We start from the raw sequence: 54,703 nt of genomic DNA on the forward strand, positions 1-54,703 counted from the left end.
TCGCGTAGCTGATGACGCGGCTGGCGGCGATTTCCGCGGCGAGTTGCGCCTGATCGGCCTTGAGCAGACCGAACATGAATTCCGGCCCCCACATCTTGATCGCCGAGAGCTGGGCGTTGACGATCTTGCCGCGCGCCAGGTTGTAGTGCTGGTCGGCCATCAGCAGCGGCGCGCCGTCGCGGTAGGCGATCTCGCCGGCGACGTTGAACTCGCCCAGCCGCGTCGTGAAGCTCGCGCCGGTGAGCCTGATGTCGTTCATGTAGCGGATGTGGAAGGAGGAGGGCAGCAGGTTGGTCCAGGCGAGGATGTCGGCAAGGGGATCGTTGGCGGCGGCAAAGCCCTTGCCCAGACGCCAGTAGCTGCTGCCGAAGCCGAACTCCGGCAGCGGCGTGACTTCGTTGTAGCGCAGGTGGTAGAGGCCGATGCCGGTTTCGTTGGTGAGCTGATACTTCAGACCGATGCCCCACTGGCCTTTCGAGGTGCGGCCGACGTCCTCGGTGCGCGGCGCGCCGTAGTCGCCGATGGTCGCCGCGATGCCGCCGAGGCCGAAATCGGCGAGCATGGGATGGACGGCGCTCAATGCGCTCAGGTAGCTGGAGCCCGGCCCGACCTGGTCGTTCGGGCTGAAATAGGTGCCGACCGGCGCCACCTCGGTTTCGCGGAAGCGCCATTTCTTGTAGCCGAGCAGGGTGAGATCCTCGCCGAGTTCCAGCTTGGCGTAGACCTGCTCGGTGGGCAGGAATAGCTCCTGGATCGGCACGCCCGGCGTCAGGCCCTTGACCATGTCCATCGGGTTCATCGAGCCGCCGATGCCCATGAACAGCAGGCCCTCGCCCCAGTTCACCACCTGGCGGCCGACTCTCAGCGTCAGCGCGTTTTCCTGTTCCTCGCCGTAGCGCCAGCGGCCTTGCACGTAGGCGTCGAGCAGGCGGGCGCGCTTGCCGAGCAGATCCTTCGCGAAGTCCGAGTACTGGTTGCTCGGGCCGGCGCCGTTGAACGAGCCTTGCGCGCTGCTGTTGTTGTCGTGCCAGAAGACCGCGTCGTAGAAGGCGTTGGCGCGCACGAAGGCGCGGTAGTTTTCTCGCGTCAGGTTGACTTCGAGCAGGCCGCTGACGCGGTTGCTGATGGTGCCGTGCTTGGCGATGCTGTTGTCGCCGTCGTCCGAGTTGAGCCAGGCCGTCTTCTTCATCAGCGTGGACAGGTCGGTGACGCGCAGATCGTTGTAGCCGGGATCGACGCCATTGATCCGCTTCAGGTTCTGGTAGCTCAGGTGCAGGGACATTTCCAGCACCGTGCCGTCGTCGAACTTGATCGACTCGAAGCCCAGCGCCTGCGGCGCGTTGAGCGCCAGCATGGCGACGGCCAGCCGGCGGCTTGTCTGAAGCAGCTCCTTGTTGTTCATGCTTCCTCCCCCTTCGTGCTTCGTTGTCTGGTGCAACGCTGTTTTCGGGTGATGCGCTGATGCAACTGCGGTTTTTTCAGGTCGTGCGGCCGGCGATGTGGTGCGCCGCGATGTAGCCGAATGTCATGGTACAGCCTATGGTGCAGCCCGGCCCGGGATAGGTCGCGCCCATCACCGAGGCCGCGCTGTTGCCGACGCAGTAGAGCCCGTCGATCAGGCTGCCGTCGGCGCGTTTCACCCGGGCGTATTCGTCGACCATCAGCCCGCCCTTGGTGCCGAGGTCGCCGGCGACGACCTCGACGCCATAGAACGGCGGTTTTTCGATGGGCGCCATGGTCGGATTCGGCTTGACCGTCGGATCGCCGTAATAGCGGTCGTAGGCGCTTTCGCCGCGATGGAAATCGGCATCCTTGCCGTCGCGCGCGAACGCGTTGTAACGCTCGACGGTGGCCTGCAACCCGGCGGCCGGTAGGCCGAGGCGGGTGGCGAGTTCGGCCAGGCTGTCGGCGCGGTGGATGTAGCCGTGCTTCAGATAGTGGCCGGGCACCGGCTGGCGCGGCGGCAGGTCGGCGAACAGGTAGTTGTCGCGGAAGCGCTGGTCGAAGATGAAGTGGCAGGGCACGTGCGCGTTGTCGTCCGTGTGGTGGCGATACATCTCCTGGACGACCTGGACGTAGCTGGCGGCTTCGTTGGTGAAGCGCTCGCCGCGCTGATTCACCATGATGATGCCGGGATGGCTGCGCTCGCCGACGTGAAAGGCCGGTGCGCGGCCGGGCGGCAGGCTGGTCGGTCCCCACCAGGCTTCGTCCATCAGGTCGATCGCCGCGCCGGCGCGGATGCCGGCCTGGATGGCGTCGCCGGTGTTGCCTTCGCTGCCGACCGTCCATGCAGTGCTGATCGGCTGGCGCTGGTACTGGCGGCGCATCTCGGCGTTGTGCTCGAAGCCGCCGGCGGCGAGGATCACCGCGCGGCGCGCGCGCAGCGTGACGGTCTGGCCGTCGCGTTCGGCGATCACGCCGACGACGCGGCCGTCGTCGACGATCAGTTCCTTGAGCGGCGTGTTCAGCCACAGCGGGATGTTGCGCTGCTTCATGCCCAGACGCATGCCGCCGATCAGCGACTGGCCCATCATCAGCAGCTTCTTGCCGGCCAGGCGGTTCATGGCGACGCGGGCGCCGACGCGCATGGCCGTCGCCTTGCCTTCCCAGGTGCGCATCACCATGCCGATCTTCTGGAATTCGCGCGCCCGGAAGGCGAGGCCGCCGGGCATTTCGATGTAGGGCGGGCGCAGGCTGGCGAGATCCTCGCCGAGTTGCCGGCCGTCGAACAGCTCGGCTTCGATGGCGCGGCCCTGGGCCTTGCCGCCGGGCAGCTCGGGATAGTAGTCGGCATAGCCGGGCATGTACGAGAACTGCGCCGGCGTGTGCTTGCGCACCCAGTCGATCATCGGCGCGGCGTTGCGCACGTAGGCTTCCTGGCTGGCGCGCGGCGAGCGGTCGCCGACGGTGGCCTGGAGATAGGCGCGGGCTTCCTCCGGCGTATCGGCCACGCCGGCCTGCTTCATCAGCCTGTTGCAGGGCACCCAGATGCCGCCGCCGGAGCGGGCGGTGGAGCCGCCGTAGCAGGCGGTCTTCTCGATCATCAGCGTCTTCAGCCCGAGATCGCTGGCTACCAGGGCGGCGACCATCCCGCCGCCGCCCGAGCCGACGACCAGCACATCGGTGATGCAATCCACGTCATTCGCCATATCGGCTGCCATCCCCATCCGAGAAAATATTCAGACACGTCAATTATTATCTAATAAAGCATAGAATTGACGCGATTGCAAATTATTTTTTCGGGCCGCGCCGCTGCGGCTACCGACGCGGGGTGCTGTGCGCAAAGCCCGCAATGGCGCGTCTGTTCAGCGGCTCGAGGGCTGCTGAACGGCTATTCGGCGGTCTTGGAACGCCTGGGGATCAGTCGGCGGTATAGATGTCGCCGTCGAGCATGTCGAAGAATACGTTCATCGCTTCGGTCAGCGAGGTGACCTGGATGCCGTATTCGAACAAGGCGACGCCGATGGTGCCGCCGAAGAAGGCGGAAACGAGGTTGATGGTGCTGGCGTTGGTCGCCAGCTCGCCGCTGCGCTTGGCCTCGTCGAACATCGCCGCCATCGTGCCGAAGGCAGCGTCGTTCTGCTGCAGCAGGGTGGTGTTGAGTTCGGGATGGCGGCGCATTTCGATGGGCACGGCGGAGAGGAAGCCGATGATGCTGTCGTCCTCGGCATGGGCCGTCGCCGAGAGCGCCATGAGGCGCTGGAAGCGTTCGCGCAGCGTGCTGGTTTCCTCCATGGCCTTGATGAAGTCCGGCAGGAAACGCTGCTGGGTGGCGATCAGCGTCGCCAGGTAGAGATCGGCCTTGGATTCGTAGTAGGAGTAGATCGCGGTGTGCGAGATGTCGGCATCCCGGGCGATGCCGAGGAAGGTCGTCTGGGCATAGCCTTTTTCGGCGAAATGGCGACGCGCCACGACGAGGATCTTCGCCAGCATCGCATCGCGGTTTTTCCCCTTCGGCCGCCCGGCGCCGCGCCGGCCAGGCCGCGCGGCATCGGCCGGCATCGCTCCTGCTCCCGCTTTTGCTCCTGTGGCATTGGCGCTGCGGGCGGATGCTGCGGATGTGTGTTGCGGACGGCGGGAGGCGGGCATGGCAGGGTTCGCTTCGGCGATGCAAAGGCGGAAAGGAGGATGCACCCGATTATATCGGCAGGCGCAACGCCGCCAAAAAATAATTTGCAATCGCGTCAATTTGATACATAATTGACGTGCATGAATATTATTCGTGTGGTGGGCAGCGCAGCTTCGATCCTGATCCCGATTCTGATTCTGGTTTCGATCGCGGCGTGATCTGCAAACCCGGGCCACCCTAATTTGCGAGGACAGCACATGGGTCTGAATGGAAGCGCGGCCATCGTCGGCTGCGCGGAATACAAACCGGAAAAGTACAACACCGCGCCGCGGGCATTTCATCTTGCCCAGATCGCCGATCTGGCCTGGCAGGCATTGCAGGATGCCGGCATGGAAGCGAAGCAGATCGACGGCATCGTGCTGCCCGGCACGCGCTTCAACGAAGCCAAGGAGTTCATCCCGGCGATGACTGGCGAGTATCTCGGCCTCAAGCTGAACTACGGCGAGGTCGTCGATCTGGGCGGCGCCAACGGCATCGGCATGGCCTGGCGCGCGGCGGCGGCGATCGAGCTGGGCATCTGCGAAGCGGTGCTGTGCGTGATTCCGATGCGCATCCCGATCTTCGGCGCCGAGGCCGATCCGGCGATGATCGTCAAGGGCATGCGCTACGGCGGCCACAGCACCACCTTCGGCGCGCCGGAAGCCGAGTTCGACATTCCCTACGGCCACATTGCGCAGAACACCGGCTACGCGATGATCGCCCAGCGCTATGCGGCGAAGTATGGTTACGATCCGCGCGCGATGGCGAAGATCGTCGTCGATCAGCGCACCAATGCCTGCGCCAATCCGGATGCGATTTTCCACGGCCAGCCGCTTTCCATCGAGGACGTGCTGAACAGCCGCATGGTCGCCGATCCGCTGCACGTGCTGGAGATCGTCATGCCGATCGCCGGCGGCGCGGCGTTCATCGTCACGCGCAAGGACATGAAGCGCAGGAACGGCAACCGCCCGGCGGTCATCAAGGGTTTCGGCGAGCACATCCAGAGCAAGTCGCCCAGCTATGCCGAAGACATGCTCCGGACGCCGATCGGGCCGGCGTCGCGGCGTGCGTTCGAGATGGCCGGCGTGCGGCCGTCGGACGTCGATCTGGCGCAGATCTACGACTGCTACACCATCACCGTGCTGCTGACGCTGGAGGATGCCGGCTTCTGTCCGAAGGGCGAGGGCATGCGCTTCGTGCGTGAGCACGACCTGACCTACAAGGGCGATTTTCCGATGAATACGCACGGCGGCCAGCTCGGCTTCGGCCAGGCCGGCATGGCCGGCGGCATGTCGCAGATCGTCGAAGCGGTTCGGCAGATCCAGGGCCGCTGCGGCGAGCGGCAGCTCAAGAAGCGCGATCTTGTCTATGTATCCGGCACGGGCGGCGTCATGAGCGAGCAGACCGCGCTGATCCTTCAAGGGGAATAAAACATGAATCTCAAGCCGGTACCCATCGCCACCGAAACTTCCGCGCCGTTCTGGAACGGCCTGCGCGAACGCAAGGTGAACATGCAGCAGTGCGACGATTGCGGCCACTGGGTGTTCTATCCGCGCGCCCATTGCCCGGCCTGCTTCTCGCCGCGTCTCTCGTGGAAAGAAATTTCCGGCAAGGGCACGCTGCTGACCTACACGCTGACGCGTGTGCCGACGATGCCCGAGTTCACCGACGAAATGCCGCAGAAGCTGGCCGTCGTCCAGTTCGACGAAGGGCCGCACGTCAACACGACACTGATCGGTCTCGAAGCCGAAGACATCAAGGTCGGCATGCGCCTCAAGCCCGTGTTCACGGATATTCCGGAGACCGAGCACACGCTGCTGCGCTTCACCGGCGAGAACGTCACCATTGTCGACAGCGGCAAGCCGGCGGCCAAGTCCGCCGCGCCGGCGCCGAAGGTCGAGAAGCGCCAGATTCACTGGCGCGATCTGCCGGCCATGCAGTCGCTGGTCAGCGAGGAATTCGGGCCGTGGAGCGACGAGCTGGAAATCACCCAGCAACTGATCGACGAGTTCGCCAAACTTTCCGGCGACGACTACTGGATCCACACCGATCCCGAGCGCTGCCGGAAGGAAAGCCCGTTCGGCATACCCATTGCCCAGGGCCAACTGGTGCAGGTGATGGTCAGCAAGCTGCGCGTGCCGAACGACTATGAGGTGGTCGGCTTCACCAACATGGTCAATTACGGTTCCGACAAGCTGCGTTTCCCCGCCACGGTGCCGGTCGGCAGCCGCATCCATGCGCGTTCGCGCGTGAAGGCGGTGACCGAGGTGAAGAGCGGCATCCAGATGACCACGGAAATCTGCACCCATGTCGTCGGCATGGAGCGGCCGTCGGTCATCAACGAGCTGGTCATCCTCTTCATGTAACCGTGTCTCCCATTTCCTTAAGCTTTTCCCTCGCCCTTTCCCTGGTCATCTCCCCCGGTGCCGGGGAGAGGGTGCCTTTATTGCGTCGATCGATGATGGACGGTAGTTCAATTGCATAGGCAGGACTCAAAGTGAGTGACAAATCACACCTCGAAACCTTCCGTCAGGAAGCGAGAAGTTGGCTGGAAGCCAACTGTCCGGCGGAGATGCGCACGCCGACGCCGGAAGGCGGGATCGTCTGGGTGGGCAGCCAGATCCGCTTTGATTCGGAGCCGCAGCGGCTATGGTACGAACGGATGCGCGACAAGCGCTGGTTCGCGCCGACCTGGCCGGTGGAATACGGTGGCGGCGGCCTGAGCAAGGACGAAGCGCGCGTATTGGAGCGCGAACTCTCGCGCCTCAAATGCCGGCTGCCGATGGTGAACCTGGGCATCTGGATGATCGGCCCGATCATCCTCGAATTCGGCACCGAAGAACAAAAGCGCCAGCACCTGCCCAAAATGTGTTCCGGCGAAGCCAGCTGGTGTCAGGGCTTCTCCGAGCCGAATGCGGGTTCGGACCTGGCCAGTCTCAAGATGAAAGCCGAACGCGAGGGCGACGACTTCATCCTCAACGGCTCCAAAATCTGGACCTCGTACGCGCAGAAATCCGACTGGATGTACTGCCTCATCCGCACCGACAACACGCCGGGCAAGGACAAGCAGGAAGGCATCACCCTGGTGCTGCTCGACATGCACACGCCGGGCATCAGCATCAAGCCGATCGAACTGCTCAGCGGCAAATCCAACTTCTGTCAGGTCTTCTTCGATAACGTCCGCGTCCCGGTCAGGAACGTCATCGGCGAAATCAACGGCGGCTGGCCGATCACCAAGAAGCTGCTCCAGTATGAGCGCGGCGCCATGGCCAAACTCAGCGAATCCGGCGTCAAGGGCCGCGACTTCACCTCGCTGGCGCAGGAATACCTGCCGCAGATCAGTGACCCGCAGCAAAAGGCGGCGCTGCGCGAACGCATTGCCGGCATTCTCGTCGATGAAAAAGCCTTCCTGTTCACCATGCAGCGGGTCGGCGAAGAAGCCAAGGCCGGCGGCGACGTGGGCACCATCACCTCGATCTTCAAATACGCCTCGGCCGAAGAAGGGCGCCACAAATACGAAGCCCTGCTGGCGCTGATGGGCCATCGCGCGCTGGGCTGGGACACGGGTGAAGCCGGACAGGAATTCAGCGAGGACGAACTCATGGTCGCCAAGCAATGGCTGCTCTCATGGACCTTCTGCATCGCCGGCGGCACCTCGGAAATCCAGCTCAACGTCATCGCCAAGCGCATCCTTGGCCTGCCCTCCTGATGCCTCCCGTTACGTCATCCCCGCGCAGGCGGGGATCCAGCAGTGTGCAACATCATGGATTCCCGCCTGCGCGGGAATGACGAATCAAGGGTGATCGACCTTACCTAGCCTAGCCTCAAGCAAGTAGCGAGAGAAAACACCATGGGACTCCTCTTCAACGAAGAACAACGCCTGCTGCAAGAAACCGCGCAGGACTACTTCCAGAACCACTTCAGCACCAAGACCCTGCGCGAAATGCGCGAGGGCCGGGACGCGCTGGGCTACGTGCCGAAACTCTGGCAACAAATGGCCGAGATGGGCTGGACCGGCATCCTCGCCAGCGAAGACCAGGGCGGCCTGGGCTTCGGCTTCCAGGGTGTCGGCGCGGTGCTCGAACCGGCCGGCAAGACGCTGGCCGGCTCGCCCTTCCTCGCCACCGTCGTCCTCGGCGGCAGCGCCCTGCAACTGGGTGGCAATGAAGCCCAGCGCAACCACTGGCTGCCCAAACTGATCGCTGGCGAAGTGCGCTTCGCCCTGGCCATCGACGAAGGCCCGCGCCACGACCCCAAGGTCTGCCAGACCACTGCGACGAAGAACGAAAAAGGCTACATCCTCAACGGCAGCAAGCAATTCGTCATGGACGGCGGCTGCGCCGACCAACTCATCGTCTCGGCCGACACCGGCAAGGGCCAGACCCTGTTCCTGGTCGATGCGCAAGCCCAGGGCATCAGCCGCCATCCCCTGACGATGATCGACACGCGCAACGCCGCGCGCATCGTGCTGGACAATGTTCAGGTCGATGCAGACGCGGTGCTCGGCAGCCAGGACGAAGGCCTGGAGTTGCTCGACCAGATCCTCGACCGTGGTCGGATTGCGCTGTGCGCCGAAATGCTGGGCATCGCCCAATGGCTGTTCGACACCACCATCGACTACCTCAAGCAGCGGGTGCAGTTCGACGTGCTGATCGGCTCCTTTCAGGCGCTGCAGCACCGCGCGGCGAAGATGTTCGTGCAGATGCAACTGGCGCGCAGCAGCGTGCTGGCGGCCCTGTCCATCGTCGATGAGAATCCGGCCTTCCTGCCGTTCTACGCCAGCGCGGCCAAGGCCAAGATGGGCGAAGTGCTGGAGCTGGTGAGCAGCGAGGCGGTGCAGATGCACGGCGGCATCGGCGTGACCGACGAGCTGGACGTGGGCTTGTACCTGAAGCGCGGCCGCGTCTGCGTCGCCGCCCTCGGCGATGTCACCTTCCATCGGGATCGCGTGGCGGGGATCCTCGGTATCTGAAGCCGTAACCAGCATGCGCTGACTCGCGCGGTCGGCGTCGATTCGCATATCCGAAAGGCTTTTCGTTTCAATCAACCAGGAGGAGATAGAAAATGAAGGAGCAGAATTACGACGTCATCGTGATCGGCACCGGCCCGGGCGGCGCATCGTGCGCTACTTTGTTGCAGAAGCGCGGCATCCGCACGCTGCTGCTGGAGAAGAACGAGGTGCTCGGCGGCAAGATGTACAGCGTGGACAGCGATGGCTATGCCTACGACCTGTTTCCGCACGGCCAGGTGCCGATCCGCGGCAATGCCTTCGAGGACATCTTCGCCGAGCTGGGCGTGTCCGACGAATACGTGCCGGCGCTGGACATCGACGATCAGCGCGAGATGATCACCATGGCCTATCGGCGCAAGGAGTGGCCGGAATACCGCGTGCTCAGCCAGAAGCAGGGCCTGACCGATCCGACGCCGTTCTTCGAGCTGTGGGGTGCGACCCCCGAGGAGTGCGAGCAGATCATGGCCGTCATGGTCGAGATCATGACCCTGCCGCCGGAGGAGCGCGCCAAGCTCGACGACGTGACCATGGACGAGTGGCTGGCCGCGCGCCAGGTGAGGTCGGGGCCGCTCTACAGCTATCTCGGCTTCCAGGCCAACGCTTCGCTGGCCGAGCCGATCGACCTGGTGGCGGCATCGGAGATGATCCTGATCCTCCAGCAGATGATGATCCAGGGCGGCGGTGGTCAGTACAAGGGCGGCTTCGCGCTGCTCACCAACGTCATGCTGCGCGAGTTCGAGAAGAACGGTGGCACGCTGGTCAAGGGTTGCCGCGTCGAGAAGATCCTCGTCGACAACGGCGCGGTGCAGGGTGTGACGACCGCCAAGGGAGCTTTCCGCGCGCCGGTGGTGGTGAGCAGCGCCGGCATCCATCCGACGGTGCTGAAGCTCGTCGGCCCCGAGCATTTCGACAAGTCCTATGTCAATTACGTGAAGCGCCTGGTGCCCGGCTGGGCGTTCACCAGCATCCGCTATTTTCTCGACAAGCCGGTGATGAAGACCGGCATCTATGCCGTTTGGTCGGACGAGAGCTGGTTGAATCTGGAGCGCTTCAAGCAGGTCAAGGCCGGCAAGTTGCCCGATGAGATCACGCTGTTCATGGTCAACCATTCCTTCTTCGACGAGAACGCCGCGCCGCCGGGCAAGCAGGTGCTGGTGTCGGGCACGGTCTGCTCGTCGAATCCCGAGGCCGGCGAGATCGAGGCCGTCTGGGAGAAGATGGATCAGCAGATGAAGAAACTCTTCCCGGAAATCTGGGACGCCATCGAACGCCGCGAATACACCGGGCCGCGCGAGATTTCGCAATTGACGCGCGACAGCGTGGTGACGGCCGGCGGCGGCGAATGCGTGGGCCTGGCGCAGATCGTCGGCCAGTGCGGCGCGATGAAGCCGAAATCCGAAACGCCGGTGCGTGGTCTTTATCTCTCAGGTGCCGATGCCGGCGCCGAGGGCATGGGCACGCATCAGTCGGGCCTGTCTGGCATCCGCGTCACCCATATGGTTGAGCAGTATCTGGACAAGCTGACCAAGGCGCTGTGATCTCAAGCGAAACCCAAGTCCCTTGTATCGCAGGGTACAAGGGGCTTTTTCAATGGCCGTGACCGATTAGTCGATGCTCAGGCCTGGTCTGCCAGCAACACATTGGGTTGTTTTTTAAGGGCTACTACATTTGTGGTAAATTGATTGTATGGAAAACATATTCCGGCCGGAGGTCCAAATGAGCACGTCGACATCCATACGCATCGATCAGACACTGTACGACCAGGCCCGTAGCGAGGCGGTGAGCGAGCATCGCACCATTGCCGGGCAGATTGAATACTGGGCCAAGGTCGGGCGCGCCGCGCTGGACAATCCCGACCTGCCGGTGAGCTTCATTGCCGAATCCCTGGCCTCGCTGGCCGAATCGTGCGCAGAAGCCACCGACTTCGTGCCCCGCTCGCGCCGCGCATGAGCTACGGGCTCAAGCAGACCCGGCGCTTTGCCCGTGCCTACAAGAAACTGCACGACAACGTTGCTGCCGATGTGGATGCAGCCACCGAGGTGGTGGCTGCCGATCCCACGGTGGGCGAGCGCAAAAAAGGCGATCTGGCCGATCTTCTGGTTTACAAATTCCGCAGCCAGAACCAGCAGTACCTGCTGGGCTACACCGTCGATGACGATGTCCGGCTGGTGTATCTGGAGGCCGTCGGCCCTCACGAAAATTTCTACCGCGACCTCAAGCGGTCGTAGCTGACGAATCGTCGCCGGATGAGTGTGCCCAGCATCCTGCCCCACGGCAGCACATCACCGTCTGAGACGGAATCCCGTACATTCGATGCAGGTTGCAGTCAGCGCTGCCCGCGCTGTGGCGCAGCTTTTGTCTGTGGCGTGAACGATGGCACTGTGCGCTGCTGGTGTGCCGATTTGCCGGTGCTGCAGGGCGTGATCGAGGCTGCGGCTGCGGCGGAGCGTTCGGCGGATTCGGGGTGTGCGTCGTGCTATTGCCCAACCTGTCTGCGCGAACTGCTGGCGGCTCAGTCCGCTTCGGACTGAAGCTGCGGCAGCATCAGGATGGCGTCGCGATTGCTCCAGGAGAAAACGCGCGCGGCGGCTTCGCGGCAGGGCAGCCAGCAGTAGTTCAGGTGCTCGCGTGCCGCAATGGTGACGGGCGTATCCGCCGCCACGCAGAGGCTGAAGACATGTTCCAGATTGTGCGTCACGCCCTCGGGATAGCGGTGGCGCCATTCGGCGAAGATTTCAAAGCAGTTCGACAGCCGCCAGTCGCGCAATGCCTCCGGCGCCGTGGCGATGCCGGTTTCCTCGCGCACTTCGCGGCAGGCGGCAGCCAGCAGGGTTTCGCCTTCCTCCAGGCTGCCGGTGACGGATTGCCAGAAGCCCGGATGGCTGGCGCGTTCCAGCAGCAGGATTTCCAGTGCCGGCGTGTGGATCAGGACGAGAACCGAAACGGGTTTCTTGGTGCCGGGCATGGCGGATGAGCCGTGAGGGTATTAAAGCGTGGGCAGCCAGGCGATGCCGTCGGCGTGCATGTCGACCAGGCACCAGAGCGGGCTGCCGCGCTCGCGCCATTCGTCGGTGGCGGCGGAGAATATCTGCAGGGCCGTGATGAAATCCTCGTGAGCGCGGCTGTTCACCCGATCCGCGTTTTCCAGGATCACCAGCCAGCCTTCGGCCGGGCGCCAGCCCAGGTCGCCCAGGCTGTCGGCCAGCGCGTCCCAGTTGTAGCCGAACCACTCGGGAAAGGCCATGTCCCGGCCGATGGCCTTGAGCAGGCTGTCCTTGTCGCGCGCGGGCGTGAGATCGACGCGAAAAACCACATGGGCATTGGCTTCGGCGGCGGCGATCAGCTCCTCGCGATCACCCGGCGGCAGATGATAGACACCGGCCCGCGCGACGTTGCCGAACAGCGTCTGGAAGTGCTGCTGCCGCTCTGATGGCGTGTGGCTCATGGGCGTATCCTGCGGAAGCTGCGGTAGTGGTCGGCCGTGTAATAGCGTTCACCGGCTTCTCCCGCGACGATGCGGCGGGCGCCGCGGTGCCGCAGGCCGGGGGTGGGAACGGTGTATTCGCGGTAATAGCCGCGTTTGTGCTGCGGCAGGCGGCGCTCGAAATTGCCGAAGACGATGCCGTCGCGCTCGTAGGGGAAAGGGCCGCCGTCGGCGATCCGTTGCAGTGTCTGGTGGGCTTCGGCGGGGAGTTGCTGCTGCGTGATCCAGGGAAGCCCCGCATCCGCTTGTTGCCCTGCCTGCGTACATCCCGGCGCCAGGCAGAGCAGCCAGCAGGCAAGCAGCAGACGGCAGATGGAGCGCATGGCGGCAGGGATCAGCCCTTATTCACCTTTCACCTCGATCTGCGTATCGACCTTCTGGCGCAGGCGGATGTGCAGTTCGCGCAACTGCTTTTCATCGACGTCCGACGGCGCATCGGTGAGCAGGCACTGGGCGCGCTGGGTCTTCGGGAAGGCGATGACGTCGCGGATGGATTCGGCGCCGGCCATCATGGTGACGATGCGATCCAGCCCGAAGGCCAGGCCGCCGTGCGGCGGCGCGCCGTACTTGAGGGCGTCGAGCAGGAAGCCGAACTTGGTCTGGGCTTCCTCGGCGCCGATGCCCAGGGCGCGGAAAACCTTGCTCTGCACGGCTTCGCGGTGGATACGAACCGAGCCGCCGCCGATTTCCCAGCCGTTGAGCGCGAGGTCGTAGGCCTTGGCCAGGCAGGCGCCCGGATCGCTTTCGAGCAGGTCCTCGTGGCCGTCCTTGGGCGAGGTGAAGGGGTGGTGGCAGGCCGTCCAGCGCTTGCTTTCCTCGTCGTATTCGAACATCGGGAAGTCGACTACCCACAGCGGCCGCCAGGCTTCGCCCGTGAGGTAGTTCTTCTCGTGGCCGATCTTGGAACGCAGCGCGCCGAGGGCGTCGTTCACCACCTTGGCCTTGTCGGCGCCGAAGAAGATCAGGTCGCCACTCTGTGCGCCGGTGCGTTCGAGGATGGCCTTCAGCGCCGTTTCGTGCAGATTCTTGACGATGGGCGACTGCAGGCCGGTTTCGTTGGGCTGGCTGGCGTCATTGACCTTGATGTAGGCCAGGCCCTTGGCGCCGTAGATCTTGACGAATTCGGTGCAGGCGTCGATCTCGCCGCGGGTGAGCTGGGCGCCACCGGGAATGCGCAGACCGGCCACACGGCCGCCGGCATCGTTGGCCGGGCCGCTGAAGACCTTGAAGCCGACGTCCTTCACCACGTCGGTGAGCTCGGTGAGTTCCAGCGTGACGCGCAGGTCGGGCTTGTCGGAGCCGTAGCGGCGCATGGCTTCGGTATGGCTGAGGCGCGGGAAGGGTTGCGGCAGTTCAACCGCGAGTGCCTCACGGAACACGGTACAGATCATCTCTTCCATCATCGCGGTGATCTGCGTTTCGTCCATGAAGGAGGTTTCGATATCGATCTGGGTGAATTCGGGCTGGCGGTCGGCGCGCAGATCCTCGTCGCGGAAGCATTTGACGATCTGGTAATAGCGGTCGTAGCCGGCCACCATCAGCAACTGCTTGAAGAGCTGCGGCGACTGCGGCAGGGCGAAGAACTGGCCGGGATGCACGCGCGAGGGTACCAGGTAGTCGCGCGCGCCCTCGGGCGTGGATTTGGTCAGCATCGGCGTCTCGATGTCGATGAAGCCGTGGTCGTCGAGGAAGCGGCGGCAGGCCATCGCGGTCTTGTAGCGCAGCATCAGGTTCTTCTGCATCTGCGGGCGGCGCAGGTCGATGACGCGATGGGTCAGGCGCACGTTTTCGGAGAGGTTGTCCTCGTCGAGCTGGAAGGGCGGCGTGGCGGCGGCGTTGAGGATCTCGATCTCATGGCAAAGGATTTCGATCTCACCCGAGGAGAGGTTCGCATTCTCGGTGCCGGCCGGGCGGCGGCGCACCTTGCCGGTGATCTTCAGCACGTATTCGTTGCGCACTTCCTCGGCCAGCTTGAACATCTCGGGGCGATCCGGGTCGCACACCACCTGGGCCAGACCTTCGCGGTCGCGCAGGTCGATGAAGATGACGCCGCCATGGTCGCGCCGGCGATGGTTCCAGCCGCAGAGGGTGACGATCTGGTCGATGTGGCCGGCATTCACCTGGCCGCAATAGTGGGTACGCATGATAAGTGTCCGTGGAGGCAATATGAATCAGTGATACCGGCAGTTACAGGAAATGGGTTAACCGTTCAGGGCATGTCCCGAAGGTTCGTCGTAGGCCGGTGGCGTGGGCGGGAAATGCTGACCGGGTGGCGGAGAGGGAGCAACCACGCCCATCGAGACGATGTATTTGAGCGCTTCATCGACGCTCATTTCGAGTTCGATGGTGTCGCTCTTCTTGACGAAGAAAAAGAAGCCATTCACCGGGCTGGGCGCGGTCGGGATGAACACGCCGACATGTTCCTCATCTTGCGCGGCGCCGATTTCCGCCGTCGGCGCGCTGGTGAGGAAGGCCACCGACCAGGCATGCGGATGCGGATAGCGCACCAGCAGCACCTTGCGGAAGGCTTCGCCATTGCCAGAAAACAGCGTCTCGCTGATCTGCTTGGCGCTGTAGTAAAGGGATTTCACCACCGGGATGCGCGCCAGTACGCCCTCCCAGAAGCGTACCAGGCGCTGGCCGATGATGTTGGCGGTGACCAGGCCGGTGATGAAAACGATCAGCAGGGTCAGCACCATGCCGATGCCCGGTATGTACATGCCCAGCAGGGTTTCCGGCTGGATGGCATGCGGCAGCAGCAGCAGCGACTGGTCCATCAGGCGGACGATCATCGACAGCACCCAGAAGGTGATGGCCAGCGGGATCCAGATCAGCAGCCCGGTGATGAAGTATTTTTTCAGCAAGTGCGCGCCCCTTGTGGGCCAGGGAGTGGGAAAGAGGCTTTCTGCTCTTTGCGTTACTACTGTCGTACCGTGAGCAGACTCTCAATGACAGCCGCAGCCGCCGCCGCAGGCGGGCGCGGCGGCCGGCGCTGCGTCTGCCGGGGCTGGCGCGGGAGCGGAGTCGGCGTTGCCCTTGAAATCGGTGGCATACCAGCCCGTTCCCTTCAACTGGAAGCCGGGGGCGGTGACTTGTTTGACGAAGGTTGCAGCGTTGCAGGCCGTGCAGGTAGTCAGCACGGGATCGCTCATTTTCTGCAGCACGTCTTCCGCGTGGCCGCAGGCGCTGCAACGGTAGGCGTAGATAGGCATGGGAAACTCCGGAAAAGAAGGGGATTATAACCGATAGCTTATGCGCATTTACTGGGCGAGCCGCCCGTTCGGCCCAGATGGAGGCGCTTGCCGGGAATGCAAGGGTTTCCCGAATCCGGGGAGAAATTCAGGCGCCGGGCAGAATCAGCTGATTCAGCGACTTGCCCCAGAACAGGGCAATGACGCCTGCCGTTGCGAGGTAGGGGCCGAAGGGTATGGGCGCATTGCGGCCGTGGCGGGCGAAGACGATCAGGCTGATGCCGACGACGGCGCCGACCACCGACGACAGCAGTACCACCAGCGGCAGCAGTTGCCAGCCGAACCAGGCGCCGATGGCGGCGAGCAGCTTGAAGTCGCCATAGCCCATGCCTTCCTTGCCGGTGGCCAGCTTGAAGCCCCAATACACGCACCACAGCGCCAGATAGCCGGCCATGGCGCCGATCACCGCGCTGCCTGTATCGGTGAAATATCCGCCAAGGTTGAACAGCAGGCCCAGCCAAAGCAGCGGCAAGGTGATGTCGTCGGGCAGCAGTTGGGTATCGAAGTCGATGAAAGTCAGCGCGATCATCGCCCAGAGGAACAGCAGCGCGCCCGCCAGCATGGGCGTGTAACCGAAGCGCCAGGCGGCATAGGCCGAGAGCAGCCCGCAGAGTGCCTCGATCAGCGGGTAGCGTGGCGAAATGGGCGCCTGGCAGCCGCGGCAGCGGCCGCGCAGCACGAGCCAGCTGATGATCGGAATGTTTTCCAGCGCGCTGATCGCGTGGCCGCATTTCGGGCAGCGCGAGCGCGGCACGGCGAGGTTGAAGGTTTCCTGCGGCGCCAGCGTTTCTTCGCGCAGTTCGGCGCACTGTGCTTCCCATTCGCGCTGCATCATCAGCGGCAGGCGATGAATGACGACGTTCAGAAAGCTGCCGACCATCAGGCCGAGGAGCAGGCAGAGTGCGGCCAGGCAAGCCGGCTGGGTGAGCAGCGTCGTCAATTGTGGTGACATGTATCGTTCCGCGCGCGTGTTCGCATCGTCAGCCGACGACGCCGCCCAGCTTGAAGATCGGCAGGTACATGGCCACCACCATGCCGCCGATGAGGCCGCCGAGCACGACCATGATGATCGGCTCCATCAGGCTGGAGAGGGCGTCAACGGCATCATCCACCTCGGCCTCGAAGAAATCGGCAACCTTGCTGAGCATCGAGTCGAGCTGGCCGGATTCCTCGCCGATCGCCACCATCTGTATCACCATGCTGGAGAACAGCTCGGTGTTCTGCATCGCTACCGTGAGGCTCTGCCCCGTGCTCACCTCATGCTTGATCTCTTGCGTGGCAACCACGTAGACATGGTTGCCGGAAGCGCCGCCCACCGAGTCGAGCGCTTCGACCAGCGGCACGCCGGCGGCGAACATGGTCGACAGCGTGCGCGTCCAGCGGGCGACGGTTGCCTTGCGCACCAGGTCGCCGAAGACGGGCAGGCGCAGCATGAGCCTGTCCATGGCAATCTGTACCGTCTTGGAGCGTTGCCAGGCGGCGAAAAAGGCATACAGCGCGCCAATGATGCTGCCGAAGATGAGATACCAGTACTCGACGAAAAAATCGGAGATGCTGATCAGTATCATGGTCGGCGCCGGCAGGTCGGCGCCGAAGTTGCTGAACACCTCCTTGAATGCCGGAATCACGAAAATCATGATCACCGCGACAATCACGAAAGCGACGATGATGATGGCGATGGGATAGAACAGCGCCGACTTGATCTTGGACTTGATGGCCAGGATCTTTTCCTTGTAAGTGGCCAGGCGGTCGAGCAGGGAATCGAGAATACCGGCCTGTTCTCCAGCGCCCACCAGGTTGCAGAACAGGCTGTCGAAGTAGAGTGGATGCTTGCGGAATGCCGCATTCAGGCTGGAGCCGGTTTCCACGTCGGCCTTGATGCTGCCCAGCAGCTTGCCGACGGCCGGATTGCTCGCGCCTTTGCTGACGATTTCAAATGCCTGGAGCAGCGGCACCCCGGCCTTCATCATGGTCGCCAGCTGGCGCGTGAACAGCGTGATGTCCTTGTCGGTAACCTTGCCGAGCTTGCCGATTTTCTGCTTCTGAACCTTGCTGACGAGCACGCCCTGGCGACGCAGCGTAGTGCGCACCAGCGTCTCGCCGCCGGCGCGCAGTTCACCGCGTATCAGCTTGCCGGTCTTGTCCCGGCCTTCCCAGATAAAGTTGAATTCCTTGACGGTACCGCTCTTGCTTGCGCTGGCCATCTGGTTTTCTCCCCTTGTTCTTTCGCTTCTTCTGCTCCGGCGTATCCGCCAAGCCTATCCACGGAGCGGATCAAGCATTTTCCTGCTTCCTGTTCCTGTTTTTGCATCCGAACGAAGCGCAAACACCACGAATTCCGCAAACGCTGCATAGATTAGCAGAGGTTGTTGATAACGTAGCGGCTTTCGTCGTGGTAGTTGGCGGTTTCTTCTGCATTTCGTTAATTTTTCGGGCTTTGCGAAATTTCCCGAAGAACGAAAATGCCTCCGCCGCATTTCCCGCTTGTTTCGCCCACGTTTCGTGCCACTGCTCCGTTACGCCGCTACCCGAATCGAGTAATCTTAGCATGCGGCGGGTTCGAGCAATGGATGAGGCCGGCTGATCGGTGCTGCATCCGTCTTTGTGCAGTGACAACGCCATGCCACCATGCCGTGCTCACTCCTGCACCCTCGGCGCGCAAGGATAAAGTCAGTCATGGCACAAATGAAATGATCTATCCATTGGTCATGCTGTTTCGTGTATTGGGTATACTGCTGCGTTTCGCCATGCAGGCTGTGATGCTGCAGTCGCAAGCGATCGTGCAATGGGTCGACGGGCGAGGGGGCCTTGCCGCAGCGGCGCAGATAGAAACTCAGGAATTCAGAATGAAAAATTTTTCAAGTGCGGCAGTCCTTTTTCTGGTGCTGCTGAGTGGATGCGCGGATGGCAGCGTTGACAAGGATGGCGTGCCCAAGGTCGATATCCACGGGACCATCATTGCCTCGACAGATGAAAAAGCCCTGGCCTTCGCAAAGGAGTGGGGGCTTCCGGCGCCAGGCGCTCGCATGATTTCGGTGCATGGAAAACAGATGCCTCTCCAGGTGTTTCTGCTGACCTACTGTCAAGGAAAAGTTGGCAACGATACCTGTGAGCGTGGATTGAAAATTGCTCGAATCGACTCGAGCGGCGGTCCCCGAAAGGAACTGCCCGAAGGCTTGTAGGCATCGTGCCCGACAGCGCGCTCGAGGCGGACGGCGGTGCCGTCGCCGGGCTTTGAGGTTGTCCCTTGAGCTTGTTTCTATTGGAAGGAAAATTCCCCATGAAGAAAAATGCAATGATGATGTTCGCGTTGATTGCAGCCCTGGTTCTGGCCGGCTGCAAGGAAGAAAAGCCACAGGAGCCTGTCCAGACCGTCGAGTGGTTCAAGGCGCATCAGGCCGAGCGTGAGGCCCGGCTGGCCAAATGCAACGCTAACCCCGGTGAGTTGGCGGCCACGCCCAATTGCGTCAATGCCAGTCGCGCCGAGTCATCCTCGGTTTGGAGCAAGCGTGGCGGAATCAAGGCGCCGGCGGCATTGACCTTCGAGAAGAATGACGGGAAATAACCTTGCATTTTTCCGTCGTCAAGCTGGACAGTTCAGCAATTCAGACGGCCTGCCAGCGAGGGCTGGCATGGTCATCTCAAACATTGGAAGACGGGGTATCAATGAATCTTCGGTGGTTTCTTGCCATTTCGATACTTTTTATCGCAAATGCCCATGCGGTTCCGCCTCGTGCAGTAGATGCCGAGCAGTTCGATATTGCCGGCGTCAGACTCGGCATGAGTCCACAGGCGGCCGTTGCGGCCATTTCCACAAAACTGGGTGTCGACAGGCGAGTCATCGAGTTCGATAAATTTCCGCAACGGAACCCGGTCACCAACAGCAAGGAAGCAAAGTACTTTACCGTCAGGACAGGCGGCGCGTCGGTCACCGTCCATTTCGAGCCCAATGTTCCATACAGTCCGAAAAACAAGATGGCGGTCAGCATGATCATTTACGAACAGCCCTGGACCGCGGAAAACGTTGCCGCCATGAAAGACATGGCCATCAAAAAATATGGAGCGCCCTCCAACGGAACGAATGGCGTCTCCTATCAATGGTGCCTTCAGCCCCATGACAATCCAGGCTTTGGCTGTTCGGAATTCAGAGGCCCGAAGCTCGAACTGAGCGGAACAAAATTGCAGATCGAGGATTTTCGGCGCCGCCAGGCGGTCATCGATTTCATGAACAAGAGCAATAGCTCAAGACCGTCGTTCTGATTGCTCAACTCTGCCGAGGACAGCCGCCATGAAAAACCAGATTCTGCACAATCCGCGCTGCTCGAAAAGTCGTGCCGCGCTCGAACTGCTCAACCAGCGCGAGGTCGATGTGGCCGTGGTGGACTATCAGCAAAACCCGCCCGGCAAGGACGAGCTGCGCGAAATCCTTCGTCTGCTCGACAAGAAACCGCTGGAGGTGATCCGCGTCAATGACGGCCTGTTCAGCGAACTCGGCCTCGCCGAAGACAACGGCTACAGCGACGAGCAATGGCTGGACGTACTCGCCGCGCATCCCGGGCTGCTCGAACGTCCAATCGTCATTTACAACGGCAAAGCCGCCATCGGTCGCCCCATCGAAAACGTGATGGCGATTCTCTGAGAGATTCGACCATTCAACCGATCGATTCAAGCCCGGCTGTCGCCGAACTTCTGCTAGACTGCGCGCCGCGCTGGCGCTTTGCAGTCTGTCGCCGCGTCATGCGAGCGGATTTTCCCTGCATTCATCCCCATTTTGCCGCCCCACAGACTGCGGCATGTGTTACATGCAGGGCCGGCTCGCGGAGTATTCCATGAAGTTTACCGACCTCGGCCTGCGCGCCGAGATCCTGCGTGCGATCGACGCGCAGGGCTATGACACGCCCACGCCCATCCAGGCTCAGGCGATTCCCCTGGTGCTGGCAGGCCATGATCTGATGGCCGCAGCGCAAACCGGCACCGGCAAGACCGCGGGCTTTACCTTGCCCATACTCCAGCTCATCAGCAGCCGCCCAGCGCGTTCCGCACGGCGGCCGCGCGTATTGGTGCTGACGCCGACCCGCGAGCTGGCGGCCCAGGTGGGCGAGAGCGTGCGTATCTACGGACAGCATCTGTCGCTGAAGACGGCGGTGATTTTTGGCGGCGTTTCCATGGGGCCGCAGGAAAAGGCGCTGAAAGCCGGCGTGGATATCCTGGTCGCCACGCCCGGCCGCTTGCTCGATCATCTGGGGCAGGGCATCGCAAACCTCGATGGCGTCGAAATCCTGGTGCTCGACGAGGCCGATCGCATGCTCGACATGGGGTTTCTGCCCGACATGAAAAAGCTGTTCGCGCGTTTGCCCAAAGAGCGCCAGACGTTGCTGTATTCGGCGACTTTCTCCGACGAGATCCGGCACCTGGCGACCGGGCTTTTGAAGGAGCCGCGTTCAGTGGAGGTCGCGCCGCGCAATTCGACCACCGAACTCGTCAGCCAGGCGGTGTATCCGGTCGACAAGGCGAGAAAACGCGATCTGTTGATCAAGCTCATCCAGGATCACGACTGGCATCAGGTGCTGGTGTTTACCCGCACCAAGCATGGCGCCAATGCGCTGGCCGAGAAGCTCGACAAGGCCGGCATCAGCGCAGCGGCGATTCACGGCAACAAGAGCCAGAACGCGCGCACCAAGGCGCTGGCCGACTTCAAGGGCATGAGGCTCAACGTATTGGTGGCCACCGACATTGCGGCGCGCGGCATCGATATCGATCTGCTGCCCCATGTGGTGAATTACGAGTTGCCGAACGTGCCCGAAGACTATGTGCATCGCATCGGCCGCACCGGGCGTGCAGGTTCGGAGGGGCAGGCGGTTTCCCTGGTCTGCGTCGATGAACATCAGTTGCTGAGGAACATCGAGCGCCTGATCAAGAAACCCATCGAGCGGCGCCAGGTACCCGGTTTCGAGCCGGATCCCAGCATCCGTCCCGAGCCGATAGAAAATGGGCGGAGTGGAGGACGTGGAGGAAGCGGACGGAACGACCGGAGCCGTGGCGGGCGCAGCGCCGATGGGGCGCGCGGTTCATCCGGCCAGCGTCCGCCGCAGTCGAAAGAGGCTGCTCGCGCAGGAGGCAGAGGTAAACGGCCAATCAGCAGAGGCAGCGCAATGTAAAAGCGGTAAAGCCGTACCGCCTCAGGCAATCCGGCAAACGGTATCGAAATCCAGGCGTGGGCCGCGCGGGTAGAGCTTGCCTGGGTCGCCATGGCCCAGGTTGATGAGGAACACCGATTTCAGCGGCGTGCCGGCGAAGAAGGCGGCGTCCAGGGTGGTTTTGTCGAAGCCGCCCATCGGGCCGCAGTCCAGTCCCAGCGCGCGTGCGGCAAGAATGAGGTAAGCGCCCTGCAAGGTGCTGTCGCGCAGGCTGGTTTCTTCGATCATGGCATCGTTGCCGACGAACCAGGAGCGCGCATCGGTGGCCGGATACAGCGTGGGCAGATGTTCGTAGAAAGTCATGTCGCGCGCCACGATCACGGTGACCGGGGCGGCCATGGTCTTTTCGACATTGCCGGCCGCCAGCGCGGGCTTGAGCCTGGCCTTGGCTTCTTGCGATTTGACGAACACGAAGCGGGCCGGGCAGTTGTTGGCCGCGGTCGGCCCCCATTTGAGCAGGTCGTAAAGCTGGCGCAGCGTCGCATCGGAAACTTCTTCCGCTGCGAAACCATTGTGGGTGCGTGCGTTGGTGAATAGCTGGGCGAGGCTGGCGGTGTCGAGCGGTGCGGGCATGGGGTCTCCGAGTGTATCAGTGGCTGGAAATGGTGGCTGGAATGGCATCCATGCGCGTTAGTATATTGACCCGACAGGGCGGGTGCCAATTGTCAGTTGCCGCGCGCTGCTGCAATGGTCGAGCGACTGGATTCGGCAGCATTTCAAATATCAACGGATGGGATGAATCTTGAAAATCGCCACCTGGAATGTCAATTCATTGAAAGTCCGCCTGCCGCAGGTGCTGGACTGGCTGGCGCTGCAGCAGGCGGATGTGCTGTGCCTGCAGGAAACCAAGCTGGAGGACAAGGTTTTCCCACTGGCCGAGATCGAGGCGGCGGGCTATCGGGCGGCTTTTGTCGGGCAGAAGACCTACAACGGCGTCGCCATTCTGGCGCGTCGCGAGCGCGGGGAGATCGAGGCGGTCGAGCGCGGAATCGCGGGATTCGCCGATGAACAGCAGCGGGTGATCAGCGCCACCATCGGCGGCGTGCGCATCGTCTGCGCCTATGTGCCCAATGGACAGAGCGTGGATTCCGACAAATACCAGTACAAGCTGCGCTGGCTGGCGGCGCTGCGTGACTGGCTGGCGGCGGAACTGGAGAAATATCCGCAGCTTGCGCTGTTGGGCGATTACAACATCGCGCCGGAAGACCGCGACGTGCATGATCCCGCCGCCTGGCAGGACCAGGTGCTGTGCAGCGCGCCCGAGCGGGCGGCGTTCCGCGGCTTGCTCGACCTGGGGCTGACGGACGCCTACCGCCTCTTCGAGCAGCCGGAAAAGAGTTATTCGTGGTGGGATTACCGCATGATGGGCTTTCGCCGCAACCAGGGACTGCGCATCGATCACATCCTGCTGTCGGCGCCCCTGGCGGCAAGGTGCACTGCCTGCGTCATCGACAAGGAACCGCGCCGTCTGGAGCGGCCTTCGGATCATGCGCCGGTGATGGCGACGCTGGACGCAGCCTGACGTAGATCAGGTTGGCTCACCGAGTCAGCGCATGCCGGGCAGCATGCCCTTCATGTTGCGCATCATCTTCTGCATGCCGCCCTTGGTGAATTGCTTCATCATTTTCTGCGTCTGCTCGAACTGGTTCAGCAGACGATTGACCTCCTGCACCTGAACGCCGGCGCCGGCGGCGATGCGGCGCTTGCGGCTGGCCTTGATGAGTTCGGGCTTGGCGCGTTCGGCGGGGGTCATGGAATTGATGATGCCTTCGATACGGCGGATCGCCTTGTCCTCGACGCCGCCGCCGGCCTGTTGCGCGGCCTGGGCGAATTGCGCCGGGAGTTTTTCCAGCAGCGAGGAAATTCCGCCCATCTTGCGCATCTGGCCGATCTGCTCCTTGAAGTCGTTGAGGTCGAAACCCTTGCCCGACTTGAGCTTCTGCGCCAGCGCCTGGGCTTTTTCCTGATCGACGCCGCGCTGCGCTTCCTCGACCAGACCGAGGATGTCGCCCATGCCGAGGATGCGCGAAGCCATGCGCTCGGGATGAAACTCCTCGATGCCGGCGAGCTTCTCGCCGATGCCGGCAAACTTGATCGGCTTGCCGGTGATCTGGCGCACCGACAGCGCCGCGCCGCCGCGCGCATCGCCGTCGAGCTTGGTCAGGATGACGCCGCTCAGCGGTAGCGCTTCATTGAACGCCTTGGCCGTATTCACGGCATCCTGGCCGAGCATGGCGTCGACGACGAACAGCGTTTCGATCGGCTTGAGCTGGGCGTGCAGCAGCTTGATCTCGGCCATCATCGCTTCGTCGATCGCCAGGCGGCCGGCGGTATCGACGAAGAGCACGTCGTAGTAATGCTTCTTCGCGTAATCGAGCGCGGCGGCGGCGATGTCGGCCGGTTTCTGGCTGCCCGACGACGGGAAAAAATCGATGCCGGCCTGGCCGGCGACCGTTTTCAACTGCTCGATGGCGGCGGGGCGATAGACGTCGCAGGAAACCGCGAGAATCTTTTTCTTCTGCCGCTCGCGCAGCCATTTGCCGAGCTTGGCCGTGGTGGTGGTCTTGCCGGCGCCCTGCAGACCGGCCATCAGGATCACGGCGGGCGGCTGGGCAGCCAGATTCAGGCCGCTGTTCGCGCCGCCCATCAGTTCGGTCAGTTCGCGATGCACCACGCCGACCAGCGCCTGGCCGGGCGTGAGCGAGCCGATGACTTCCTGGCCGACGGCTTTTTCCCTGACGCGGGCGATGAAATCCTTGACCACCGGCAGGGCGACGTCGGCCTCGAGCAGCGCCATGCGCACTTCGCGCAGCATCTCGCTGATATTGTCTTCGGTCAGGCGGGCCTGACCACGGATGGTCTTGACGACCTTGGCAAGGCGTTGCGTCAAATTGTCGAGCATGGCGGGAGTCCAGTATCCGGGAATTGGCTGCGGATAGGGTAAACTGAAAAAATGACGATGATTCTACTGCATCTGCTTGCGGCGGCCCTGTATCTTGGCCTTGCCGGCCACTTCTGGCGCACGCGCTGGCGCGGGGCGGTGCGCAGCCAGACGCAGCCACATGGCGCGCTGCACGGCTGGGAGCGCGGTCTGCTGCTGGTCACGCTGGCGCTGCATGGCGTCGTCCTCAATCAGGGTATTTTTGCCGATGGCGTGATGCGCTTCGGCTTTTCCGTTTCCCTGTCGATGATGCTCTGGCTGGCCATCGCCGCCTATTGGATCGAAAGTTTCTACACCCGCATGGAAGGACTGCAGATCCTCGGTTTTCCGCTGGCGGCCGTCTGCTCGCTGCTGCCGCTGGTCTGGCCGAGCCCGCATTTGCAGGCCAATACCGATACGCTGGCCTTCCGCGCGCATTTCATCGTGGCCATGCTGGCCTACAGCCTGTTCAGCCTTGCGGCCATGCATGTGCTGCTGATGGCCGCGGCCGAGCGCAGCCTGCACAAGGGCCGGCTGCTGCCTCTGCTTTCCAGCCTGCCGCCGTTGCTGACGATGGAAGCGCTGTTGTTCCGCCTGATCTACATCGGTTTCTTTCTTCTGACGCTGACGGTGCTGTCGGGCGTGTTCTTCTCCGAAGCGCTGTTCGGCAAGCCCTGGTCCATCGATCACAAGACGGTCTTCGGTTTCATCTCCTGGCTGATTTTTGCCGCGCTGCTGCTGGGGCGTCATCTGCGCGGCTGGCGCGGCAGACTGGCCATGCGCTGGACGCTGGCCGGCTTTGCCGTCTTGCTGCTGGCTTATGTGGGCAGCCATTTCGTCATTGAAGTGATCCTGCATCGCGCGGCGGCCGCCTGAGCTGATTCCGCACCTCCAACTCCACCCAATGGATGACATCCCTTTATCGACCCGGCTGATCGTCCTGGCCGTACTGCTGCTGCTCTCGGGTTTTTTCGCCATGGCCGAGGCGGCGATGATGGTGGCGAATCGCCATCGCCTGCGGCAGCTTGCCAAAGAGGGCCATCGTGGTGCGCAACTGGCCGCGCGCTTGCTTGATCGAACCGATCGGCTGATCAGCCTGAGCCTGATTTCCAAGACGCTGATCAATGCTGCGGCCGCCATCTTGACCGGGCACATCGCCCTGACGCTGCTTGGCGCGGAAAAATGGACGCCGGCAATCGGCATCCTGCTCATCACTTTTTGTCTGCTGGTATTTTCCGAAATCACGCCGAAGGTGATTGGCGCGGCCTATCCGGATTGGCTGACGCTGCGCCTGGGCTACATCCTGACGCCCCTGCAGCGCATCAGCGCGCCGCTGGTCAGCTTCATCAACCTGTTTGTCGGGGCGCTGCTCAAGCTGCTGCATCTGGAAGCCGGGAGCGGGCATGGGGCGCAGCGCATTTCGCCCGAGGATCTGCGCGCCATGGTGCTCGAAGCCGGGCATTTCATTCCGCAGCAGCACCAGAGCATGTTGCTGAACCTGTTCGAGCTCGAACGCATCGAGGTCGATGACATCATGACGCCGCGCGGCGAAATCGAAGGCATCGACCTGCAGGCGCCGCTGGAGGAAATCCACCAGCAGTTGGTTACCAGCTTCCACACGCGGCTGCTGGTCTATGACGACGATCCGGGAAACGTGGTGGGCATCCTGCACCAGCGCCGCCTGCTCGCGGCGGCGCTTGCCGGCGAACTCGACCAGGCAGCCTTGCGCGAACAGGTGACCGAACCCTATTTCATTCCGGCAGGTACGACGATCTACGCGCAGCTTCAGTTCTTCCAGAAAAACCGCCAGCGCGTCGGCCTGGTCGTCGATGAATACGGCGAAATCCTGGGTCTGCTGGCGCTCGAAGACATCATCGAGGAAATCGTCGGCAAATTCGCCAGCGGCGTACCCGGCAACAAGACGCTGGCGTGGAGCGGCGACGAAGGCAACCAGGAAAACGGCGCCGCAACCGCGCTGGTCGATGGCGCCTGCACGCTGCGCGAATTGAATCGGGAGCTGAATCTGGACTTCCCCCTGGATGGCCCGAATACCCTCAACGGTCTGATTCTGGAACACCTGGAAGACATCCCCGAGGCCGGCCTCAGCGTCAGGATCGGCGGCGTGCCGATGGAAATCGTGCAGGCCCAGGATCGACGGATCCGCATGGTGCGGATTTTCCGCCCGCCGCTGGCAGAGGCGTAGCGCAGGCACACATGCGCATCGGCAAGATTTTTTTCGTGCAATCGTTTGACAGGAAAATCACCGACTTCTATAATTCGCGGCTCCATTGGGTCGTTAGCTCAGTTGGTAGAGCAGCGGACTTTTAATCCGTTGGTCGCTGGTTCGAATCCAGCACGGCCTACCACGACCCTTCAGGTTCAGGCAGCACAGATTGAAAATTTATTGGGTCGTTAGCTCAGCTGGTAGAGCAGCGGACTCTTAATCCGTTGGTCGTAGGTTCGATCCCTACACGGCCTACCAATACTTAAGCGGCTCTCCGAAAGGAGGGCCGTTTTTTTTTTGGCGGTTCCGTAGCGGAATCGTAGCCAGCGTAGCCAGCCAGAACCCCATCCAACCGCTTCGCTGCATTCGCCAAGTGATCCGGCGCTAGGTGGGCATACCTCTCCACCATTGCCCCGGTTCGCCAGCCGCCCAAGTGCTGCAACTCATGAGTCGGCGTTCCGGCTTGGCGTTGCTACGTCGCCCAGGTGTGCCGCAGATCGTGCCAACGGAAGTTCTCTATGCCGGCGCGCTTTAATGCGGCCCGCCAAGCCTTCGTATTGGCTACGGTCAGCGGCTTACCCTCGTAGGTGAAGACCCGTTCATGATGCTTCCCGAACTGTCGCCTTAAAACTGACAGCGCCATTTCGTTGAGCGGCACAGTGATCGGGCGGCGGTTCTTCGATTGCCAGCCAGGAATCCAGGCATGGTCTTGATCGAGATTCACCTGTGACCAAGACAGCTTCAAAACGTTACCCTGGCGCAGTCCGGTTGCCAACGAGAACAAAACCATTTCCCGCTGATGTTCCGGCAGTTCGTCGAGCAATCGCTTCGCCTGTTCCTTGGTCAATGAGCGTTCGCGGTTTGCAGCTTCTTTAAAGAGCCTAATCTTCGGCACCTTGTCGCCCCATTCCCACTCGTCACGTGCCCGAATGAGAACCGCCCGAATCAGAGCCAAATAGCGATTGGTCGTGGATTTGGTCGCCTCCTTGAGTTTGGCCGCTCGGATACCGTCAATCACGTCTAGCGTAATTTCGTCCAGCATCCGATTCCCGAGGTACGAGTGAAGCCATTTCACTTTCTTCTCATCCTCTCATGCGTCGCCTTCTCGGAGGTCTCCGCTAACCAGCGGCCCGCCGCTTCCTTCCAGGATCGGCTCGGTTTGAGTCCTAGCCTTGGGGACCCAATAAGCCCGTGGGTATGCGTTGAGGTGGAATGGCATAGCCAGGATCGAGTTATTCCCTATGAAGCGCTAACGGCGCCGGGCGAGTACCTTTCCGGGGCCTATGAATGTCTACTGTTTCTCTCGGAGAAGCAGTCGCGTATTGGCACCACACGCCGTTCAGCAAGAATCAGCTTCGACCGGGCAATGATGAATGGTCAGCAGGCGGTGGGCAAGCTGATTAATCTCGCGTTGGAAGTATTCGATGGCGAGTACGCGGAAGTCGTCACACGTCTCCGGCGCGACGGCTAGCCTATATCGGCGCTCGCACCTTTCGCTCACTTAACCACCGGCAAACGTGGTTGCGATTACTGACCACGTTTCGATATTGACGATATCAGAAGAAGATTGTTGTCGTCAAGAAGTTCAATGCAATTCTCATCTTCCTAGAAAACCGTCTATAGGGAGGGGGCGGAGCTCGGCCGGAATGACATTACATTGATACGGATGGTGCTTGTACCCGCGACGGCGACTTACCGCTCTCATAAACCGGCCTCCGGCCTTCCCTTTCTGGATAACTTCAAGAGGCATCCAGAAAGGGATTTATGAGCCTCTGTAAGATCGCCTGCTGGTCTCGGTGGAGGGCATTTGTCATCTACGATTGTTGGCCGGACGAGACGTCGAACGTGTTGACCAGCTCCTTCGGCATCAAAGTCTTCAATGCCAGCGTTCGCAATCCTCTGCGATCATTCATTGTCGGTATCGTCCCCGGATGTACCCCCATAGACACGCCGGACAGAGTTGGCGACTCGGGTCAGTTCTTTTTCCCTCAAACCTTTCGTGTCTATGAACGGATTAGAGCACCATTCAGCAGGTAGATTCCGTTTTTGGCTTTCCAACTGAAGAGGTTCGTACAATTTCGAGAGGTAATCCACAAAGATCCGTACTCTTTCTATCCGACGGTCGACCCTGTTAACTCGGTCGCGCTGTGAGTCGATCTCATGGCTAAGGTTTCGAAGCTGATCCCATACATGACTGTCGGATATATAGGTATCGAACATCAGGTTCTCTAGGAAGGGAAAATATGCGATCAAGTCGCGAACGACATATCCACCCAGCCTGCTTGGCACAAAGCTAGAATGAAGATCGGGAATGTTTTGAGATGACGTATGTATGAATCGAAACCTGCACAAGTCCGTTAAGACTCGCAGAACGACCGCGTCACCGAAGCCAATCCTTCGAAGGCATTCAAGGATGGCAGTGCCATCGATATGCCTAAATGTGGCTGTTGAGGCACAGTTAACGATTCCTGTTAGTACATAGAGTCTTAATAGCTGAGTGCTGTTTATCGACAGCCTTGCGTCGAATGGATTGCCAATCGGCGAGTATTCTTCCGAGTAAACATTTCTGTTGCCGAGTAATATGGCTCTAAACGCCTCATGTTTTGGTAGCACATACTTTTCGCCGCGCCGGTGAGCGTCCCAGGCATTTCCAAAATTGGAATACCCATACTCCAAAAACTCTCGGGTCATTCTTAGGGCAAACCTTACATCATCTGCCGCTAATACCTCAATGCGATTTCCAATTTCAGTGCCCAGCACCGACGCTTGTACAAGATCTATGATAGCCGCAACATTATCCAACTTAACTAGTGCACCATTTTCGGCTGTGAACTGCCCCTTTTGACCATCAAGCAACTGCTTACAGAGATGAAATCGCCGAGAAAGGACGGAGGAAATAATTGGTGGGTCAATTTGCAGAGGATCAAAATCGAAGGCATCGAACGTCGGAGAGTTCTTGTGTCGCGCATATGTGCCACCGCGCATCGCCATAACAAGGTTTATTCCCAGTTTATGTGCGAGCGATATGGCCTCTCCAAAAATGGTCGATTGGTCCGCTTCATTCTCTATTTGATCAATATTGTCAATTACCAAGAAGACAGAGCATTCAGTTGACGCATATTTCAGAATTCGGTCAACATACGGGGTGACACGAGCATATTCCGAAAGCATTAGGTCTGACACGGCCTTGTCGAATAATTCCTTGTTAGCGGAAATCAAGTGCATTGGGCCTTTTCTTAACCCATCGATCTCTTTCTTGAAGGCCTTGCCAACGCATCTGCCGTAGTCTGAAAAATAGTCGTCCTTGATCATGTAGTCTCGGACGCACTCGTAGATAAATTGCACCGATAATCTTGGGTCCGGGCAATCTCTGAAATCGATGTATATCCAATGAGCGTAATTGTGGTTCTTGCTTGGCTCAAACAACTTTCGGGCTTTGACTTTTCTCGTGTAGTGCAGAAATGTCGTCTTTCCGGCACCAACCGTGCCAAGGAGCAATATGGCAAGTGGTCGTGCTTTTGAGATCGAATTAGCCAATCGGTCCTTAAGATAGTTGCTTTCCGAAGACTTCATGGGGCGGACTGGCGCCGTGCTAAATAAATGGTCCCTCTTTGAAATATGGAGGCTAATTCGCTGATCAAATTTCGTAGTGTCAGGGGTTGAGACGTAGCACTTCTCTAAGAGATCTCCGTCAAACTCTGAAATTGAATCTGAGAAAGCCGCAGTTACGGCCTCCTCAATAAGCGGATAGATCGCATTTCGAGAAATCTCTCGATGCGATGGACTGAACGCATTTCCAAGCTTTCGTGCTCCGAATTGATTTTCGGAGCGACCGATTAGAGCGCTTTCTAGTGATCCATCAACCACCGCATCGCGCGATAGAAGACTAACGAATTCCTGGAAATCGTCATGAAGCGCAGACTCTAATGAGGGAAAAACGAACGCATAGGACTCGTTGAACCGTACAACGTCATGACGCTGGGCGGGGAAAATGACCCAAATGGCGCCGTTTGTAACAGCTGCAAACTCAATGCCGAGCTTTCGAGCGTAATCCCTAGCTTGAATTATTGCGTCGCCGAGTTCCCCTGAGACGAACGCCGCGTTTAGTTTTTGCTTCCTCGCATTGCTTGCAACGACAAAATTTGCGGCTGCTTTCTTGGCTTCAACTACAAGGGCTGTGTTTGCGGTTCTCAATACATAGTCTGAAAACGTTGTCTTACCGTCTTCCGAAACGCGTTCTTCGGGGTTGATGTCTTCATCTTCCCATTGGAGGATATCTCGAAGAATCCTATCTATTACCTTCAGCCGAGTCGCAGCTTCATTGGCTTCGCCAAGCATCAAATTCCTATGCTTTTCCAGGAGTTCGTTTCGTAGATCGACTGTTGCATCCGGCATAAGTGGCATCCTGTTTGTTTAATCAGCCTGGAAAGATAGGGGCAACATATTGTAATTTCCTAAATTTTACCAACTCAAAATCAATCCACGGCTGAGATTCGATCTTGGCGTCGCCCCGCAATTGTTGGAGCAACTACGCCACTTATATCTATAACGGTAACCACGGCTACCGCTTCCGGCTGTAGTGCAGCGCATGGCATGGGCGCAATGTGGAACGTAGCGATTTCGTAGCTCCGTGAGTCTGTAACTCCTTGATGTCTATACTTCGTAGCACTTCGTGCAACAAATGCGCGCATCGCAAGGTATTGATTGTATGGGACAATGGCGGCGATTCTGCTCCTCTTAATCCGTTGGTCGTAGGTTCGATCCCTACACGGCCTACCAATAAAAACAAGGGCTTAGCCGAAAGGCTAAGCCCTTGTTGCACTTAGGGCTGCCCAAGTCATGCTGACGGATGGTTTTGATGTTCGCACGCTTTGACCAGTTCCAGTTCGCGCAGGCGGTACAGGTTGCGCGTTCGGGGCTTGTCGTTGAGTTTCAGGTAGCTGTTGGTATTCCATTGGCGCAGATCCGCCAGGGAGCGGGGGCGGCAGCGATCGAGCAGCATGGAGAGGATCGTGTATTGCCGTTATGAGGTTGTGGACACGTAAATGTCCTGGTCCACAAGGTCGAGTCTCTGTCATTCATTGGACGTGGTTCCAGGAGCGGATTCGGCTGGAATAACCGCATCCGACTGTTGGCATCCCTAGATACCTTGCGCCTGATACTGGCTGAGTGCCTGCATGGCTTCGATGCCGTAGACCACCGATGGGCCGCCGCCCATGAGGATGGAGACGGAGACGGTTTCGGCGATTTCTTCCTTGCTGGCGCCGGCTTGCAGGGCGTCGTGCACATGGTAGGAAATGCAGCCGTCGCAGCGCACGGTGATGGCGATGCCCAGTGCGATCAGTTCCTTGGTTTTACTGTCCAGCGCGCCGGGCTTGAGCGCGGCTTCATGCAGCTTGCCGAAACCTTTCATCACATCCGGCATGTCCAGCCCGAGCTTGTCCATCCAGACGTTGAGTTCTTTGTAGTGCTCGGGATAGTTCTTCATGACTTGCTCCATTCGGGGCTGGGTCAAAGTATTTCCGCCGCATGATCGGCCAGCCGCGAGCGTTCGCCGCGTTGCAGGGTGATGTGCCCGGCATGGGGCCAGCCCTTGAAACGGTCGACGACGTAGGTGAGGCCGGAACTGCCTTCGGTGAGATAGGGGGTGTCGATCTGCGCGATGTTGCCCATGCAGACCACCTTGGTGCCGGGGCCGGCGCGGGTGATGAGCGTTTTCATCTGCTTGGGCGTGAGGTTCTGCGCTTCGTCGATGATGAGGAATTTGTTCATGAAGGTGCGGCCGCGCATGAAGTTGAGCGACTTGATCTTGATGCGGCTGCGGATCAGGTCCATGGTTGCGGCGCGGCCCCAGTCGCCGCTGGCGGTGGTCAAGGCGCCGCTGGCTTCTTCGGGCGGGCGGTTGAGGACGTCGAGGTTGTCGTCGAGCGCGCCCATCCACGGCGTCATCTTTTCTTCCTCGGTGCCGGGCAGGAAGCCGATGTCTTCGCCGACGGGGACGGTGACGCGGGTCATGATGATTTCGGAATAGCGCTTGGTATCGAGTACCTGCGTCAGGCCGGCAGCGAGCGTCAGCAGCGTTTTGCCGGTGCCGGCCTGGCCGAGCAGGGTGACGAAGTCGATATCGGGATTCATCAGCAGGTTGAGCGCGAAGTTCTGTTCGCGATTGCGCGCGGTGATGCCCCAGACGGCGTTCTTCTGATGGTTGTAGTCAACCAGGGTTTCGAGCACGGCGCTCTTCAGGTCGGCTTCCCGCACCCAGGCGTAGAGCGGCTGGTCGCCTTCCTGCCAGACGTGTTCGTTGATCAGCAGGTCTTTGCAGAGTGGGCCCTTGATGCGGTAGAAGGTGTGGGTTTCCTGCTTCCAGGATTCGAGTCCCTTGCCGTGCTTGTCCCAGAAGTCGGCGGGCAGTTCGCGCGTGCCGGTGTAGAGCAGGTCGGTGTCTTCGAGCACCTTGTCGTTGAAGTAGTCCTGCGCGGCCAGCCCGAGGGCGCGTGCCTTGATGCGCATGTTGATGTCTTTCGACACCAGGATGACGGGGCGCCCGGGAAATTTTTCGCAGAGGTGTAGCGCGACCGAGATGATCTGGTTGTCGGCCTTGCCGGTCGGCAGGGCGTGCGGGATATTGTTGTCGATGGCCTCGGTCTGCATGAACAGACGGCCGCTGGCAAGCTGGCGCGATGGCGCGGCAAGGGGGATACCTTCCCGGATATCGAGCGTTTCGCCGTAGTCGCTGATGATTTCATCGAGCAGACGGCTGGCCTGACGCGTGTTGCGCGCGACTTCGGTCATGCCCTTCTTGTTGGCGTCGAGCTCTTCGAGCGTCATCATCGGAACATAGATGTCATGCTCCTCGAAGCGGAAAAGGCTCAGGGGATCGTGCATCAGCACGTTGGTATCGAGGACGAACAGTTTGTTCTGCGGACGGTTTGCAGGGGCTTTGCCGGCGGCGGATTTTTTTGCGTTCATCATCATTTCGCTGGAAGTTGGAGGAAGGCGTGTTGTCGTTGTGATGTTGCACTGCTACAGGCCGGCGACGGCCTCGAGGACTTCGGCGGCGTGGCCGTCCACCTTGATGCCGCGCCATTCACGGCGCAGCACGCCATGGCGGTCGAGCAGGAAGGTGCTGCGCTCGATGCCGCGCACCAGCTTGCCGTAGAGCTTCTTCTGCTTGATGACGCCGAAGAGGTTGCAGGCGACTTCTTCCCCGTCGCTCAGCAGCTCGAATGGCAGGCCGAGTTTGGCCTTGAAGTTTTCGTGGGATTTGATGCCGTCGCGCGAGATGCCGACGATCGTGCAGCCGAGGCGGGCAAACGCCGCATGCAGATCGCGGAACTGCCCGGCTTCGTTGGTGCAGCCGGGCGTGCTGTCCTTGGGGTAGAAGTAAATGACCAGCGGAGCGCCGCGAGCGGCGGAGAGTTGAAAGGGTTGGCCGCCAGTGGCGTCCAGGGTGAAATCGGCAACGGGCTGGTCGATCATCGTTTCCCTTTTGACATGTGTCGTGTCGGCTTCATGCGGCGGCGAGATTCCAGGTATCGAGAAAGGGTTCGCCTTGCAACATCAGCGTTTTCCTGCGTTTCCTGTGACCTTCCGATGCTGGAGCCAGCATGCCGCGCACGACTTCATGACGCGGCAGCATGGCTGCATCCAGCGAGGCAAAGATAGCGCGAGTCGAAGTCAATGTATAGCCCTGCTCACGCCAGCCAGTGAGCAGTTTTTCGAAGACCGGCAGCAGCTTCATGCCCTCCAGTTCGGCGCGCAGCGTGAAGACGTGGCCGGACGGCAGCGTCTCCTGGGTGAGATCGAGCAGATGCTCGTGGACGTTGTCGACATTCAGGCCGAGGCCGCCAGGACCGATCAGCTCGTCGATGGTCGGCAGGGTCGTCGGCAGTTGCGGGCAGTGAATCACTTCGCCGCGATAGACCGGCATGTAGGGATGCGTGCCGCGCGTGTCGCAGGCGTAGTCGAAGCCCAGGCGCTGCGTCAGGCGCAAGGCCTGGGCGTTCATCTGCCAGCCGGCGGCAGCGTGGGCCTTGGCCGGGCTGTCGAAGATTTCCTCGAAGCGCTTGCAGGCCTGCTGCATTTCGCGTTCGGTCCAGCGGCTGTCGGCGTGTTCGATGCCATCCTGCCAGCGAACGCGATCCCAGCATTGGATGCCGACTTCGAAACCGGCATCACGCACACTGCGCAGGATTTCCGCGCAACTGCGGCCGATGTCGGGGCCGGGCAGCAGCGTGCCGTAGAGCAGCGTCTTGATGCCGTAATGCGAGAGGAGCGCAGTGTGGCCAGGACGAAAAGCGTGCTTCAATGCGCGCCCACTGTGATCGGGGCCGAGGGCAAGGAAGAAGCTGGCCTCGGCTTCGTGGCGCTGCAGGACTTCGATCAGGCGAGGGACGCCTTGCAGCGTGCCGCGCCAGGTGTTTACGTCAATTTTCAGGGCAAGTTTCAAGTTGAACTCCTGAGCAGCCAGGCGGCGTATCGGGGTACGACGGGTGTGTAAGGCGATGGGGAGGACTCACGCATTGCATCATGAACGCGCCACCACATAAACGCCGATCACGATGAAGCCGATCCCCAGCAGTTTCTGTGCCGACAGCGGCTCGCCGAACCATTGCCAGGCGACGAAGGCATTGATGACGTAGCCGATGGACAGCATCGGATAGGCGATGCTCACCGGCACGCGCGACAGCGCCATGATCCAGACCACCAGGCTGACGACGTAGCAGGCCACGCCGCTCATGATGTACGGCTGGAAGGCGAGCTTGAGGCCTACCGGCAGTAGATTGTCGAGATGAAAATCGAAATGGCCGACGGCATTGGTGCCGGCCTTCAGCAGCAGTTGGCCGCAGGCGTTCAGCAGGACACCGCCGATGATCAGAAGGAAGCTGACGGAGCTCATGGTTTCGGTTTGCTCACAAGGGCGCGGCTGCGGCGGCGCGGTGGTTTGCGTATGTTGCCGCCCGCATCATTCGAGCAGCAGCGCGGCGGCCGCGTTGCGGCCTTCGGCGGCGAGGATGTTGAAAGTACGGCAGGCAGCGCCGGTATCCATGACTTCAACGCCGATGCGCGCTGCCATCAGTTCGCGCAGCAATGCGGGTGGCGGGAAACGCTGCTGGCGGCCGGTGCCCAGGAGCAGGATTTCGCAGCCCAGTTCGATGACCGGGCGGAAATCCTCGGCGCCCAACGCGGCAAAGCCGGCGTCCGCCCATGGCTGGAGAATCTGCCGCGGCAGCAGCAACAGGCTGGTTTCATGGCGCTGGCCGTTGATGTCGATATGGTCCGTGCCGTAGGCGGTAACGACGTTCTGGCCGATATTCAGATCGCGATGGAGTTTCATCGAGCGTGAAGTGCAAGCGTGAAGGCGGCCACGACGGTTTGCGGCACGGGGTGAGCTTCGGTAAGATTATATCCTTTGCCCTGCGGTTGGCCGAAGCAGGGCGAAGCTCTTGCTCTCCCTTGAAAGACAAGGGATTTGGGATTTCCATTACCCAGGAAGGATGGTTCGTTCGATGCAACCCGTGATGAAGTCTGCCAAGCTGGCCAATGTCTGCTACGACATCCGTGGGCCGGTGCTGGCGCGCGCCAGGCAGATGGAGGAGGAGGGGCATCGCATCATCAAGCTGAACATCGGCAACCCGGCGCCTTTCGGCTTCGTCGCGCCGGAAGAAATCATCCAGGACGTCATCCTCAACCTGCCCGAGGCTTCCGGCTACAGCGATTCCAAGGGCCTGTTCGCCGCGCGCAAGGCGATCATGCACTATACGCAGGAAAAAAACATTCCCGGCGTGCAGGTCGAGGACATCTACATCGGCAATGGCGTTTCCGAGCTCATCGTGATGGCGATGAACGCGCTGCTCGATGCCGGCGACGAAGTGCTGGTGCCGGCGCCGGATTACCCCTTGTGGACTGCGGCGGTGAGCCTGTCGGGCGGCACGGCGACCCATTACATGTGCGACGAGGGAGCCGGCTGGCAGCCCGATCTGGATGACATCCGCAGCAAGATCAACAGCCGCACGCGCGCCATCGTCATCATCAATCCGAACAATCCGACGGGCGCGCTGTATCCGGCCGAGCTGCTGAAGGAGATCGTCGAGATCGCCCGCCAGCATCAGTTGATCATCTATGCCGACGAGATTTACGACAAGGTGCTCTACGACGGCGCGACGCATACCTCGATCGCCTCGCTGGCCGGCGACGTGCTGTGCATCACCTTCAACGGCCTGTCGAAGAATTACCGCGCGGCCGGTTTCCGCGCTGGCTGGCTGGTGGTTTCCGGCGAGAAGCGTCATGCCCAGGACTACATCGAAGGCCTCAACATGCTGGCCTCGATGCGTCTATGCGCCAACGTGCCGGCGCAGTTCGGCATCCAGACCGCGCTCGGCGGCTATCAGAGCATCAACGACCTGGTGGCCCCCGGTGGCCGCCTGTGTCGTCAGCGCGACCTGGCCTGGCGCATGCTCAACGACATGCCCGGCGTAAGCTGCGTCAAACCGCAGGCGGCGATGTATTTGTTCCCGCGCCTCGATCCGCAGATGTATCCCATCGACGACGACCAGCGCTTCATCCTCGAACTGCTCGAGCAGGAGCGTGTGCTGCTGGTGCAGGGCAGTGGCTTCAACTGGCCGACGCCCGATCATTTTCGCGTCGTCTTTCTGCCGAACGTCGATGACCTGACCGAAGCGCTCGGCCGCGTCGCGCGCTTTCTCGACGGCTACCGCAAACGTCACGGAACCTGATTTTCGTGGGGAGCGAGGGATGAGGCGAGGTGTTGCCGTGCTCATCCAGTTCTTGCCTCCCTTGCTTCCCTTGCCACTTACGCCTGACTTCTTACTCTTCGCAGAATAAACAATGAAACCCATCAACGTAGGACTCCTGGGTATCGGTACCGTCGGTGGCGGTACCTACACTGTCTTGACCCGCAACGAGGCGGAAATCACCCGCCGTGCCGGGCGGCCGATTCGCATCAGCGTCGTGGCCGACAAGAATCTCGAGCTGGCCCGGCAGGCGACCCAGGGCGCGGCACGATTGGTCGATGACGCCTTCAGCGTGGTCGGCGATCCGGAGGTCGATATCGTCGTCGAACTGATCGGCGGCGTCGGCGTGGCCAGGGATCTGGTACTCAAGGCCATCGAGCACGGCAAGCACGTCGTCACCGCCAACAAGGCGCTGCTGGCCAAGCATGGCAACGAAATCTTTGCCGCTGCGAGCGCCAAGGGCGTGATGATCGGTTTCGAGGCGGCGGTGGCCGGCGGGGTGCCGATCATCAAGGCGCTGCGCGAGGGCTTGACGGCCAATCGCATCCAGTGGATTGCCGGCATCATCAATGGCACGACCAATTTCATCCTCTCCGAGATGCGCGACAAGGGTCTGCCGTTCGCCGAGGTGCTGAAGGAAGCGCAGCGCCTGGGCTATGCCGAAGCCGATCCGACCTTCGACGTCGAGGGCGTCGATGCCGCGCACAAGCTGACCATCATGGCGGCGATCGCCTTCGGCATCCCGATGCAGTTCGACCGCGCGCACATCGAGGGCATCAGCCAGCTCGAAGCGGAAGACATCAAATACGCCGAGCAGCTCGGCTATCGCATCAAGCTGCTGGGCATCACCAAGCGCAAGGAAAACGGCATCGAGCTGCGCGTGCATCCGACGCTGATTCCCGAACGCCGCCTGATCGCCAATGTCGAAGGCGCGATGAACGCCGTGCTGGTGCAGGGCGATGCGGTCGGCGCCACTTTGTATTACGGCAAGGGCGCGGGTGCCGAACCGACGGCCTCGGCAGTGATTGCCGATCTCGTCGATGTGGCGCGCATGCAGACGGCCGATCCCGAGCATCGCGTGCCGCACCTGGCCTTCCAGCCGGATGCCTTGCAGGACACGCCGATCCTGCCGCTGGCCGAAGTGGAAACCAGCTACTACCTGCGCCTGCGCGTCGATGACCAGCCCGGCGTGCTGGCCGACATCACACGCATCCTGGCCGATCAGAATATTTCCATCGATGCCATGATCCAGCGCGAGCCGGGCGAAAACGAGCCGCAGACCGACATCATCATGCTCACCCACCTGACCCGCGAGAAGCAGATCGAAGCAGCCATCGTCCGCATCGAGGCGCTGCCGGTGGTCAAGCGCAAGGTGATCCGCCTGCGCCTGGAAGAGCTCGACAAGTAACTCCTTCATTTACCGGAATGACCCATGCGCTATTTCAGCACGCGCGGCAATTCACCCAGCCGAACCTTCACTGAAATTCTCCTCGCCGGCCTGGCGCCGGATGGCGGCCTGTATCTGCCGGAGCGCTATCCGCGCGTGAGGCCGGAGGAACTCGCGGCCTGGCGCAATCTGCCGTATCACGAACTGGCGTTCCAGGTGTTGAGCAAGTTCATCGACGACATTCCCGCGCATGACCTCGAAATACTGCTCGCCCGCACCTATACGCCGGCCGTGTATCGCAACACCCGGCCGGGCGAAGACCCGCAGGAAGCGCGGCAGATCACGCCGCTGCGCACGCTCGAACCCGGCCTGCACATCCTCGAGCTTTCCAATGGTCCGACGCTGGCCTTCAAGGACATGGCCATGCAGCTGCTCGGCAACCTGTTCGAGTACGCGCTGGGCAAGACCGGCGCCGAGCTCAACATCCTCGGCGCGACCTCGGGCGACACCGGCTCCTCGGCCGAATACGCGATGCGCGGCAAGCGCGGCATCCGCGTCTTCATGCTTTCGCCGCACGGCAAGATGAGCCGCTTCCAGACGGCACAGATGTTCTCGTTGCAGGATCCGAACATCTACAACATCGCCGTCAAGGGCGTCTTCGACGACTGCCAGGACATGGTCAAGGCGGTCAGCAACGATCACGCCTTCAAGGAGCAGTACAAGATCGGCACGGTCAACTCGATCAACTGGGCGCGCGTCGCCGCGCAGATCGTGTATTACTTCAAGGGCTATTTTGCGGCAACGGCGTCGAACGACGAGCAGGTCAGCTTCAGCGTGCCGTCGGGCAACTTCGGCAACATCTGCGCCGGCCACATCGCGCGCATGATGGGTCTGCCGATCCGCCAGTTGATTCTCGCCACCAACGAAAACGACGTCCTCGACGAGTTCTTCAGGAGCGGCGCCTACCGGCCGCGCGGCACGGCGCAGACTTTCCACACCAGCAGCCCGTCGATGGACATTTCCAAGGCTTCCAACTTCGAGCGCTTCGTTTTCGATCTGGTGGGCCGCGATGCCGCCATGGTGCGCGAGCTGTGGGACAAGGTGGACGCGGGGGGGGCTTTCGATCTGGCGGGCACGGCGCATTTCGCGCGCCTCCGGGAATTCGGCTTCGTCTCCGGGCGCAGCACGCACGCCGACCGCCTGGCCACCATTCGCACGGTGCATGAGAAGTACGGCGTCACGATCGACACCCATACCGCCGACGGCATCAAGGTGGGGCTGGAACGGCGCGAACCCGGCGTGCCGCTGGTGTGTCTGGAAACGGCCCAGCCCTGCAAGTTTGCCGACACCATCCGGGAAGCCCTGGGCCGCGAACCGGAACGTCCGTCCGCCATGCAGGGCATCGAGGATTTGCCGCAGCGCTTCGAGGTCATGGAGGCAAATGTCCAGTCGATCAAGCACTACATCGCGCAGCATGCGGAGCACCGGGAACACACGGCCTGAAGTTCTGAAGCGCTGACTTCGGCAACGGCCATTCTGCCGACAGCCTCTTTCATGGGCCAGTTTCAGTGGATAGTCGCGGCAACGCTCGGAGGAAGGGCATGGATTTCCTGCGCCTGAAAGAAAGTTTCGTCCATGCCGTGCTGGGACGGCCGATGCTGCGCCACTTCCGGCGTCTGTCGATCCTCGACCTGCGGGGCGATGCCGATGTGGATAAAACCGTATCGGCCAGCATGGCGCGGCATCTGGCGGAAGCGGCGATGGCCGAGCCGGCGGTCTTGCTGGAACGGCTGCATACGCATCCCGATGGTCTGAGCGAAGCGGCGGCCGATGCGCTGCGCGCGGTGGTCGGCACCAATGAAGTCGAGCACGAGAAGCCGCGGCCCTGGTGGCAGCATCTGTGGCACTGCTATGTCGATCCATTCAACCTGCTGCTGACGGTATTGGCGACGATTTCTTTCTTTACCGAGGACATCAAGGCCACGGTCGTCATTTCGATCATGGTGACGCTGTCGACGTCGATCCGCTTCTTTCAGGAAGCCAAGTCCAACAAGGCGGCCGACAAACTCAAGGCCATGGTCAGGAATACGGCAACGGTGTTGCGCTGCGACGTTGCCGGCGCCGCCAGCCTGCATGCGGGTGTTTCGCGCAGTCTGGAGTTGCCGATCAAGCAACTGGTGCCCGGCGATATCGTGGTGCTTTCTGCCGGCGACATGATTCCCGCGGATTTGCGCGTACTTCACGCGAAGGATTTGTTCGTCAGCCAGGCGGCAATGACGGGGGAGTCGCTGCCGGTCGAGAAATTCGTTGATCAGCGCAAGTGCGATGCAATCAACCCGCTCGATTTCGACAACATCTGCTTCATGGGCACCAATGTCGTCAGCGGCTCGGCGACGGCCGTGGTGGTGACGACAGGCGAGCGCACCTATTTCGGCGATCTGGCGCAGCGCATCACGGCAGCCGACCGGCGACCCACGGCCTTTCAGGCCGACGTGAACAGGGTGAGCTGGCTGCTGATTCGCTTCATGCTGGTCATGTCGCCCGTCGTTTTCTTCATCAACGGCTTCACCAAGGGCGACTGGCTGGAGGCGTTTCTTTTCGCCATGGCAGTCGCCGTCGGCCTGACGCCGGAAATGCTGCCGATGATCGTCACTTCGACGCTCGCCAAGGGCGCGCTGATCCTCTCGCGACAAAAAATCATCATCAAGCGGCTCGATGCAGTCCAGAATTTCGGCGCCATGGACATCCTGTGCACCGACAAGACCGGCACGCTGACGCAGGACAGAATATTTCTCGAGCGGCATACGGATGTGCATGGCGCGGAAAATGCCGAAGTGCTCGAATACGCCTACCTCAACAGCTACTACCAGACGGGACTGAAGAATTTGCTGGATGTCGCCGTGCTCGACTACCAGCACGTGCACCATGCGCTGAAACCGGCCGAGAACTATCGCAAGGTCGATGAGGTGCCCTTCGACTTCCAACGCCGCCGGATGACCGTGGTGGTGGCCGAGCACGAGCACGAGGATCTTCGCCTGGATCATCATCTGCTGATCTGCAAGGGCGCCATCGAAGAAATCGTTTCGGTGTGCACTCATTTTCGTCATGGCGAGCTGATCGAGCCGCTGACGCCCGCAGCCCATGCGCGCATTATTCAGGTGACCAGCGACCTGAACGATGACGGTTTGCGCGTGGTCGGCGTGGCCATCAAGGAGATGCCGCCGGACAAGGAGGTCTATGGCGTGGCCGATGAATGCGGGCTGACGCTGGTGGGCTATATCGCCTTTCTCGATCCGCCCAAGGAGTCCGCCGCGCCTGCGCTCAAGGCGCTCAAGGAACATGGCGTCGCGGTCAAGGTGCTGACCGGCGACAATCCGCTGGTGGCCGCCAAGATCTGCCGCGAGGTGGGGTTGCCGGTGGCGGGCATGCTGCTCGGTGCCGATGTCGAGGCCATGCATGATGCGGCGCTGCTTGAGGCGGCGGAAAAAACCACCGTCTTCGCCAAGCTTTCGCCCTCCCACAAGGAGCGCGTGGTGCGCGTACTGCACGAGGCGGGCCACGTCGTCGGCTTCATGGGCGACGGCATCAACGATGCGCCCGCGCTGCGTGCCGCCGACATCGGTATTTCGGTGGACAGCGCCGTCGATATCGCCAAGGAGGCCGCCGACATCATCCTGCTGGAAAAGAGCCTGATGGTGCTGGAAGCGGGTGTGCTCGAAGGGCGCAAGACCTTCGCCAACATGCTCAAGTACATCAAGATGACGGCCAGTTCCAACTTCGGCAACGTCTTTTCCGTGTTGATCGCCAGCGCCTTCCTGCCCTTCCTGCCGATGCTGCCGATGCAACTGCTGGTGCAGAACCTGCTCTACGACATTTCGCAGATCGGCATTCCCTTCGACCATGTCGACGAGGAATCCATCAAGTCACCGCAGCGCTGGAATCCGGGCAGCCTGGGCTACTTCATGATCCACTTCGGGCCGGTCAGCTCGATATTCGACATTGCGACCTTCCTGTTGCTGTGGCACGTCTTCGGTGCCAACGGCGCAACGCCCGAATCGCAAACGCTGTTTCAATCGGGCTGGTTCATCGAAGGCTTGCTGTCGCAAACGCTGATCGTGCATATGATCCGGACGCGCAGGCTGCCTTTTCTGCAGAGCCGGGCATCCTGGCAACTGATGCTCATGAGCGTTGCCGTGATGCTCGTGGGGCTGGGTATCGTCATGGGGCCCTTCGCCGATCATTTCAAGCTCACGGCCTTGCCGTTGACGTATTTCCCCTGGCTGCTGGCGATCCTGCTTGCCTACATGCTGCTGGTGCAGGTGATGAAAGGATACTTTGCGCGGCGTTACGGTTGGCAGTGACGAAATCTCAATTGCTCGCTGCCATCCGTACCGGTATCCGTCGTGCGCCGAAAGGCTTGCCGAATTTCGCGAAGCGTCCGGCGATGGCATGGCCGCAACAGGGGCAGTGGCCACTGGCATCGAGCCGGTAGTCGAGGATTTCATACCAGTCGCGAACGATGACCGGCTTGTGGCAGCACGGGCAGTAGGTGGTGTCGCCTTCCTGGTCATGCACGTTGCCGGTATAGACGTAATTGAGGCCGGCATCCATGGCAATGCGCCGGGCGCGGGCCAAGGTGACGGCCGGTGTGGCCTGGGTGCCGAGCAGTTTGTAGTCTGGGTGGAAAGCGGAAAAATGCAGCGGCACATCGGGACCCAGCTCCTTGGCGATCCAGCGGGCAAGCGCGGTCAGTTCGTCCTCCGTATCGTTCTGTCCGGGAATCAGCAGGGTAGTGATTTCCAGCCAGCAGTCGGTGTGATGCCGTACGTAGCTCAGTGTGTCGAGCACGGGTTGCAGCCGGGCACCGCAGAGCTTGACGTAGAACTCATCGCTGAAGGCTTTCAGATCGATATTGGCGGCATCCATTTTGGCGAAGAACTCGCGCGCGGGTTGCGGGTGGATGTAGCCGGCAGTGACGGCAACCGTCTGGATGCCGTAGGCATGGCAGGCATCGGCCGTATCCATGGCGTATTCGGCAAAAATCACCGGGTCGTTATAAGTGAAGGCCACGCTCCTGCTGCCGTAATGTTGCGCCGTTGCGGCGATGGCGGCAGGCGAGGCGGCATCCATCAGGGTGTCCATTTCGCGTGATTTGGAAATGTCCCAGTTCTGGCAGAACTTGCAGGCCAGGTTGCAGCCGGCGGTGCCGAAAGAGAGCACGCTGCTGCCCGGATGAAAATTGTAGAGCGGCTTTTTCTCGATCGGGTCGATGCAGAAGCCCGAGCTGCGTCCGTAGGTGGTCAGCACCATTTGACCCTGATGCATGGCGCGAACGAAGCAGGCGCCGCGCTGGCCTTCGTGCAGTTTGCAATCGCGCGGGCAGAGGTCGCACTGGATGCGGCGATCTTCGAGCGCATGCCACCAGCGTGCCGGATGGGCTTCGCCGGGTTGGATGTTCATTGATCCGGCGCTTCTTTCCATTTGCGCACCTCGTAACGCGAGAGTTGTATGTCATCGTTCCAGCCGTCGATGGCCAGGCCCGCCTTGCGCTTCAGTTGGGCCATGAATTGCTTCGGGTCGGGCAGATCTTCCCAGACCTGGGGCAGGAAGGTGGCGCGCCGCCCGCCGCACCTGAGGATGACGCCATCCACCATGGGTCGCAACAGCGCCAGGGCTTCGGCTTCGCTGGCGCAGTGCAGCGGCACGGGCGTGTCGAGCAGCGAGACTTCGATATTGATTTTTGGAAACTCCGCAGCGCTCAGAGGCTTGAAGCGCGTATCGAGAAAGGCGGCCGCCCGGGCATTGTGGCGGACATCGTCGAGCAGCGGACGCTGCGCTTCGAGCGTGCCGATGCAGCCGCGCAATTCGCCAGCCAGCCGCAGGGTGACAAAGCTGGCCCCCGGCAGATGCAGTTCCGGAAGTTCGAGTAGCGATGCAGGTACTGCGCTGCGGATGCCGTCGCCAAATTCTTCGCCGATGGCCTGGCGGGCGATCAGCAGCAGGGCCGTGCCGAGTTCCGGGCGGCTCATGATGCGGGCTCGGTGAAGGCAAAGGCTGCGTAGCCGACCACGCGGGAGCGATCGCCGGCGGTATCGCCGGAATTGCGCAGGTCGAGCAAGCGCGCCTGCAGGCCGCGCCGTTGCGCGCACAGCAGCAGACCGTTGATCGGCGTGGCGCCACAGGCCTGTTCGTGGCTGCCCAGCGGCTGCAGGGCGGCGATCTGCGCGGCGGTGTCCTGATCGAGTTGCTGGGCTTCCGCATAGGGGCGGTAGTGCGAGAGATCGGAACTGATGAGTATCAGGGTTTCCGCTCCGCCCCAGACGAGATCCAGTACTTCCGCCACTTCCTGCGCGCTGGCCATGCCCACGACCAGTGGCAGGAGGGTGAAGTCGTCGAGCAGATGCTGCAGGAAGGGTAGTTGCACTTCGAGTGCATGTTCCAGCGCATGGGCCGCTTCATTGCGCTGCACCTGCGGGCATTCGAGCGCCCTTCGCGCCAGTTCGGCATCGACCGGGATGCTGCCCAGCGGCGTATCGAAGGCGCTGGCTTGCGGCAGGGCCAGGCCGCGCACGGCAATGCGATGCGCCGGACCGAGCAGCACGACCTTGCGGATGTCCGGGCGCAGCGCAGACAGGCAAGCGTAGGCGCTGGCGGCGATCGGCCCCGAATAGATGTAGCCGGCGTGAGGAACGATCAGCGCCTTGGGGGGATGCGCCGGTACCGCTCGTGGCTCGACCCGGGCCAGCATGGCAGTGATTTCACTGTCGAGCGTGAGCGGCTGCGCCGGATAGAAGCTTCCGGCCACGGCAGCGGGACGATGGAACGAAGAATATGAATCTGAATTCGAACCGGTCATGACGCATCTCCTGAACCTGTGCCGGGATATTGCGCAGAGATACACAGGTGGCACTGGTGGCACGGGCGCACGCTGGCGATCCTTCATTGTAGCCCTTAGAATCGCGGAATGAGAGTGACTGCGCCCGTCGATCCCAGGGATTCCTCCGCGGCGTTTTACGCGCTGGTGCCGGCTGCCGGCAGCGGAGCGCGCATGGGCGGCGAGAAGCCCAAGCAGTATCTGCCGCTGGCCGGCCGGCCGCTGATCTGGCATGGTTTGCGGGCCCTGTGCGGGGTGGCGCGCATTTCCCGGGTGTTCGTGGTTTTGTCGCCGCATGATGCCGACTGGGTTGCGCATGACTGGTCGACGTTCGGAACCAAGCTGATGCCGTTGTTCTGCGGTGGCGCGACGCGCGCCGATTCGGTGCTCAATGGCCTGCGCGCCACGGCAGACCAGGTGCGCGCCGAGGACTGGATGCTGGTGCATGATGCAGCCAGGCCCTGCCTGACGAGTGCGCAAGTCGACAGCCTGATCGATACCGTTTGCCGCGACTCTCCCGGGGATGGCGGCATTCTGGCCCTGCCGGTTGCCGATACACTGAAGCGTGCCGATGAGCATGCTGCCATTGCGACCATCGCGGCCACGGTGCCGCGCAGCGGACTCTGGCAGGCGCAGACGCCGCAGATGTTCCGCCATGGCGACTTGCTGCGCGCCCTGGCGTCCGGCAAGGACGCGCAGGCCATCGAGGCCATTACGGATGAGGCGAGCGCCATGGAAATGCTGGGCTTCAGACCGTGTCTGGTGAAGTCCGATCCGGGCAATCTGAAAGTCACCTATCCGTCGGATCAGCGTCTGGCCGAGTGGATACTGCAACAGCGGGGAGAGATGACATGAGTGTGCCGTTTCGTATCGGGCAGGGTTTTGATGTGCATGCCTTTGCCGCCGGTCGCAAGCTGATCCTGGGAGGGGTCGAAATTCCCCATGAGCGCGGCCTGCTCGGCCATTCCGATGCGGATGCGCTGCTGCATGCGATCACCGACGCCATCCTCGGCGCTGCCGGCCTGGGCGACATCGGCCGGCTTTATCCGGACGACGATCCGCGCCATGCCGGCGCCGATAGCCGCGTGCTGCTGCGCGGGGCGCTGGCGGCGGTGCGGCAGGCGGGCTGGCGCGTGGTCAATGTCGACGCCACCATCATTGCCCAGGCACCGAAGATTTCACCGCATGCGGCAGCAATGCGGGCCAACATCGCCGCCGATCTGGAGATCGAGCCGGAGGCGGTGAACGTCAAGGGCAAGACTACCGAACGTCTCGGCTTTACCGGGCGTGGCGAGGGCATCGCCGCCGAAGCCGTGGCTTTGCTGGCGCGTACCGCCGTCTGATGCCCGTGCGCCCGGCAGCAATGCCGTGCAGCGGGGGATCGTCGGGGCGGCCGTCAGCCATCAACCATCAATCTGGACTGCGTCGTTCCCGTCGTGGATGCGGAAGTCATTGCGGCCGGACTGCTTGACCGCATACAGGGCGGTATCCGCGCGCTTGATGATGTCTTCGCGCCTGAGATCTCCATGCTCGACCAGTGCGATGCCGATACTGGCCCCCACCACGGCCCTGACGCCGGCCGCCGTGACGACCGGCTTGCTGATGTTGCTGATCAGGCTTCGCGCCAGGCGGGTAATGACGGCCTTGTCGGTGACGAATGGGAAGAGGATGACGAATTCATCTCCGCCAAGGCGCGCGGCATAGTCGGATTTGCGGATCGAATGTTCGATGTGCCGCGCCACATGGACCAGCACGGCATCGCCGACATCATGACCGAAACTGTCATTGACTTCCTTGAAGCGATCCAGGTCGATGAACATCAGCGTGAAATTGCGCTCGGCGTCGAGCCTGCATTCGCTGATCAACTGATCGATCTGATGCTCGAAACCGAGCCGGTTGCCCAGGCCGGTCAGCGGGTCGGTCAAGGCCAGTTTGTTGGCGTGAGCTTCCCGCAGCCGACTTTCCGTGATGTCGTTGATGACGCCCTGGATCAGGTCGTCCTCGACGGGGTTGAGGATCATGTTGAACCAGCGCGGGTTTTCTCCGCAATCGCACAGCGCAAGCTCGATGGATTTGCTCTGCCGGTCTTGCAGGCAACTGGCGATCAAGGTTCGCACCTCGGCGGCTTGCGTCCCGAGCTGGTCGAGCAGGGAGGGCTGCGTGCCCGCAACGGATTCAACGGGTTCTTTTGCCTGGCCGCAGTTCAGGCACATGGCCCGGCTGAAGGCCGGGTTGAAGGACAGCAGCAGGCCGTTGCGGTTGATGACGAAGATGCCGGTTTCGGCATTTTCAAAAATTGCCCGAAAGCGTTTTTCCTCGATTTCGCGTTCGAGGCGCAGTTCGCGCTCGGTCATCAGGCCGCTGACCTGTTTGTCGATCAGCGCATTGACGTTGCCGACCAGCCTGCCGATTTCGTCGGCTTTGTGGCCGCCGGGGACTTTCAGCTTCTCTCCATCCATGACGGAAAGAGCATTGAGCCGGGTAGCCGTCTGCCGTATGGGATGGGCAATGTAGCCGACCGAGATGGTGGTGACGATCAATATGATGGCGGCTGTTTGCAGAATGATCAGCAGACGGATGTAGTCGACCGCCTCGCCGACCTGGGCATCGATCGAGGCCTGATTGCGCACGACGATGATCTTGCCGACCCGGCTGTCGGTCTGGAATGGCGAGCTCAGCTCGCGGATCAGCGTGCCGGGCGGATAAGCCTGGGCGGCGGATGATTGCGCGATGCCGCCGGTTGCGGCATGGGTTGCCGTGGTAGCGCTGCGCTCGAAGTCGGCCAGTACGCCGTGCTCGTTGATGATCACCACGCGTTCGACGTCGCGGCTCATCAGCAGGCCCTTGGCAACTTCGGTGGCCAGGCTCGTGTCGCCCAGGTAACAGGCGATACGTGCCGTGTTTTCAACTGTCTTGACGAGCTCGCCGAGACGCTTGCTCAGCGACTCCTGTACCGTGGGTTCGATGTAGCGCGTGATGCCGGCGATCAGTAACGTCCCGGCAAGGCCGGACAGCACGACGACGAGTATCACGCTGCGCAGGACAAGACTGGCATGGAAACTGGGCGTTTTGTCCATCGGCTTTCTGCAGGGACGCAGTGCAGTGTCTATGCCTACGCCTGCGTTTCCACATTCATTGGGATAGATCCAGGGCAACCCGGACCTGCTTTGTTGCCGCGCTGCGCGGGACGTAGCCTATCGCCCCCTTGTTCGAACTGACGATTTCGATGACTTCGGCGACCGTGTCGGCCTGGCGGGGTGGCGAAGCCTGACCCGAGAAGATCAGGCGTGCCCAGTAGGAATTGATTTCCGACAGTTCCTTGTTGATGAGTTCGGCATAGAAGCGGGCCTTGTCGCGGTTGCTGGCGACCTGGTCGATGGGTAGCGCCGTGATGCCGGAAGGAAGTTTCTTGGTGCGGCCCATGAAGATGGCGGTGACTTCATCACGCGATATGCGTTCGACGCCGCTGGCCGGATTGACGATGATCACGAGATCGGTCGCCGACCAGGCGGATGCATGGCACAGGGAAAGCGCAAGACAGAGGCTGATGGCGGAGACGAGTTTTTTCATGGTCGTCCGCCTCAGAAAATGAAGTCCAGCACAGCGCTGTAGACATTGGCACGACTGTTCCAGTTGGGTGGGACGGTGGGCCAAAGCAATGGCGGTGCGCAGGGTGTGAGTCCGGAGCCGGGTAGCGCTACGGGTGAGCAGTTCTTGTTGCGGATGAAATCGGCCTGAAGCTTGAGGGCAAAGTTCTCGGCAAAGTCGTAGCGCAGGCCCAGTGCATAGGTGTTTTGCCTGGTTTGCGGCGTGCTGAGGAGGAATTGCGCCATGCCGACCGTGCCAGGATCTGCACCGAGTGCTGCCAGTTCCTGTGGGTAATTGCTGCTCTTGGTCCGCAGGACGGAGACCGAGGCATAGGGAGTGAAGCGGCCGAAGCGATAGCCTGCCGAAATGAAGGCCGAGTGACCTCGGGGAACCAGCAGCGAATCGGAACTGATGCGGGCATATGCCCCCTGCAGTTTCAACGGGCCATCCTCATAAGCCAGCTCGGCGGTCTTGTAGGTGGCTCTCTTGCCGCCGACCTGGATGCCGTCGAGAAGAGAGTACAGCGCATTACCCAATGGCGTGCCGGCGCCCGCTGCGCTGGCAGCATACTGGAGGGGGACGGTGGCGCTTGACGAAAACTCCTTGGCAATGCGCAGGCGGGAAATGCCGAGGCGTCCGGTCCAGTGATTGTCCTGGTATTCGATGTAGCCGCCGGTTCCCCTGGATTTGTTCAGATCCTGCGTCGAACCCATCGCCGGCATGGTCATGCTTCCTCCCGGGATGGCCCATTCGCGTTGCTCCATCAGGTTGTTGACCTGCTGGCGGGTGATGCCGGTGTAGAGCTTGACGCGTCCGACGCCTCGCATGACGGGGGTGCGGAAGACGATGTCGCCGCCATCCTGGTAGGGGAAGAGTTGCGTGCCGAAATATTCGACAGGCGGCCGTGCCCAGAGATATGAGTAGCCGACGTCGCGCGTGTCGGCGCCGATGTAGCCATCGTAGCCGATGCGGCCGACACGCAGTTCCAGCGTGTCGTCGTAGACGTATTTGAGGAAACCCCAGGTCAGTTCGGGCCAGTAGTTGTTCTCGTTGCGATAACGCGAAACGACCTGGGCCACGGCTTCGAAGTTGTTCGTGATGTCGAAGTTGACCTGTACCCCGAGCCGGGTATCGAGGTCGAAGGAAACGCCACGGTTGCTCGCACCCTTGGGCTGGGTGATGTCGCGGATGAAGGCGGCGCCGTCACCTTGCGTATGCGCCATACCCACGGTGCCGAAACCGCTGAGGCGTATGGGCGAGCTGTCCAGATCTGCCGCTGCACTGGAGGAAGCGTTGAGTGCAAGGCTGGAGACGGACAGGGCGATCAACAGGCTGGGAAGTTTGGGTTTGTGCGTCATGTCTTGCGATCCCGGGCGAGGTCGAAGGATGGTCTTGCTGGCTAGATCCGTTCATGGAGCCCCATGGAATCCCTTGGGCGGCAAAGCCATGGAACTCACAAGACCATGGGGCCATGAAGCAATGGGCATTGTAAGCATATTCGCGCAGTGTGGCATGGGGCGGAGCGGCTGCAATGACCATATTGCGGCTGTTTGTCGTCTGCCGTGCAATATTTCCGCTTTTGTGCGCGATATTGCTTGAGTGATGCGCTGATTTCCGCCACGGACCGGGGTTTCCGGTTTGCGCGCTGCCGTGCCTTGCGGCATCGTGCAGGCGCTGCGGGATGCATGCAGGGTAATCATGGTAACCTTGAGCGCTTTATTTACATGCCCTGGCGATCGGTGTGCGTGAATGACCTGCGGATTCCTATCCATGCCCTGCCGGCAGCAGCCGGCCGCCTGCCGCATCGGCATCGGACGATGGCGCGTGGCGATTGACGCTGCCGGACGGCGTTCATGAATCCTGGGCAGATACCCGGCATCAGTGTGGCTGCAGCCGAGGGCGGCCGCTGCGAAGTCCGGCTGCATGGCAACTGGACATTGGCGCGACTGGCAACGCGGATCGATGCATTGACGGCGGAACTTTCCGGCCATGCGCGGCAGCCGGAAGTGGCCTGGGATTGCCAGTCGATCGAGATGCTGGATAGCGCCGGGGCGCTGCTGCTCTGGCGTGCCTGGGGACGCAAGTTGCCGGATGCATTGCAGGCCACGTCCGAGCAATTGCGCATCCTCGAGCGTCTTGCCAAGGTAGACCACGAGCCGCACGTGGGCCGTGTCCCGCGATCGCCCTTGGCCTGGGTGATGCAGACGGGTCAGATGCTGCTGGTTTTTGCGGATCACTTGCGTGGTTTTGTGCTCATGATGGGGCAGTTGATGCTGGATTTTCTGCATCTGCTGCGCCGGCCGAAAGATGTTCCGAGATTGGAGATATCGGCGAACCTGTACAAGAGCGGCGTAAAAGCGATGCCGGTGACGGCCATCGTGGGCTTTCTGATCGGTATCGTGATGTCCTACCTGTCGGCATTGCAGCTCAAGCAGTTCGGCGGCGATGTGTTCATCGTCAATATTCTCGGCATCAGCATCATTCGCGAACTCGGCCCGATTCTCGTTGCCGTGCTGGTGGCTGGCCGCTCGGGTTCGGCCATGACCGCGCAGCTCGGCGTGATGCGGGTGACCGAGGAAATCGACGCCCTGGCAGCCATGGGGGTGTCGCATAGCCTGCGCCTGATCTACCCGAAAGTGCTGGCCCTGGCCATTGCCATGCCGTTGCTGGTGTTGTGGCTCAGTGGCGTGGCGCTGCTCGGCGGGATGATTGCCGCCCAGTTGCAACTGGATATTTCCTTCGGCTATTTTTTTGAAAACCTGCCCAAGGTCGTGCCGATTGCCAACCTCTGGATCGGGCTGGTCAAGGGTTTCGTGTTCGGTATTGCCGTGGCGCTGGTGGCCTGTCATTTCGGCCTGCGCGTCAAACCCAATACCGAGAGTCTTTCGGTGAATACCACGTCCTCGGTGGTGTCGGCCATCACGCTGGTGATTCTGATCGATGCCATCATCGCCATCGCCACACGTGAGACGGGGTTGTTCTGAGCCTCATGTCCAGCATGCCCATCATCGAGGTAAGCGATCTATCCACCCGCTTTGGCGATGTGTGGGTGCATCGGGGGCTGGATCTGACGGTCGAGCGTGGAGAAGTGCTGGCGCTGGTCGGCGGTTCGGGTAGCGGCAAGACGACCTTGCTTCGTCAGATGATCGGCCTGCTGCGGCCCGATCATGGCCGGATCCGCCTGTTTGGCGAGCCGCTGTTCGGTGGCGGCATCGGGCGTGAGCGGACGCTGCGCCGGCGTTTTGGCGTGCTGTTCCAGCAAGGTGCATTGTTTTCGGCATTCAATGTCTATGAGAACGTGGCCTTCCCGCTGCGTGAGCTGGGGGTGCTGAAGGAAGACCTGATTCGCGATCTGGTGATGCTCAAGCTGTCGATGGTCGAGCTTCTGCCCCGCCATGCCGGACTGATGCCGGCGGAGCTGTCCGGCGGCATGGTGAAGCGCGTTGCGCTGGCGCGGGCCCTGGCGCTGGAGCCGGAATTGCTGCTGCTCGATGAGCCTACCTCGGGCCTGGATCCCGACCGTTCGGCGAATTTCGTGCGACTGATTCGCATGCTGAGCGAGGAGCTCGGGCTGACGGTGGTACTCGTCACGCATGATCTGGATACGCTGGCCGGACTGTCGGCACGCGTCGCGGTACTGGCTGAACAGCGTATACTCACGGTCGGCAGCATCGCCGAAGTCATGCATTTCGACCACCCCTTCGTTCGCAATTTCTTCCTGCATGAGCGCAGCCGGCGCTCTTCGTGGGACAAACTCTGAGTATGGAAAATCGTGCCCACGCACTGGCGGCTGGTTTGTTCGTCATCGTTTTCGGTTTGGCGCTGGTACTGGTGGCCTGGTGGTTTGGCGGCACCCGCACGCTGACGCGCGATCTGCTGCTGGTCACGCAATACAACGTGAATGGCCTGAATCCATTGGCGCCGGTACGGTTTCGCGGCATGAAGGCTGGCAAGGTGATCTCCATCACGCTGGATCCGCAGAACAGGCAGAACATTCTGGTGCTGGTGCGCGTGGATGCGGACCTGCCATTGAGCACATCGACCACAGCCCAGTTGAATTCCCAGGGCATCACCGGGCTTTCCTACGTCCAGCTCGATGACAATGCGCAAAGCGCGGAACTGTTGCCGCTGAATGACAAGAAGCCGCCACGCATTCCCTTGCGCCAGACATTGATGGATGCGCTGGGCGATCAGGCCAGCGATATCGTCGGTCAGATCGGCATCCTGACGGCCAACCTCAACCGGGTGCTGAATGAAGAAAACCTGCAGCACTTGAATCGCACCATGAAAAACCTGGAAGCGGCCTCGGACGGCCTGCGTGAGTTGCCGCAACTGGTTGCCGCCGCCAGGGCGGTGCTGTCGGCCGAGAACCTGCAGCGCGTGCAGAACATTCTGGTGCATCTGGAACGCACTGCCGGCGAATCGGCTCCGCTGGCCGTCGAGATGCGTGCGCTGGTCGCTTCCATGCAGAGCCTGAGCACGCAGTTGGAGGCGATGACAGGCGCGGTTGGCAGCGAGCTCGTGACAACCAGCCTGCCGCGTTTCAATGGCCTGATGGGCGATCTGCAGGAGAATTCGCGGCAGATGCGAAATCTTCTCGAAGGACTCGAGACGACGCCGCAGGCATTATTGTTCGGTTATCCCGCGCCGCGCCCCGGTCCGGGTGAGCGTGGTTTCGAGCCTCACGCCAGGTAGGGTGGCGATGGCACGAGAGCACGAAGGTACGAGGATACAAGGATGCACTCCATGCGCAGACCCTTCTTCATGTATATGAAGTCATTTCGATCCGCTTTCTGGCTGGCGCTGGCGGCCGTGCTTGGGCTCGGCGGTTGTTTTGCCGGCGGGGTGCAGAAGGCGGAGCCGGCGCGCTATGACCTTTTCGTCACGCCGCCGACGCAGGCGGCA

General features: G+C 61.3%; 55 protein-coding genes and 3 tRNA genes (2 of these 58 running past the window's edge). 30 read left to right on the forward strand and 28 right to left on the reverse strand.

What is annotated here, in order from left to right; translation table 11 throughout:
• The 3 genes from SDENCHOL_RS05965 to SDENCHOL_RS14135 form a co-directional block, all read right to left on the reverse strand.
• Positions 1-1,402: the 5' portion of a DUF1302 domain-containing protein gene (locus SDENCHOL_RS05965; RefSeq protein ID WP_154716407.1), read on the reverse strand. 434 nt of this gene lie to the left of the window's left edge; only the first 1,402 of its 1,836 coding nucleotides appear in the window; it begins with the start codon at positions 1,400-1,402; its stop codon lies off the left edge, out of view.
• Between the two features lie 76 nt (positions 1,403-1,478).
• Positions 1,479-3,161, reverse strand: coding sequence for an FAD-binding protein (locus SDENCHOL_RS05970; protein ID WP_197706857.1), 1,683 nt, complete (start codon positions 3,159-3,161; stop codon positions 1,479-1,481).
• Between the two features lie 199 nt (positions 3,162-3,360).
• Positions 3,361-4,002, reverse strand: coding sequence for a TetR/AcrR family transcriptional regulator (locus tag SDENCHOL_RS14135; RefSeq protein WP_172955011.1), 642 nt, complete (start codon positions 4,000-4,002; stop codon positions 3,361-3,363).
• A 324-nt stretch (positions 4,003-4,326) separates the two neighbouring features.
• On the opposite strand from SDENCHOL_RS14135, the gene SDENCHOL_RS05980 reads away from it, so the two are divergent.
• From SDENCHOL_RS05980 to SDENCHOL_RS14715, 8 genes are all read left to right on the forward strand, one after another.
• Positions 4,327-5,538 carry a thiolase family protein gene (locus SDENCHOL_RS05980; RefSeq protein ID WP_154716409.1) on the forward strand — a complete coding sequence of 404 codons (1,212 nt, stop codon included), beginning with the start codon at positions 4,327-4,329 and terminating at the stop codon, positions 5,536-5,538.
• 3 nt (positions 5,539-5,541) lie between these two features.
• Positions 5,542-6,474, forward strand: coding sequence for an OB-fold domain-containing protein (locus SDENCHOL_RS05985; RefSeq protein WP_154716410.1), 933 nt, complete (start codon positions 5,542-5,544; stop codon positions 6,472-6,474).
• Between the two features lie 131 nt (positions 6,475-6,605).
• A complete protein-coding gene (locus tag SDENCHOL_RS05990) occupies positions 6,606-7,817 on the forward strand; it encodes an acyl-CoA dehydrogenase family protein (RefSeq protein WP_197706858.1) in 1,212 nt (403 codons plus the stop codon).
• A gap of 141 nt (positions 7,818-7,958) precedes the next feature.
• A complete protein-coding gene (locus tag SDENCHOL_RS05995) occupies positions 7,959-9,080 on the forward strand; it encodes an acyl-CoA dehydrogenase family protein (RefSeq protein WP_154716411.1) in 1,122 nt (373 codons plus the stop codon).
• Positions 9,081-9,172: 92 nt separating this feature from the next.
• Positions 9,173-10,657, forward strand: a complete 1,485-nt coding sequence (locus SDENCHOL_RS06000; protein ID WP_154716412.1) for a phytoene desaturase family protein — start codon at positions 9,173-9,175, stop codon at positions 10,655-10,657.
• A gap of 178 nt (positions 10,658-10,835) precedes the next feature.
• Positions 10,836-11,069: a ParD-like family protein gene (locus SDENCHOL_RS06005; RefSeq protein WP_154716413.1), complete on the forward strand. Its 234-nt coding sequence runs from the start codon at positions 10,836-10,838 to the stop codon at positions 11,067-11,069.
• On the forward strand, positions 11,066-11,347 hold the full coding sequence (locus SDENCHOL_RS06010) for a type II toxin-antitoxin system RelE/ParE family toxin (protein WP_154716414.1): 282 nt from the start codon (positions 11,066-11,068) through the stop codon (positions 11,345-11,347). Before SDENCHOL_RS06005 ends, SDENCHOL_RS06010 begins: the two co-directional genes overlap by 4 nt.
• Before the next feature lie 18 nt (positions 11,348-11,365).
• On the forward strand, positions 11,366-11,650 hold the full coding sequence (locus SDENCHOL_RS14715; protein WP_154716415.1) for a cysteine-rich CWC family protein: 285 nt from the start codon (positions 11,366-11,368) through the stop codon (positions 11,648-11,650).
• Here SDENCHOL_RS14715 and nudB read toward each other — a convergent pair.
• From nudB to SDENCHOL_RS06055, 8 genes are all read right to left on the reverse strand, one after another.
• Positions 11,632-12,084 (reverse strand): dihydroneopterin triphosphate diphosphatase, encoded by a 453-nt coding sequence (gene nudB / locus SDENCHOL_RS06020; protein WP_154716416.1) that lies wholly within the window; start codon positions 12,082-12,084, stop codon positions 11,632-11,634. The genes SDENCHOL_RS14715 and nudB overlap by 19 nt on opposite strands.
• Positions 12,085-12,105: 21 nt before the next feature.
• Positions 12,106-12,564 (reverse strand): barstar family protein, encoded by a 459-nt coding sequence (locus SDENCHOL_RS06025; RefSeq protein ID WP_154716417.1) that lies wholly within the window; start codon positions 12,562-12,564, stop codon positions 12,106-12,108.
• Positions 12,561-12,926 carry a ribonuclease domain-containing protein gene (locus SDENCHOL_RS06030; protein WP_154716418.1) on the reverse strand — a complete coding sequence of 122 codons (366 nt, stop codon included), beginning with the start codon at positions 12,924-12,926 and terminating at the stop codon, positions 12,561-12,563. Before SDENCHOL_RS06030 ends, SDENCHOL_RS06025 begins: the two co-directional genes overlap by 4 nt.
• Positions 12,927-12,944: 18 nt before the next feature.
• Positions 12,945-14,747, reverse strand: a complete 1,803-nt coding sequence (gene aspS, locus SDENCHOL_RS06035; RefSeq protein ID WP_154716419.1) for an aspartate--tRNA ligase — start codon at positions 14,745-14,747, stop codon at positions 12,945-12,947.
• A gap of 57 nt (positions 14,748-14,804) precedes the next feature.
• A complete protein-coding gene (locus tag SDENCHOL_RS06040; RefSeq protein WP_154717377.1) occupies positions 14,805-15,464 on the reverse strand; it encodes a DUF502 domain-containing protein in 660 nt (219 codons plus the stop codon).
• A gap of 84 nt (positions 15,465-15,548) precedes the next feature.
• Positions 15,549-15,815, reverse strand: coding sequence for an FmdB family zinc ribbon protein (locus SDENCHOL_RS06045; protein WP_154716420.1), 267 nt, complete (start codon positions 15,813-15,815; stop codon positions 15,549-15,551).
• A 127-nt stretch (positions 15,816-15,942) separates the two neighbouring features.
• On the reverse strand, positions 15,943-16,806 hold the full coding sequence (locus SDENCHOL_RS06050) for a prepilin peptidase (RefSeq protein WP_154716421.1): 864 nt from the start codon (positions 16,804-16,806) through the stop codon (positions 15,943-15,945).
• Positions 16,807-16,834: 28 nt separating this feature from the next.
• Positions 16,835-18,058, reverse strand: a complete 1,224-nt coding sequence (locus SDENCHOL_RS06055) for a type II secretion system F family protein (RefSeq protein WP_154716422.1) — start codon at positions 18,056-18,058, stop codon at positions 16,835-16,837.
• Between the two features lie 429 nt (positions 18,059-18,487).
• Between SDENCHOL_RS06055 and SDENCHOL_RS06065 the strand changes: the two genes are divergently transcribed.
• The 5 genes from SDENCHOL_RS06065 (at position 18,488) to SDENCHOL_RS06085 (ending at position 22,012) form a co-directional block, all read left to right on the forward strand.
• Positions 18,488-19,036: a hypothetical protein gene (locus SDENCHOL_RS06065; protein WP_231912919.1), complete on the forward strand. Its 549-nt coding sequence runs from the start codon at positions 18,488-18,490 to the stop codon at positions 19,034-19,036.
• Between the two features lie 65 nt (positions 19,037-19,101).
• Positions 19,102-19,419: an EexN family lipoprotein gene (locus tag SDENCHOL_RS06070; protein WP_231912920.1), complete on the forward strand. Its 318-nt coding sequence runs from the start codon at positions 19,102-19,104 to the stop codon at positions 19,417-19,419.
• A 2-nt stretch (positions 19,420-19,421) separates the two neighbouring features.
• Entirely contained in the window at positions 19,422-20,114 is a 693-nt protein-coding gene (locus SDENCHOL_RS06075; RefSeq protein WP_154716426.1) for a hypothetical protein, read from the forward strand.
• 28 nt (positions 20,115-20,142) lie between these two features.
• Positions 20,143-20,493 (forward strand): arsenate reductase (glutaredoxin), encoded by a 351-nt coding sequence (arsC, locus tag SDENCHOL_RS06080; protein WP_154716427.1) that lies wholly within the window; start codon positions 20,143-20,145, stop codon positions 20,491-20,493.
• 190 nt (positions 20,494-20,683) lie between these two features.
• On the forward strand, positions 20,684-22,012 hold the full coding sequence (locus SDENCHOL_RS06085; RefSeq protein ID WP_154716428.1) for a DEAD/DEAH box helicase: 1,329 nt from the start codon (positions 20,684-20,686) through the stop codon (positions 22,010-22,012).
• A gap of 21 nt (positions 22,013-22,033) precedes the next feature.
• Here SDENCHOL_RS06085 and SDENCHOL_RS06090 read toward each other — a convergent pair whose 3' ends face one another.
• Positions 22,034-22,624 carry a malonic semialdehyde reductase gene (locus SDENCHOL_RS06090; protein WP_154716429.1) on the reverse strand — a complete coding sequence of 197 codons (591 nt, stop codon included), beginning with the start codon at positions 22,622-22,624 and terminating at the stop codon, positions 22,034-22,036.
• A 169-nt stretch (positions 22,625-22,793) separates the two neighbouring features.
• On the opposite strand from SDENCHOL_RS06090, the gene xth reads away from it, so the two are divergent.
• Positions 22,794-23,573: an exodeoxyribonuclease III gene (gene xth, locus SDENCHOL_RS06095; RefSeq protein WP_154716430.1), complete on the forward strand. Its 780-nt coding sequence runs from the start codon at positions 22,794-22,796 to the stop codon at positions 23,571-23,573.
• 24 nt (positions 23,574-23,597) lie between these two features.
• On the opposite strand, the gene ffh is transcribed toward xth, so the two are convergent.
• The gene (ffh, locus tag SDENCHOL_RS06100) at positions 23,598-24,953 is read right to left on the reverse strand and encodes a signal recognition particle protein (protein ID WP_154716431.1); all 1,356 of its coding nucleotides are present in this window, start codon (positions 24,951-24,953) and stop codon (positions 23,598-23,600) included.
• Between the two features lie 51 nt (positions 24,954-25,004).
• On the opposite strand from ffh, the gene SDENCHOL_RS06105 reads away from it, so the two are divergent.
• From SDENCHOL_RS06105 to SDENCHOL_RS06120, 4 genes are all read left to right on the forward strand, one after another.
• Entirely contained in the window at positions 25,005-25,847 is an 843-nt protein-coding gene (locus SDENCHOL_RS06105; protein WP_154716432.1) for a cytochrome C assembly family protein, read from the forward strand.
• Between the two features lie 28 nt (positions 25,848-25,875).
• Positions 25,876-27,174 carry an HlyC/CorC family transporter gene (locus SDENCHOL_RS06110; protein ID WP_154716433.1) on the forward strand — a complete coding sequence of 433 codons (1,299 nt, stop codon included), beginning with the start codon at positions 25,876-25,878 and terminating at the stop codon, positions 27,172-27,174.
• Between the two features lie 87 nt (positions 27,175-27,261).
• Positions 27,262-27,337, forward strand: a tRNA-Lys gene (locus tag SDENCHOL_RS06115).
• Positions 27,338-27,377: 40 nt separating this feature from the next.
• Positions 27,378-27,453: transfer RNA gene (locus tag SDENCHOL_RS06120), tRNA-Lys, on the forward strand.
• A gap of 214 nt (positions 27,454-27,667) precedes the next feature.
• On the opposite strand, the gene SDENCHOL_RS06125 is transcribed toward SDENCHOL_RS06120, so the two are convergent.
• The gene (locus SDENCHOL_RS06125; RefSeq protein ID WP_231912921.1) at positions 27,668-28,237 is read right to left on the reverse strand and encodes a site-specific integrase; all 570 of its coding nucleotides are present in this window, start codon (positions 28,235-28,237) and stop codon (positions 27,668-27,670) included.
• Between the two features lie 18 nt (positions 28,238-28,255).
• On the opposite strand from SDENCHOL_RS06125, the gene SDENCHOL_RS14435 reads away from it, so the two are divergent.
• Entirely contained in the window at positions 28,256-28,666 is a 411-nt protein-coding gene (locus SDENCHOL_RS14435) for a hypothetical protein (protein ID WP_231912922.1), read from the forward strand.
• 434 nt (positions 28,667-29,100) lie between these two features.
• On the opposite strand, the gene SDENCHOL_RS06135 is transcribed toward SDENCHOL_RS14435, so the two are convergent.
• On the reverse strand, positions 29,101-31,590 hold the full coding sequence (locus SDENCHOL_RS06135; protein WP_154716435.1) for a hypothetical protein: 2,490 nt from the start codon (positions 31,588-31,590) through the stop codon (positions 29,101-29,103).
• 300 nt (positions 31,591-31,890) lie between these two features.
• On the opposite strand from SDENCHOL_RS06135, the gene SDENCHOL_RS06140 reads away from it, so the two are divergent.
• Positions 31,891-31,974: transfer RNA gene (locus SDENCHOL_RS06140), tRNA-OTHER, on the forward strand.
• A 58-nt stretch (positions 31,975-32,032) separates the two neighbouring features.
• Here the strand turns inward: SDENCHOL_RS06140 and SDENCHOL_RS06145 are convergent.
• From SDENCHOL_RS06145 to SDENCHOL_RS06175, 7 genes are all read right to left on the reverse strand, one after another.
• On the reverse strand, positions 32,033-32,197 hold the full coding sequence (locus tag SDENCHOL_RS06145) for a hypothetical protein (RefSeq protein WP_154716436.1): 165 nt from the start codon (positions 32,195-32,197) through the stop codon (positions 32,033-32,035).
• A gap of 138 nt (positions 32,198-32,335) precedes the next feature.
• Positions 32,336-32,683: a carboxymuconolactone decarboxylase family protein gene (locus SDENCHOL_RS06150; protein ID WP_197706860.1), complete on the reverse strand. Its 348-nt coding sequence runs from the start codon at positions 32,681-32,683 to the stop codon at positions 32,336-32,338.
• 23 nt (positions 32,684-32,706) lie between these two features.
• Positions 32,707-34,164 (reverse strand): PhoH family protein, encoded by a 1,458-nt coding sequence (locus tag SDENCHOL_RS06155; RefSeq protein ID WP_154717379.1) that lies wholly within the window; start codon positions 34,162-34,164, stop codon positions 32,707-32,709.
• Between the two features lie 54 nt (positions 34,165-34,218).
• A complete protein-coding gene (locus tag SDENCHOL_RS06160) occupies positions 34,219-34,674 on the reverse strand; it encodes a peroxiredoxin (RefSeq protein ID WP_154716437.1) in 456 nt (151 codons plus the stop codon).
• A gap of 31 nt (positions 34,675-34,705) precedes the next feature.
• Positions 34,706-35,644, reverse strand: coding sequence for a polysaccharide deacetylase family protein (locus SDENCHOL_RS06165; protein ID WP_154716438.1), 939 nt, complete (start codon positions 35,642-35,644; stop codon positions 34,706-34,708).
• 78 nt (positions 35,645-35,722) lie between these two features.
• Positions 35,723-36,094 (reverse strand): SMR family transporter, encoded by a 372-nt coding sequence (locus SDENCHOL_RS06170; RefSeq protein WP_154716439.1) that lies wholly within the window; start codon positions 36,092-36,094, stop codon positions 35,723-35,725.
• Between the two features lie 66 nt (positions 36,095-36,160).
• Complete coding sequence (locus tag SDENCHOL_RS06175; RefSeq protein WP_154716440.1) at positions 36,161-36,532, reverse strand: Mth938-like domain-containing protein; 372 nt, start codon at positions 36,530-36,532, stop codon at positions 36,161-36,163.
• A gap of 172 nt (positions 36,533-36,704) precedes the next feature.
• Between SDENCHOL_RS06175 and SDENCHOL_RS06180 the strand changes: the two genes are divergently transcribed.
• The 4 genes from SDENCHOL_RS06180 to mgtA all read left to right on the forward strand — a co-directional run bounded on the left by SDENCHOL_RS06180 (position 36,705) and on the right by mgtA (position 43,697).
• Entirely contained in the window at positions 36,705-37,931 is a 1,227-nt protein-coding gene (locus tag SDENCHOL_RS06180) for a pyridoxal phosphate-dependent aminotransferase (protein WP_154716441.1), read from the forward strand.
• A 112-nt stretch (positions 37,932-38,043) separates the two neighbouring features.
• Entirely contained in the window at positions 38,044-39,357 is a 1,314-nt protein-coding gene (locus tag SDENCHOL_RS06185; protein WP_154716442.1) for a homoserine dehydrogenase, read from the forward strand.
• Between the two features lie 24 nt (positions 39,358-39,381).
• Positions 39,382-40,839, forward strand: coding sequence for a threonine synthase (thrC, locus tag SDENCHOL_RS06190; RefSeq protein WP_154716443.1), 1,458 nt, complete (start codon positions 39,382-39,384; stop codon positions 40,837-40,839).
• A 98-nt stretch (positions 40,840-40,937) separates the two neighbouring features.
• The gene (gene mgtA, locus SDENCHOL_RS06195; protein ID WP_154716444.1) at positions 40,938-43,697 is read left to right on the forward strand and encodes a magnesium-translocating P-type ATPase; all 2,760 of its coding nucleotides are present in this window, start codon (positions 40,938-40,940) and stop codon (positions 43,695-43,697) included.
• A 7-nt stretch (positions 43,698-43,704) separates the two neighbouring features.
• Here the strand turns inward: mgtA and amrS are convergent, their stop codons facing one another.
• Genes amrS through amrB form a run of 3 tightly spaced genes read right to left on the reverse strand, consistent with a single transcriptional unit; the run spans position 43,705 to position 46,141 of the window.
• Entirely contained in the window at positions 43,705-44,796 is a 1,092-nt protein-coding gene (amrS, locus tag SDENCHOL_RS06200) for an AmmeMemoRadiSam system radical SAM enzyme (RefSeq protein ID WP_154716445.1), read from the reverse strand.
• Positions 44,793-45,365 carry an AmmeMemoRadiSam system protein A gene (amrA, locus tag SDENCHOL_RS06205; protein WP_154716446.1) on the reverse strand — a complete coding sequence of 191 codons (573 nt, stop codon included), beginning with the start codon at positions 45,363-45,365 and terminating at the stop codon, positions 44,793-44,795. The genes amrS and amrA overlap by 4 nt, the downstream gene beginning before the upstream one ends.
• A complete protein-coding gene (gene amrB / locus SDENCHOL_RS06210) occupies positions 45,362-46,141 on the reverse strand; it encodes an AmmeMemoRadiSam system protein B (RefSeq protein ID WP_231912923.1) in 780 nt (259 codons plus the stop codon). The genes amrA and amrB overlap by 4 nt, the downstream gene beginning before the upstream one ends.
• 159 nt (positions 46,142-46,300) lie before the next feature.
• On the opposite strand from amrB, the gene ispD reads away from it, so the two are divergent.
• Both ispD and ispF read left to right on the forward strand, forming a co-directional pair.
• A complete protein-coding gene (gene ispD, locus SDENCHOL_RS06215; RefSeq protein ID WP_154716447.1) occupies positions 46,301-47,065 on the forward strand; it encodes a 2-C-methyl-D-erythritol 4-phosphate cytidylyltransferase in 765 nt (254 codons plus the stop codon).
• Positions 47,062-47,553: a 2-C-methyl-D-erythritol 2,4-cyclodiphosphate synthase gene (ispF, locus tag SDENCHOL_RS06220; RefSeq protein ID WP_154716448.1), complete on the forward strand. Its 492-nt coding sequence runs from the start codon at positions 47,062-47,064 to the stop codon at positions 47,551-47,553. The genes ispD and ispF overlap by 4 nt, the downstream gene beginning before the upstream one ends.
• Positions 47,554-47,613: 60 nt before the next feature.
• On the opposite strand, the gene SDENCHOL_RS06225 is transcribed toward ispF, so the two are convergent.
• Genes SDENCHOL_RS06225 through SDENCHOL_RS06235 form a run of 3 tightly spaced genes read right to left on the reverse strand, consistent with a single transcriptional unit; the run spans position 47,614 to position 51,156 of the window.
• Positions 47,614-49,287: a sensor domain-containing diguanylate cyclase gene (locus SDENCHOL_RS06225; RefSeq protein ID WP_154716449.1), complete on the reverse strand. Its 1,674-nt coding sequence runs from the start codon at positions 49,285-49,287 to the stop codon at positions 47,614-47,616.
• A 55-nt stretch (positions 49,288-49,342) separates the two neighbouring features.
• The gene (locus tag SDENCHOL_RS06230; RefSeq protein WP_154716450.1) at positions 49,343-49,780 is read right to left on the reverse strand and encodes a hypothetical protein; all 438 of its coding nucleotides are present in this window, start codon (positions 49,778-49,780) and stop codon (positions 49,343-49,345) included.
• An 11-nt stretch (positions 49,781-49,791) separates the two neighbouring features.
• Entirely contained in the window at positions 49,792-51,156 is a 1,365-nt protein-coding gene (locus SDENCHOL_RS06235; protein ID WP_154716451.1) for a porin, read from the reverse strand.
• 495 nt (positions 51,157-51,651) lie between these two features.
• On the opposite strand from SDENCHOL_RS06235, the gene SDENCHOL_RS06240 reads away from it, so the two are divergent.
• The 4 genes from SDENCHOL_RS06240 to SDENCHOL_RS06255 form a co-directional block, all read left to right on the forward strand.
• Positions 51,652-52,782 carry an ABC transporter permease gene (locus SDENCHOL_RS06240; protein WP_154716452.1) on the forward strand — a complete coding sequence of 377 codons (1,131 nt, stop codon included), beginning with the start codon at positions 51,652-51,654 and terminating at the stop codon, positions 52,780-52,782.
• 5 nt (positions 52,783-52,787) lie between these two features.
• On the forward strand, positions 52,788-53,558 hold the full coding sequence (locus SDENCHOL_RS06245) for an ABC transporter ATP-binding protein (protein WP_154716453.1): 771 nt from the start codon (positions 52,788-52,790) through the stop codon (positions 53,556-53,558).
• 2 nt (positions 53,559-53,560) lie between these two features.
• Positions 53,561-54,493, forward strand: a complete 933-nt coding sequence (locus SDENCHOL_RS06250) for an MlaD family protein (RefSeq protein WP_154716454.1) — start codon at positions 53,561-53,563, stop codon at positions 54,491-54,493.
• Positions 54,494-54,562: 69 nt separating this feature from the next.
• Positions 54,563-54,703, forward strand: the 5' portion of a protein-coding gene (locus SDENCHOL_RS06255) for an ABC-type transport auxiliary lipoprotein family protein (protein ID WP_172955012.1). It continues 519 nt past the right edge of the window; 141 of the gene's 660 nt are visible here — the first part of the coding sequence; it begins with the start codon at positions 54,563-54,565; the stop codon falls past the right edge of the window.

Source organism: Sterolibacterium denitrificans, from assembly GCF_900174485.1.
Lineage (GTDB): Bacteria > Pseudomonadota > Gammaproteobacteria > Burkholderiales > Rhodocyclaceae > Sterolibacterium > Sterolibacterium denitrificans.

What these genes read in the sequence shown, in the direction of transcription:
- SDENCHOL_RS06150 (WP_197706860.1), bottom strand. Translation starts at nt 32,683, where the DNA reads ATGAAGAACTATCCCGAGCACTACAAAGAACTCAACGTCTGGATGGAC.
- SDENCHOL_RS06240 (WP_154716452.1), top strand. Translation starts at nt 51,652, where the DNA reads ATGAATCCTGGGCAGATACCCGGCATCAGTGTGGCTGCAGCCGAGGGC.
- SDENCHOL_RS06135 (WP_154716435.1), bottom strand. Translation starts at nt 31,590, where the DNA reads ATGCCGGATGCAACAGTCGATCTACGAAACGAACTCCTGGAAAAGCAT.
- SDENCHOL_RS06170 (WP_154716439.1), bottom strand. Translation starts at nt 36,094, where the DNA reads ATGAGCTCCGTCAGCTTCCTTCTGATCATCGGCGGTGTCCTGCTGAAC.
- SDENCHOL_RS06245 (WP_154716453.1), top strand. Translation starts at nt 52,788, where the DNA reads ATGTCCAGCATGCCCATCATCGAGGTAAGCGATCTATCCACCCGCTTT.
- SDENCHOL_RS06250 (WP_154716454.1), top strand. Translation starts at nt 53,561, where the DNA reads ATGGAAAATCGTGCCCACGCACTGGCGGCTGGTTTGTTCGTCATCGTT.
- SDENCHOL_RS05995 (WP_154716411.1), top strand. Translation starts at nt 7,959, where the DNA reads ATGGGACTCCTCTTCAACGAAGAACAACGCCTGCTGCAAGAAACCGCG.
- thrC (WP_154716443.1), top strand. Translation starts at nt 39,382, where the DNA reads ATGCGCTATTTCAGCACGCGCGGCAATTCACCCAGCCGAACCTTCACT.
- SDENCHOL_RS06025 (WP_154716417.1), bottom strand. Translation starts at nt 12,564, where the DNA reads ATGAGCCACACGCCATCAGAGCGGCAGCAGCACTTCCAGACGCTGTTC.
- SDENCHOL_RS06055 (WP_154716422.1), bottom strand. Translation starts at nt 18,058, where the DNA reads ATGGCCAGCGCAAGCAAGAGCGGTACCGTCAAGGAATTCAACTTTATC.
- SDENCHOL_RS06090 (WP_154716429.1), bottom strand. Translation starts at nt 22,624, where the DNA reads ATGCCCGCACCGCTCGACACCGCCAGCCTCGCCCAGCTATTCACCAAC.
- SDENCHOL_RS06155 (WP_154717379.1), bottom strand. Translation starts at nt 34,164, where the DNA reads ATGAACGCAAAAAAATCCGCCGCCGGCAAAGCCCCTGCAAACCGTCCG.
- SDENCHOL_RS06185 (WP_154716442.1), top strand. Translation starts at nt 38,044, where the DNA reads ATGAAACCCATCAACGTAGGACTCCTGGGTATCGGTACCGTCGGTGGC.
- amrA (WP_154716446.1), bottom strand. Translation starts at nt 45,365, where the DNA reads ATGAGCCGCCCGGAACTCGGCACGGCCCTGCTGCTGATCGCCCGCCAG.
- aspS (WP_154716419.1), bottom strand. Translation starts at nt 14,747, where the DNA reads ATGCGTACCCACTATTGCGGCCAGGTGAATGCCGGCCACATCGACCAG.
- SDENCHOL_RS06000 (WP_154716412.1), top strand. Translation starts at nt 9,173, where the DNA reads ATGAAGGAGCAGAATTACGACGTCATCGTGATCGGCACCGGCCCGGGC.
- SDENCHOL_RS06180 (WP_154716441.1), top strand. Translation starts at nt 36,705, where the DNA reads ATGCAACCCGTGATGAAGTCTGCCAAGCTGGCCAATGTCTGCTACGAC.
- SDENCHOL_RS06005 (WP_154716413.1), top strand. Translation starts at nt 10,836, where the DNA reads ATGAGCACGTCGACATCCATACGCATCGATCAGACACTGTACGACCAG.
- SDENCHOL_RS05970 (WP_197706857.1), bottom strand. Translation starts at nt 3,161, where the DNA reads ATGGCAGCCGATATGGCGAATGACGTGGATTGCATCACCGATGTGCTG.
- amrS (WP_154716445.1), bottom strand. Translation starts at nt 44,796, where the DNA reads ATGAACATCCAACCCGGCGAAGCCCATCCGGCACGCTGGTGGCATGCG.
- SDENCHOL_RS06175 (WP_154716440.1), bottom strand. Translation starts at nt 36,532, where the DNA reads ATGAAACTCCATCGCGATCTGAATATCGGCCAGAACGTCGTTACCGCC.
- SDENCHOL_RS06085 (WP_154716428.1), top strand. Translation starts at nt 20,684, where the DNA reads ATGAAGTTTACCGACCTCGGCCTGCGCGCCGAGATCCTGCGTGCGATC.
- ffh (WP_154716431.1), bottom strand. Translation starts at nt 24,953, where the DNA reads ATGCTCGACAATTTGACGCAACGCCTTGCCAAGGTCGTCAAGACCATC.
- SDENCHOL_RS06010 (WP_154716414.1), top strand. Translation starts at nt 11,066, where the DNA reads ATGAGCTACGGGCTCAAGCAGACCCGGCGCTTTGCCCGTGCCTACAAG.
- SDENCHOL_RS14135 (WP_172955011.1), bottom strand. Translation starts at nt 4,002, where the DNA reads ATGCCGGCCGATGCCGCGCGGCCTGGCCGGCGCGGCGCCGGGCGGCCG.
- mgtA (WP_154716444.1), top strand. Translation starts at nt 40,938, where the DNA reads ATGGATTTCCTGCGCCTGAAAGAAAGTTTCGTCCATGCCGTGCTGGGA.
- arsC (WP_154716427.1), top strand. Translation starts at nt 20,143, where the DNA reads ATGAAAAACCAGATTCTGCACAATCCGCGCTGCTCGAAAAGTCGTGCC.
- SDENCHOL_RS06160 (WP_154716437.1), bottom strand. Translation starts at nt 34,674, where the DNA reads ATGATCGACCAGCCCGTTGCCGATTTCACCCTGGACGCCACTGGCGGC.
- SDENCHOL_RS06045 (WP_154716420.1), bottom strand. Translation starts at nt 15,815, where the DNA reads ATGCCTATCTACGCCTACCGTTGCAGCGCCTGCGGCCACGCGGAAGAC.
- SDENCHOL_RS06145 (WP_154716436.1), bottom strand. Translation starts at nt 32,197, where the DNA reads ATGCTGCTCGATCGCTGCCGCCCCCGCTCCCTGGCGGATCTGCGCCAA.
- SDENCHOL_RS05985 (WP_154716410.1), top strand. Translation starts at nt 5,542, where the DNA reads ATGAATCTCAAGCCGGTACCCATCGCCACCGAAACTTCCGCGCCGTTC.
- SDENCHOL_RS05980 (WP_154716409.1), top strand. Translation starts at nt 4,327, where the DNA reads ATGGGTCTGAATGGAAGCGCGGCCATCGTCGGCTGCGCGGAATACAAA.
- SDENCHOL_RS06105 (WP_154716432.1), top strand. Translation starts at nt 25,005, where the DNA reads ATGACGATGATTCTACTGCATCTGCTTGCGGCGGCCCTGTATCTTGGC.
- SDENCHOL_RS06230 (WP_154716450.1), bottom strand. Translation starts at nt 49,780, where the DNA reads ATGAAAAAACTCGTCTCCGCCATCAGCCTCTGTCTTGCGCTTTCCCTG.
- ispD (WP_154716447.1), top strand. Translation starts at nt 46,301, where the DNA reads ATGAGAGTGACTGCGCCCGTCGATCCCAGGGATTCCTCCGCGGCGTTT.
- SDENCHOL_RS06235 (WP_154716451.1), bottom strand. Translation starts at nt 51,156, where the DNA reads ATGACGCACAAACCCAAACTTCCCAGCCTGTTGATCGCCCTGTCCGTC.
- nudB (WP_154716416.1), bottom strand. Translation starts at nt 12,084, where the DNA reads ATGCCCGGCACCAAGAAACCCGTTTCGGTTCTCGTCCTGATCCACACG.
- ispF (WP_154716448.1), top strand. Translation starts at nt 47,062, where the DNA reads ATGAGTGTGCCGTTTCGTATCGGGCAGGGTTTTGATGTGCATGCCTTT.
- SDENCHOL_RS14715 (WP_154716415.1), top strand. Translation starts at nt 11,366, where the DNA reads ATGAGTGTGCCCAGCATCCTGCCCCACGGCAGCACATCACCGTCTGAG.
- SDENCHOL_RS06030 (WP_154716418.1), bottom strand. Translation starts at nt 12,926, where the DNA reads ATGCGCTCCATCTGCCGTCTGCTGCTTGCCTGCTGGCTGCTCTGCCTG.
- SDENCHOL_RS06225 (WP_154716449.1), bottom strand. Translation starts at nt 49,287, where the DNA reads ATGGACAAAACGCCCAGTTTCCATGCCAGTCTTGTCCTGCGCAGCGTG.
- SDENCHOL_RS06050 (WP_154716421.1), bottom strand. Translation starts at nt 16,806, where the DNA reads ATGTCACCACAATTGACGACGCTGCTCACCCAGCCGGCTTGCCTGGCC.
- SDENCHOL_RS06125 (WP_231912921.1), bottom strand. Translation starts at nt 28,237, where the DNA reads ATGCTGGACGAAATTACGCTAGACGTGATTGACGGTATCCGAGCGGCC.
- SDENCHOL_RS06110 (WP_154716433.1), top strand. Translation starts at nt 25,876, where the DNA reads ATGGATGACATCCCTTTATCGACCCGGCTGATCGTCCTGGCCGTACTG.